Below are 57671 nucleotides of genomic sequence, written 5' to 3'. Positions count from 1 at the left end.
AAACGTAATTTGTAATGCAAAAAAAGTTAATAAAAGTACATCCTTCAGACAATGTTGCCGTTGCTTTGATAAATTTAAAAGTAGGTGATGTAGTTGATTTTGAAGGTGAAAATATCGCTATCTTATCAGATATAAAAGCCAAGCATAAAATATCCTTAGCCAAATTTAATGATGGAGATAGAATTATAATGTATGGTGTTTTGGTTGGTAAAGCAAGCGGTGTTATTGAAAAAGGTGACTTGTTAACTACCAGTAATGTAAAACATCAAAGCGAAAAAGTTTACAAAAAAACAGGTGATATTGGTTGGAACATTCCAAACGTTGACAAGTGGAAAGATAAAACTTTTTTAGGATACCAAAGAGAAGACGGTCAAGTAGGTACTGAAAACGTTTGGTTGTTTTTTCCGTTGGTTTTTTGTGAAAACAGAAATATTGAAATTCTAAAAGATATTTTTGAAAAAGAATTGTTGAAGCAAAAGGTGAATCCACACCAAATGTTACTGCGTTCATTGATAAATAATGAAGATGAAGCAACAAATATAACCAACAAATCTTCAGATGTTTTTGATAATATTGATGTCAAATTTATAACCCATCCAGGTGGTTGTGGCGGTATTAGGCAAGACTCTGAAAGTTTGGCAAAATTATTGGCAGGTTACGTTAACAATCCCAATGTGGCTGGGGCTACTGTTTTAAGTTTGGGTTGTCAAAATCTTCAGATTAGTGTTTTTAAAGATGCGTTAAAAGCCATCAATCCAAATTCAAAAAAACCAATACTTATTTTTGAACAACAACAAATGGGTACGGTTGATGAAATGTTAAGCGCCATTGTTAAAGATTCTTTTGAAGCCATTAAAAAAGCAAATAATATTCAACGTACTCCTACCCCACTTTCAAAATTAAAAGTTGGTTTAGAGTGTGGTGGATCTGATGGTTTTTCAGGAATATCTGCAAACCCTACTTTAGGTTATACATCAGATTTATTAGTTGCTTTGGGTAGTACGGCTATTTTATCTGAATTCCCAGAATTATGTGGTGTTGAGCAAGAATTAGCTAATAGATGTGTTGAAGAAGCAGCTGCCAATAAGTTTTTGCATTTAATGAAAGCTTATGAAAAATCTGTAGTTGATGCAGGTTCTGGATTTGATATGAATCCTTCCCCAGGAAATATAAAAGATGGATTAATTACTGACGCTATGAAATCGGCTGGAGCGGCTAAAAAAGGAGGTTCATCTCCAGTTGTTGATGTGTTAGATTATGGTGAATACATTACAAAACCAGGGTTAAATTTGTTGTGTACTCCTGGAAACGATGTTGAAAGTACCACAGCTATGGTAGGTTCAGGAGCCACAATTGTATTATTTACTACAGGTTTAGGAACACCTACAGGAAATCCAATTACACCTATTATTAAAGTTTCATCTAATTCAGAATTGGCTCAAAAAATGAGTGATATTATTGATATAGACACAGGTGCTGTTATTAGAGGCGAAAAAACAATTGTTGAAATGGCTGAAGAAATGCTCGATTTTATAATAGAAGTTGCAAGTGGAAAAATTAAAACCAAAGCTAAATTGTTAAATCAAAACGATTTTATTCCTTGGCGAAGAGGCGTTTCTTTATAAAATATTTTGAAATCTATATTTTAAAAAACAAAAAAGCCAAGCATATAAATCTTGGCTTTTTTGTTATAATCTATTCATTTAAGTTACTAATAAATCTTTAATTTATTTTGAAATTACTTTTCTCAAAGATGATTTTCTAATCATTAATTTAGGCTCTAAAACAACTTTCTTTTCAATTTTAATTTCTTTGTTATTTACTTGTTCTAAAAATACTTTGGCTGTCATTTTACCCATTTCTAAAGGTGATTGATCAACAGAAGTTATAGATAATTCCATAAATTTTGTAAAAGGTTCATTTGCAAAACCAGCAACGCAAATATCTTCCGGAATTTTAACACCATTTTCTTTTAATTCTTGAATTACACCTAGTGCCGTAAAATCACTCGAAGAAAAAACACCGTCTGGCAGCGTATCCATTGCTAATAGTAATTTAGCTACTCTTCTCCCTTCCTCTACATTACTTTTTGTTTCAAATACTAATTTTTCATCGTATGCTAATCCACTATCTTTAAGCGCATGTTTGTAGCCTCTACAACGTTCTTGAAATATTTTTATTTTAGGGTTACCGTTAATGTGAACAATTTTTTTACAACCTTGCTCAATCAATTGTTTAGTTACCTTATATCCACCTTCAAAATCATTAATAACAACAGAACTAACACCCTCTATATCTTTTTTTCTATCAAAAAATATGAGTGGAATGTTTTTTTTTACAATTTGATTTATAACATTTAAGTCTATGTCTGGAGATGAAATAGACATTAAAATACCATCAACTTGCGCATTTATTAAAGTTGTTATGTTTTCAACTTCTCTACTTTCAATATCATGAGTTTGACAAATAATAACGTGGTAGCCAGCAGGATACAACTCTTCTTCTATTGCTCTAATAACCGAACCAAAAAAAGTGGTATCAATACGAGGAACAATTACGCCAACATTATAGCTTTTACCACTTTTTAAAGCTAATGCAACTTTGTTTTGCTCGTAATTCATTTTTAATGCCGTCTTTTGAACTAATTCACGAGTAGCTTCACTTATTTTGCTATTATTATTTAGTGCTCTAGACACTGTGGCTGCAGTAATATTTAATTTAACTGCGATATCGTAAATTGTTGTTTTCTTTTTCATTTTTGAATTAAAAGAGCTAATATTATGAAGTAAAAATATAAAAATATTTTGATTAAACACATTATAACTGAAATCGATTACAAATTCAGGTTTTTAGTTAAAAAAACAGCCATATGTTCTTTAAAATAACCGAAAATTTTTAAACTTTCAATAAAACATTATTAAATTTAAATTATCTGTAAATTAAGCCGTAAAGTAAAAAATATTTGTAAATTAAAAGTATTTTTATATTTTTGTGTAATCGATTGCATTATTAGATATTAATAAAATCGAAAAAAATTAATTTCTTAAAAAAATTATATATGATTAAACTTATCGCTTTTTTCAATAAAAATTTCCTTTTTTTAGTTTTAACTGCATTATTAATCGCATCCTGCAATTCAAAACAAAAGGAAGTTGTTGCTACGGATCCTTGGTTGGTAATGCAACGAATTGTAGATAGTATTCAAGAACCTGTTTTTCAAGACAGTACATTTAATGTACTTGATTTTGGCGCAATCTCTGATGGCGTTACTAATAATACACTAGCTTTTAATAATGCTATAAACCAATGCGCTGCAAATGGTGGCGGAAAAGTTTTAGTGCCTGCCGGTAAATATTTCTCAGGTGCTATTCATTTAAAAAGCAATGTTAATTTGCATTTAGATGAAGGTGCTGAAATTTTATTTAGTACAAATCCTAAAGATTACTACCCTCTTGTTCATACCTCTTTTGAAGGAATTGAATTGATGAATTATTCGCCTTTAATTTATGCTTACAAACAATCAAATATCGCTGTTACTGGAAAAGGTATTTTGAACGGTCAAGCAAGTATTGATAATTGGTGGACTTGGAAAGGTAGTAAAGAATTTGGCTGGACAAACGATATGCCTTCTCAATTAGACAGTTTAAATCTTCCACATTTAATGAAATTATCAACTTTAGGAACTCCAGTAGCTGAAAGAATTTTTGGAGATGGTCATTATTTAAGACCCAACTTTTTTGAGCCATTTGAATGTAATAATGTTCTAATACAAGGTGTTAAAGTAATAAATGCTCCTTTTTGGATACTACACCCAATAAAAAGCACCAATGTTATTGTTGATGGTGTAACTATTGAAAGTCATGGACCTAATAACGATGGTTGTGATCCTGAGTATTCTAAAAATGTTCTTATAAAAAATTGTATTTTTAATACAGGCGATGATTGTATTGCTATTAAATCAGGAAGAGATGAAGATGGTAGACGTGTTGCTATAAAAAGTGAGAATATAGTTGTACAAAATTGTAAAATGATTGATGGTCACGGTGGTGTTGTTATGGGAAGTGAAATTTCAGCAGGTGTTCGTAATGTTTTTGTTGAAAACTGTGTAATGGATAGCCCAGAACTTGAAAGAGCTATTAGAATAAAATCAAATTCACGAAGAGGTGGTGTTACTGAAAATATTTATGTTAGAAATATTGAAGTAGGTCAAGTAAAAGAAGCTGTATTAAAAATTAATATGTTTTATGGCATTTATGGTGGTCAAACAGGAGCATATATTCCAACGGTTAAAAATGTGATTTTAGAAAATGTTACCGTCAAAAATGGCGGTAAATATGGCATTTTAGCAAAAGGATACAAAGAGGCTCCAATTACAAATGTGACCCTAAAAAATGTTACTATTGAAAAAGTTGAAACCCCTTATTCAATTGAAAATGTTGTGGGGATACATTTTTTAAATACGTATATAAACGGTGCTCTTATACAAGATATTAATAATTAAATAAGTCGATACTTATGCAATGATTTATATGTTATGTTATCGATTGCAAATAGGGTTTATTAAATTCTTAAAAAATTCATTTGTATTACTTATATAATCATAACAGGTACTTGTTTAACACTATATTAACAATTTTATGTTTAAAGTTTGCTTTTTAATTTATAATTGTATAGTTTTGTGTAATCGATTGCATTAAGTTGCAAATTGTATCATTTCAAAAGGCATTTTAAAAATTAAATAGCAACAATAAAAATAGTAAATAATCAAAGCTTAAAATAAAAACAGTAAATAATTATAAGGAGAACTTAGTATAAATGAAACAAACAATAACCAAATAGAAACAAATTATGAACATTAAACTTTTATCAAAAAAAATCTTAAAATGTAGCTTTACATTTTTAATTTTTATGAGCTTGCTTCTGGGCAATAAGGTATTTGCCCAAGGAACATTTACAGTAAGTGGAGTTGTTACTGAAGAGGCAGGAAATCCATTACCTGGAGTAAATATTTTAGAAAAAGGTACCAAAAATGGAGTTACAACAGATTTTGACGGAAAATTTACTATTAAAGTAAATAACGCTCAGGCTGCATTGGAAATCAGCTATATAGGTTTTAAAACTCAAAACCTTAACATTTCAGGAAAATCTAATTTAAAAATAGTACTTGTTGGAGATCTTGAATCTCTTGATGAGGTAGTTGTTATTGGATATGGTAGTGTAAGAAAATCTGATTTAACAGGTGCTGTTACATCGGTTGGTGGTAATGATTTGGTTAATCAATCAAATCCTAGTGTTGCTGAAACATTAACAGGTCGTATGGCTGGGGTATCTGTAACATCTGCAGAAGGTTCTCCAGATGCTGAAGTTCAAATTAGAGTTCGTGGTGGCGGATCTTTAACTCAAGATAGTTCTCCATTAATTATTGTTGATGGTTTTCCTGTTAATAATATGAGTGATGTTTCTCCTTCTAATGTTGAAAGTGTTACTGTGTTAAAAGACGCATCTTCAACAGCTATTTATGGTTCTAGAGGTGCAAATGGTGTTATTATTATTACAACAAAAAGTGGTAAAGGTGGTAAAATGGAAGTTAGTTTTAATACTTTCTATGGACAAAAAAAGATTGCCAATACCATTGATGTTCAATCACCAGAAGATTTTGTTAAATGGCAATACGAATATGCTTTGCTTAGAGACAACGTAGATTCTTACGAGAAATATTTTGGCCAATGGCAAGATAATGATCTGTATAATGGAATGAAAGGAAACAACTGGCAAAAGCAAATTTATGGTCGTGCTGGTGAAGTTCAAAGTTATGATTTAGGAATCCGTGGAGGAGGCGAAGCAGTTTCTTATAATTTCAACTACAACCGCTATGTTGAAAAAACAATTATGCAAGGTTCTGATTTTAACAGAAACAACTTATTACTTGCATTAAAAAATAAAGCTGGTGAAAAAGTAGATTTGTCTTTTACAGTTAGATATTCAGATCAACAAGTAAACGGTGGTGGAGCTAATGAGCAAAACGAAATCTCTTCAGCAGATTCACGTCTAAAACACAGTGTTGGTTATTCTCCAATTCCTTTACCTGGTTTAACTACTGATGATACAGACGAGGCTTTATCTAGTTATTTAGTAAATCCTTTTGTGGCTGTAGCTGATAATCAACGTCAACAATACAAAAGAAATTTAAATTTACTTGGTAGTTTTTCTTGGAAAATAATTGACGATCTAAAATTAAAAGTAGACTTAGGTATGGATACTTATAATTATTTAGATTATCGTTTTTATGGACGTTCTACTTATTATGCAAATAACAAACCTCTTGCTGAAAATCAAGGAAAACCTTCATTGGTGTTTTCTGATCAAACAAGAGATAGATTTAGAAATGCAAATACACTTGATTACGACTTTGATAAAGTATTGAATGACAAACACAGTTTAAAAGTGCTTGTGGGTGAAGAAATGATCTTTACTAAAAACAACGAAGTTACTTCTGTAATTCAAGGTTTTCCAGAGTTCTTTAATTTTGACAATGCTAAAAAACTTACCACTCAAGGTAAGCCAGATTCTGTTGAGAATTATTACAGTCCAGATGATATTTTATTATCTTTCTTTGGTCGTGTAAATTATAGCTTCAAAAATCGTTACCTTTTAACAGGAACTTTCCGTGCCGATGGTTCAAGTAAATTTTTAAGTGATAATCAATGGGGGTATTTTCCATCTGCTGCTGTAGCTTGGAAAATGAAAGAAGAAAATTTCTTGAAAGATGTTAAAGTTATAAACGAACTTAAATTAAGGTTAAGTTATGGTGAAGCAGGAAATAACAACATTCCTGTTGGTCAAACAGTTAGAGCTTTTGGACCAAAAACCACAAATTACATAAATGGAATTCCTTCATACTGGGCTGCATCTAACACAATGCCAAATCCAGATCTAAAATGGGAAACTACAATTACATCAAATATTGGTATCGACTTCGGATTGTTTAACAATCGCTTAACGGGTTCTGTAGAAGCTTATAAAAACAAAACACAAGATCTATTGCTAAATTTCCCTGTTCCAGGATCTGGTTATGATACGCAATACCGAAATATGGGAGAGAATCAAAATACAGGATTTGAAGCTTCATTTAATGTAACTGCAATTCAAAAAGAGAACTTTTATTTAGATTTTTCTTTCAACATTGGTGTTAATAAAAATAAAATCAACTCACTTGGAGTAATGGATGATTTTGGTCAACCAACTGGTTGGGCTTCTTCACAAATTGGAGATGATTATATTGTACAAGTTGGTCACTCATTGGGTGAAATGTATGGATTCCAAAGTGATGGACGTTATGAAGTGTCTGACTTTGATTATGCTGATGGTGTTTACACATTAAAACCAGGTGTTGTAGATAGCCAAGCAATTGTTGGCCCTCTTTTACCAGGTTCAATGAAATTAAAAAATACTGATGGTAGTGATGATAATTTAGTAACTACAGCCGATAATTCTATAATTGGAAATGCACTTCCAAAAAGTGCGGGTGGTTTTGTTCTTACTGCAAACGGTTACGGTTTCGATTTTACAGCTGCTTTTAATTATAGCATAGGAAACGATGTTTATAACGCAAATAAAATTGAATTTAACACTTCAAACCTTAATGCACAATACAGAAATTTAACTACTGATATGGCTGATGGTGTTAGATGGACAAATTTAGATCCTGTATCAGGTCAATTAGTAACAGACCCAACGCAATTAGAAGCAATGAATGCTAACACAACAATGTGGTCGCCATATATGAAGAATTTTGTTTTTAGCGATTGGGCTGTTGAAGATGGTTCATTTTTAAGATTGAACAACATGACACTTGGTTATACACTTCCAGAAACAATGGTATCTCAAATTGGAGTTACTAAATTAAGATTTTATGCAACCGGTAGTAATATTTTTATCATTACAAAATACTCTGGTCTTGATCCTGAAGTTTCTACAAGAAGAAAAACGCCTTTAACTCCTGGTGTAGATTATTCACCTTTTCCACGCAGTAGATCAGTTGTTTTTGGTTTAAACCTTACTTTTTAATTTAAAATTTATTAGAAAATGAAATATAAAATAATAATTTTAGGAATAATAATAGCGGGGATTTTCGCTTCTTGTCAAGATGATTTCTTAGACGGGTCTGCAAAATCAACTTTAGATCAATCTGTGCTATTTTCAACACCAGGATTGGCTAAAGGCGCTGTAGATGGCATCAAAGAACCATTTGGACAAACCAACTCTTACAGAGGGCGTCAAACTCCTTTTTATGGATTTAATACAGATACAGAATGGAATTACAACTCAGATAAAGAAGGTGATCCTGTAGGCGAATTGTGTAATTATAATACCACAGCAATTAATGCTTATATGAATAGAGATAATAGCTCTTGGGCTATGATGTATTTAGGAATTGAACGTGCAAATATTTGTATTGAAGGTATACGCCAATATGGTGATCCACAACCTGGAAATGAAATGGGGCAAATATTAGGTGAAGCTTTAACATTAAGAGCCATTTATTATGCTGATTTGCTTAAATCTTGGGGAGATATTCCTGCTCGTTTTGAACCTATTAATAAAGAAACAATTTATATTGAAAAATCTAGCAGAGATGTTATTTATAAACAACTTATTGCTGATTTAGGTGAAGCTTCTACATTGGTAGCTTGGCCAAATGAAACCAATGCAACAACAACTGTAGAAGATGTTAACAAAGCTTTTGTTAAAGCATTTAGAGCTCGTGTAGCAATGGCTGCAAGTGGTTTTCAACAATATCCTGATGGTGTAAGAAGAAGCAATGATCCTGAACTTTCTGTTGCAAAAATGTATAAATTGGCATTAGATGAGTGTCGTGATGTTATCAATAGCGGAATGGCTAAATTAGAACCTACTTTTGAAACTGTTTGGAGAAAACTTAATGAGGAAAATATTACCGCAGGCGGAGAATCGCTTTGGGAAATTCCTTTTGCAGATGGTAGAGGTCGTGTAAACTTTTCTTTTGCAGTTCGCCACCGTAGTGTTGACCAATATACAGGTCAACCTAGAGGAGGAATTGCAGGCCCACTTCCTACCGTTTTTTACGATTTTGATGAATCTGATATCCGTAGAGATATTACTTGTGTTCCTTACGAATGGGGAACTGCTGTAAATGGTGTATCACAACAAAATTTAGTAGGATCTGATACTTGGTATTTTGGAAAATACCGTTACGAATGGATGACTCGTTATGTTACTTCTACAAATGATGATGGAATAAATAAATTATACATGCGTTATGCTGAAGTTCTTTTAATTGCTGCAGAAGCGGCTAATGAGTTAGAAGGGCCTGCTACAGCAGCTCCATATTTAAAACAAATTAGAAAAAGAGCATTTGCTCCTGAAGATCAAGCACAAAAAGTTGACGCTTATATTAGTTCTTTAACTAGTAAAGAAGCCATGTTTAATGCCATTGTAAATGAACATAAATATGAATTTACTGGAGAAATGGAACGTAAACAAGCGCTTATACGTTGGAATTTATTAGGTAAAAATTTAACTGAAGCTAAAGAAAAAATGGTAGATTTTAAAAATCGTACCGGTGCATATGCTGATGTTCCTACAACTTTGTATTACAAATATAAAGACGACAATGAAACGCTTGATATTTATGGATTAAATAGAGGTGAAAACCAAAATCCAGGCTCTGAATACTCTTTAATTGCTTGGGATAAATTGGAAGATGTTAGGATAAATTCTCTTTTTAAGGAAGGTGTAAATCCTGATGATAGACAGTTTTGGCCAATATGGCAATATTTTATTGATGGAAGTAACGGTAAATTGACGAATGATTACGGTTATTAGAAGAAATAAATTTAACAAATACGTTATTATGAAAACAAAAAATATATTAAACAAATTATTATTAACGCTTTTGCTAAGTATTACAATCTTTGGCTGTAATAGTTACGATCAAGATGTGATTGAAGAGTTAGTAGTAGACAGAGAATTTGCGCCTACAGGAATAACAGCTAGAATTAGAAATCAAGTAGTTGTTGAATTAAACTGGACAGCAAAAGAAAATGTAACTAAGTACCTTTTAGAATTTAGTGCTGATGATCCAGATTTTAACAACATTTTTAAATCTGTTGAAGTTTCTCCTGAAGAACTTCCTGTTCAAGTTACTTTAGAAGGTGAAACAACTTATTCAATAAGATTAAAAGCGGTAAGCGAAAGAGGATTGGAAGATTCTAAATGGACATATGGTGAAGCAACTACTTTAACTGAACAAATTATGTTGCCTCAAGAACCTGGTGATATAAAAGCTTTAGAAGCTACACTTAGATGGCCAGCAAATAGCAATGTAACGCAAATTGTTTTAACTCCAGGTGATATTACTCATGTGATTACACCTCAAGAAAAAATTGATGGTGTTGCTACAATCACAGATTTAACAAGTGAAACTGCTTACGCTGCTGTGTTGTATAACAATGCTAAGGTTAGAGGTACTGCAGATTTTACAACAGGAATTGACGTAGGTGATAATACTTTAGTTACTATTGAAGACGATTTATTCCAAGTAATTGCTGATGCAGCTCCTGGAGATATATTGTTGTTAGAAGCTGGCGATTATACTGCACAAACTGGTATCATAACTTTAGATAAATCTATTACTATTCAAGGTTTAAGAGCTTATGACAAACCATTGTTAAAAGTTGCTTTTCTTGCTGTTGCAGGTGCTACGGATATTAGTTTAATTGACTTAGATTTAGAAGGAGACGGACCAGATTTAGATCAAAATAATGATGTTGTTAGATACAACGAAGCTGGTAGTTTCAATTCACTATTAATTAGTGGTTGTAATATTCACAATTATAGAAAATCATTTATTGCTGGTAATGTTACTGATGCTATTGTACAAACTGTAACAGTTGAAAATTGTATTGTAACTGATGTTTATACCAATGGTGGTGATTTTATAGATTTTAGAAATTCAGATGTGCTAAATATTACTGTTAAAACAAGTACTTTTAACAATTGTGCTCCTGGTCGTGATTTCTTTAGATTGGATGATGCAGGAACCTCAACTCAAAAAGGTCTAACTTGCAATGTACTGTTAGAAAGTTGTACTTTATATGGGGTTTCTAATACCGCAGACAGAGTTATGTATGTAAGATTTCAAGCAAATAAAATTACTGTAAAAAATAATCTATTTGCTGCAACAACTGCCTATTATTCAAACCAAAGTAGAACTGATGATGCTCCTACATTTGTAAATAATAATTATTTTAACGCACCAGGATTTTTTGATTCAACACAAGTAAGATATGATGGCTCAGATTCTTATACTACTTTAGACCCTGGATTTGCAGATGCTTCAACAGGTAATTTTAAAATTTCAGATCAAACCTTATTAGACAATCAAGTTGGTGATCCGCGTTGGTTACAATAAATAATAAGTTTTAATGCATAGTTTATTGTTAATAAAAAAGGAGGTATGCACTATTTCGCATACCTCTTTTATTTAATAACAACTAGTAAATATAACCGCACATAAATTCAAAAGTAAAACTTAATAATTAACATTTTTCTGTTTGTTTTAACAAAGACAATAGGATACTGTTTTTTACTATTACGATTACTAAAACCAAACCAATTATTATGATAAAAAAAATCCTTTTTTTATTCTTTTCATTTTTTATGGCAGTGATTTTGTCATACGGACAAAATCAAAACTCCGTAAATTATGATTTTACTGATGGAACTATTATTACCAACCAACAAAGTGTTGACGGTAAATTAACATTGGGTGGTGCATATAAATACCACTCGGTAAATTATGGCCTTAATCTAAAAGTAGACCAAGAAATTAACATTGCTGTTAATGGAAGTTGTACCATTCGTTTTACGAGTTCTAAATACTCAAAATTAAATATACTGGGTACAGCTACTAATACAGGTGATCTTGGTGAGCAAAAAACTTTTGTAACCAATGATGGTGAAACCTTCGATTTTGTGTATTCAGGAATAGCAACTACTTTAAATTTTAAAACTGTTGCAGGTACTGGTGGTGATGCTTATTTACCTAATGTTGAAGTAATTCCAGCTCAGTTTGGAAAAGATTTTACTTCACCTGAAAAAAACATAGCTTACACATTTGATTTAAGAAATGAAAGTATTGTACCTACAAGCCCTTCAAACAATATAGAAGTCGGACTTTTTAAAATTGATGCAGGATGTTGTAATGGTTTGGGATTAAACGGTTCACAACACGGAATTACTTTTAAAGATGGCAATATAATTACCCTTCAAGTAGCTGGAAATAGCTATATTAGAGTTGGAGCCGATCAATATTCTGGTGGTAACATTGATGTTTCAAGCACTACTGGTGCTTTTGATATTGTTTCACAAAGTAACAATACAGGAGCTACTTTTAGCGATGGTACACCTTTATATGTAGATTTTTTATATGTTGGTACAGCAGGAACTGTGGTTTTAAATCATACAGGAGGTGGTACAACTTATTTGCCATATATTGAAGTTTCTCCAGTGCCTTTTGATGTAAGTTTAACACCTTGGGTTCAAAAAACAGGAACAATCACAATAAACGGAACTGTTATTGATTTTACTTCAGGAGCAGACGCAAGTAGCAACGCTACTGTAACACTTAATGCTGGTACAGTTGTAAGTGCAACTAATGAAGCTGCTTCAATTCTTATAGATTTAGCAGGTCAAAATCTTTCAACATACACTCCTGTGGTAACTGGCGATATCGCTTCCGCAGAAATAGTTGGAGATGTATTAAAGATTGGTTTTACAGATCAAACAACCGATCCAAAAACATATCTAATAACTGTTAGCGATAATAGTAAAGTTGTTGAAGCTGAGCCAGGCGTAGTTTATTCTTATAGTTTTGCTGATGGATCTGTTTTTCCACAAACATCATACACATCATTAAGATATTCAACTTTTTTAACTGCTGATGGTATTGTAACCGCAAACAGCAATACAACAGACGATAAAGGTAAATTTGGTTTTCATGATGCTACACACGGTTTGGTCGCTTTTCCAGGAAACTCTTTTGATATAATTGTTGCAGGTAATGCTACAATTAGTTTTATTGTTGATATCTACGGAAGTGCAAAAGATGCAATATTTGAATTTACAGATGAAAATTCAAATGTTTTAGGGTCAATTGCAGCACAAAATATTAGAATTTCGGATGCATTTGCTTCAAGTTTTTCATATACTGGTCCGGCTGGTGTTATCACTGCAACCTTAAAAAGTGTTGACTTCCCTACTGCTGAAGTTTATCTTCACGGGTTAACTATTGAAAATGCTGCAGCTATTGCACCTTCAAATGGTTTACCTGATGTTTGGGATTTTGGTGCTGCTCAATTAGACGATACCAAATTCAATAATAAATTAACAGAAGATGATATCAATGCTTGGTACGATGCTTCTGTTGTTGCAGGAACTGCTGGTGTAACATTGCCTTCATTCTCTGCTGGAGTTTTAAGTTGGGTTGGTGGATCTTCAGACAGATTAAGAACTTCAAACACAAATGTAAGTCGTTACGATGAAAATTTATCAAGTGTTACCGATTTTTCAGGAAGAATATACGTGAATGCATCAGGTGCTTCAGGACGCTATTTAAGCCTTGCTTTAAGTGAAGATGATGAAGTAACAATTTGGGCATTGGCACAATCTGGTGGTGGAAAACTTCATTTTGAATATGTTCCAGATCCAAGTACGCAAGATGATGTATTTGATTTACCAGGTACGCTTACTCAGTTTAAATTTGTAGCAAAAGCTGCTGGTACTTACCACATTTATGATGCAGTTGATAAGCCAAGTTATTATAGAGTTATACGTAGTGATGCTCATTATTTAGATTTAACAGGAAATGTAGATGTTTCTCAGGCTGCAGGTATTCCTTCAGAATATAAGATTCAGTTTACCAATGAAGCTGGAAAAAATTGGTCAACTTCAGCAACAGGCGGAGCATATCAAATAAAATTACCAATTGGATATACTTATGAAATGAGCTTATTAAGTGCCAATGGATATGTAATTTCTAACGGAAGTACTTTAACTATAAATGAGTCAACAACAACTAAAGATATCTCAATACAAAAAGTTGAATTGTATACGGTTTCTGGAGCTATTACTGGTTTAGGTACAAGTATCTCCGACCTTTATTTAATTTTTTCGCCTAATGCTTCTGCAAACACCGTTTTTGTTCCAAAAGCAACTATTGATGTAAATGCAGCAACTTATAAAGTTCAATTAGAACCAACTATTGAATATATCATTTCTTCAGAAGGTATAGACGATTATTTTATTCCTGAAAACAAAATTACAATTCCAAATAGTGATACTACTGCTGAAATTGTTTTTACAAATAAACCAACTTATGCGGTTACTATAGAAACACCAGGTTTAGATGCTGAACAAAAAGGCAAACTATCATTGTTGTTTTCTAACTTAAATGAAACTAATTATAGTTATACTTTTAGTGATATAAATACTGTTGCTTTAAGAGATGGTACTTATACGGTTAAAGTTGATGGTTTAGATGAATACCCTATTGCACTTGCTTTGACTTCAAACTTAGAAATTAATGGCGCTATAGCTAATAAAACATTAAATTTTAATCCGGTTACAAATTGGCCGTTTAATGATAAAGTTATTTCAACAAGTACTTTATTTTATAAAGGACTTTCATTTACAGGTACCGCAGGTGCCATTAAAAATGAAATAGCTAAAGGTCACTTATCTTGTGCTGCAGGTGGAGAAATAAATGTGCCACTTCAACCAGGAGAAAAAATGATTGTAACGTACTATTACGCTGCTAATTTTTCTATTGATGGTGGAGACGCAATTACTACAACCAGCGGAAGCACTTCGCAGTTTGAAACTACTGAATATGCTTTTACAGGTACTACCGCAGGTACAGCTAAAATAACAATTATTGGTGCTACCTATATTACCAATATTGCAATAGCTAAAGTGGTTGATTATAGTCCAGAATTAACTGTTGGAGTTGATAAAAATTTCCAAACAATTAATGCTGCTCTTAAGGCTATTTCTCAAATGGATAGACCAAATAATGAGCGCGTTACTGTTTTAATTGATGCTGGTAATTATGAGGAAATGGTTGTAATTGACAATCCTAATATTACTTTAAAAAATGCTGCTCGTGAACCAAGTATCGAATTAACAAATAACGGAGTGGATATTGCAAACAATGCAGTGCGTATTACTTCTTATTATGGATATGGGTACAACTATTTTAGTCAGGGAACTGATAACAAATGGAATGCAGAAGCATTAGCTGTTAACAAAGCAAATGGATACCAACAATATACCAATGTATCTGGAACAACAAATGCATCGTACTGGAATGCAACGCTGGTTGTTAGAAGTAATGGATTTATTGCTGAAGACATTATTATTGAAAATTCTTATAACCAATATATTTCTAAAAAAGAATCAGAAGATATTGTTGTTTTAGGAAGTGGAAATAAAGGCGTTCGTCCAACGGATTATGGCAATACGTCAGTTCAAAATAGAAGTTTTGTAGAACGTGCTGCTGCAATTGGTATTGCAAACGGTACAGACAAAGTAATTTTAAACAAATGTAGAATTGTTGGCAGACAAGATTCTTTTTATGGAGGTTCAAACTCAAGATTGGTAGCTTACAAAGGAGCTATGATGGGTGCTGTTGACTACATTTTTGGTGGTATGACAGCTGTGTTCTATCAGTCAGATTTTGTATTGAATACAAGTGATACAAGTGGAGATGCCGCTTATATTACTGCAGCTCAACAAGGAAGCGGAAGAGGTTTTTTAATGTACGAATGTAATGTGATTTCAACAATTCCAGGTGTAAATACAGCATCGACACAAGGCGCTAAACCAGGATTTTTTGGGAGACCTTGGCAAGCAACAACAAGCGAAGTTGTATTTTACAATACCAATATTGATGTTTCAACATATACTGGTTATGAAGGAAAATCTTTAATTGAGCCTGAAGCTTGGAAAAACACCTTAGGTGGAGAATCATCTATGATGTATGAATACGGAACTAAAGAAAGTTCAAATGAAAACAATTCGGGCAATCGTGCTTCTTGGTCAACGGTATTAACTGCACCAACACTTAAAGATGGTACAGAAATAACCACCTTCAATTTCACCAAAGGAAATGACGATTGGGATCCAATTCCTGAATTGATAGCGGGTGAAGATTCTGACAATGATGGTATCTCAGACTCAATCGACAACTGTGTAGATACCTACAATCCAGATCAAGCAGATATGGATAATGATGGTATTGGTGATGTATGTGACGATAGTGATTTAGATGGTATTGTAGATAGCGAAGATCAATGTCCAAATTCTACCATAGGTGCTGTTATTGATGTTTTTGGATGTGAAATATTTGAACTTCCTGCTAATAATTTTAGCATCATAACTACAGCTAGTTCTTGTAATGGCGGAAACAATGGAGCTATAGATATTAGCGCTTCAAACAAGGACTACACTTACAACATTGAAGTTTCTGGGTCGGAAACCACAAAATCTGCAACCCTTTCTTCAACTAATGAATTTGCGCAAGTGATTGATGGTCTAAACAGTGGAACGTACAAACTTTGTATCACTATTGAAGGTAAAGAAAATTACCAACGATGCTTTAATGTAATTATTGAAGGTCCTACTCCATTATCGGCTTATGCTAAAACAGATTTGGATCATAAAACCACAACAGTATCTTTATTAGGTGCAAAAAATTATAATATAAATCACAATGGTAAAATTACAACAACTACTCAATCATCTGTAATAATTGATTTAGTTGCTGGGCAAAATTCTATTGAAATTACAACAGATTCAGATTGTCAAGGTAAATTTTCAGAAAACATATTTATTTCAGAAGAAATTACAGTTTATCCAAATCCAACAAAAGGAAATCTTCGCGTTTATGTAAATGGATCAGATAAAAAAGCAACGGTTTCATTATATGATCTTCAAGGAAGATTATACTTAACCAACACCAAAGATGTATCTTCAAATAGAGAAATAAATCTTGATTTATCAAATTTCCAAAATGGCATCTACGTGTTATCAATCAATTCGGAAACTGTTAGTAAATCAATTAAAATCGTTAAAAATAATTAATTATGAAAACCATAAAACACATCATAAATTTAAAAGCAATTTTGGTTTTTATAGCCAGTGCATTCCTATTTTCGTGTTCAAGTGACGACGATGGTATTCCTACCTACAGCGGTACTCCAGGTAAGGCTGTATTAACCTTACCTATCAACAATCAAGAATGTGAATTAGGTGATATTATAGATAATAATGCAGCTGTTACGCTTAGTTGGGAAGCATCTGCCAATACTGAAAAGTATGATGTTAAAATTGTAAACCTAATTACAGAGCAAGTTACCCTTAATGTAGGTGTACCAACAAATACAACAGTTGTAAGGCTTTTAAGAGGTTACCCATATTCGTGGATGGTTTCTTCAAGAAATTCAGGAGATATTATTACACAATCTGATGTTTGGAAATTTTATATTACAGGCGACGGGGATTCTAACAATGTTCCTTTTCCTGCAACACTTGCAAGTCCTTTTTCGGGAGCTACAGTAAAACCAGTTGATGGCAAAGTTACTTTTGAATGGTTAAGTGAAAGTAAAGATGCTGATGGAGATGTATTAAGTTACAACTTATTTTTAGATACTGTTGATGGCAATCAAACTCCTAAAGAAGAATGGTTAAATTTAAAAGAAACAACCATTGATATTGAAGTTGAACAAAACACTATTTATTTTTGGCATGTTGAAGTAAGTGATGGTGTTAATACCGCTATAAGCGCAACGTATACTTTTAAAACAGGAGATACAGACTCATCAATTATAGACGGTAAAGTAGTAAGTACTTCTGCCGAAATATTAGATGCGATTGCTGGAGCTACTCTTGGTGAAAAAATTTATGTAAGAGGAGGTGAATATATTTTTAACTCAACTATAAAAATAGAACAAAGTGGAAGTGCATCTTATGTAATATCTTTATTGGCATATCCAGATGATGAAACAAGACCTAAATTTAATTTTTCTTCAATGAGCGAAAATTCTTCAAATAGAGGAATCGAATTAAATGGTAATTTTTGGTACATTAAAGGTATTGATGTTTTTGGCGCTGGTGATAACGGAATGTATGTGTCTGGAAATAGTAACTTAATTGAATTTTGTACCTTTAGTGAAAACGCAGATACAGGTCTTCAAATTAGCAATGGAGGTGCAAATAATACCGTTTTAAACTGTGATTCTTTTTTTAATGCAGATTCTACTTTAGAAAACGCCGATGGTTTTGCTTGTAAATTAGATGCTGGTACAGGTAACAAATTTATTGGATGCAGAGCTTGGCAAAATCTTGATGATGGTTGGGATGGCTATTTAAGAGGAAACGATAATATTACAACAACTTACGAAAACTGTTGGGCATTTAAAAACGGATATTTAAAAAATGGAAGTGTTGGAGCTGGTGATGGTAACGGATTTAAAACAGGTGGTAGTGATGATAAATTATTGAAACACAATGCAGTTTATACAAATTGTATAGCTGTTGGCAATACACACGATGGTTTTGATCACAATAGCAACCGAGGAAATATTACAATTTACAACAGTTCGGCTTATCAAAATGGTAAAAATTACTCTTTTAGCAATACCAATCCTGCAGAAAAGCTAATTATTAAAAATAGCAATACTTTAGGAGAATTTGGTAGCTTAGGTGGTACCATTTTAGATGTTACAAATAACAGCTGGCAAGATGGAATTATTGTTACTGCTGATGATTTTAAAAGTATCAATTATAGTGAATTATCTTCAGCCAGAAAAGCTGATGGAAGCTTACCAGATATCACCTTTTTTCATTTAAAAGCTGATAGCGATTTAATTGATAAAGGTGTAAATGTAGGATTGCCATTTAATGGCTCTGCTCCAGATTTAGGTGCTTTTGAATATTAATAATTTTATATTTAAGTGAAGGTTACTAAGCGCATATTGATTGTTTTTATTTTGTGTTCAAATACTATTTTTTCACAAATAAATTATCCTATTGACACATCTTATACGGTAAATAGCACTTATAATAAATTAATAAAAAAGTACCCTCAAATTAAAATTATAACATCGCAAACATATCAAAATGTTAGTGAAAAAAGAGCGATTGTTTATAAAGAAATTGGTGAGCGAAAATTACATATTGACGCTTTTTTAAATACTAGTAAAACAGATTCACCTGCCGTTATTTTAATTCATGGCGGTGGGTGGAAATCTGGAAACAAATCTCTTATGGAGCCTTTAGCACAAAAAATTGCTTCAAAGGGGTATACTTGTTTTACAGTTGAATACCGATTGTCTCCAGAAGCAATTTATCCTGTAGGTATTTACGATGTGAAAAATGCCATTCAATTCATAAAATCCAATGCAATAAAATTTAATATTGACCCTACAAAAGTAGCTATTTTAGGATGTTCATCTGGTGGTCAAATGGCCGCTTTAATTGGCACAACAAATAACAATCTAGCCTTTGAAAATGCTGATAGTAATTATACTGAATCGTCTGCTGTACGGGCTATTGTTGATATAGATGGAGTGATCGCTTTTAAACATCCCGACTCGTTTGAAGGCGAAGTGGCAGGTAAATGGTTAGGCGGAAATTCACAAGAAAAATTAACTACTTGGTTGCAAGCATCAGCATTAACACATACCAATAAAAACACACCGCCAATATTATTTATTGGAAGTCAATACCCCCGATTTTTGGCAGGAAATAATGACATGGTGAAAATTTTAGATCAGTATGGCATTTATCATCAAAAAAAAATTATAGAAAACACACCTCATTCCTTTTGGTTATTTCACCCTTGGTTTGAAGAAACATCAACATACATTATTCATTTTTTAGACAAAATATTCAAAAATCATTAAAATTATTTCATAATTCATAAGCAAGATGAAAACATTAAAATTTACACTAGTTTTATTATTAATTAGCTTTATTTCTTGTAAAAATCAAGAAAAAAAAGAAGCAGTTGAAGTTGTAATTCCAGAAGCAGTTTACAATATGGAAACTGCCAAAACCTATGCCGAATTATCTATTAAAGAAGGTGGGCATTGGGAAGGAAGAGAATATATTGATGGAACTTTTAAAAACGTAACAGAACTAAAAGTACCTGCACAACATACAGACCATTCTTGGTTTATTAGATACGAAGGCCCAGGATGGGAAAGCAATAAAGTTGCATACAGAATGTATTTAGACTGGAGAAATTGTATTGATATTTTTGGAAAAGTTACTGAAGATATGATTCTTTCAAAAGTAGGTCAAGATGGTTTTGATTCGTACCACGAAAAAAGCGATTGGGGAATGGATATTTTAAAAGCCGGAAAAGGTTTAGGTATAGGCTCAATTGGAAGATTTTCAAATAACGAAGTATTACATTTTAAAAACGTAGATTCTACTTTTGCTAAAGTTGAAAATACGCCAGATAAATCAACTGTTATAGTAGATTATTATGGTTGGAATACTGCAAATGACACAATAGATTTACATCAGGTTTTATCAATAACTCCAAATGTGCGTTATACAAAACACAGTATTACTCCTTCAAAAAAAATTGAAGGTATTTGTACAGGAATTGTAAAACACGGTGTAAATTACTTTACTAAAGAAAGTGAAAATAAACAATGGGGATATATTGCTACTTACGGTAAACAAACGTTGGCTAAAGTTCCTGATAATCTTGGAATGGCAATATTTTATAAAGTTGAAACGGTTAAAGAAGTTACAGATTGGGAACACGATCATTTGTTACTTTTTAAACCTACCACAAATGAAATTTCTTTTTATTTTTTAGCAGCTTGGGAACAAGAAGTTAAAGGAATTAAAACTGAAGTTGAATTTTTATCTTATTTAGATAAATTATTAACAGAATTGAATAACAATAATAAATTATAACATCATGATTGTATTAAAAAAAATACTGGTAGTTGTTTTTACGCTTTTTGTTACAGTCTTATTAAGCAGTTGCAAAAATGAAAAAAAGGAAGTTAATGAAGCTGAAATAGTTAAAGAAAAAGAAATTTCAGATACCTTAAAATGGTCTGAAAGAATGATTCTTTCAGAAATTCATCGTTTTCCAAAAGCCTCTTTGTTAGATTTTAGAGATACTCCAAAATGGAGTTATACAAACGGACTTGTTTTAAGTGCAGCAGCAAGAGTTTATGAACAAACTAACAATCCAAAAATTTACAATTACATATACGAATATGCTGATGAAATGATTGATAGTGCTGGAAATATAAAAACCTATAAATTATCAAACCAAAATCTGGATATGATTAAATCTGGAGATGTTTTGTTGTATTTGTATTCTAAAACAAAAGAAGAACGGTTTTTAAAAGCTATGGAAACTTTAAATAGTCAAATGGAAACACAACCTAAAACTTCAGATGGTGGTTATTGGCATAAAAAAGTATATCCAAACCAAATGTGGTTAGACGGATTGTATATGGCAGAGCCTTTTCATACAAAATATGCAGTAGATTTTATAGATGATGCTGATAAGGCTCAAAAAATATTTGATGATGTTGTACTTCAATTCGATTTAATTCAAAAACATAGTCGTGATGAAAAAACTGGACTTCTTTATCACGGTTGGGATGAAAGTAAAGAGCAAAGATGGGCAAATAAAGAAACTGGAAATTCTCAACATTTTTGGTCAAGAGGAATGGGCTGGTACGGAATGGCAATGGTTGATGTTTTAGATTTTTTACCTGAAAATCATTCAGGAAGAGAAAGAATTATAACCTATTTAAATCAGTATGCAGAAGCAATAACCGCAGTACAGCATGAAACAGGTTTGTGGTATCAAGTGTTAGATCAAGGTAATAGAGAAGGTAATTATTTAGAAGCTACTGGTACAGCAATGTTTGTTTACACTTTCGCAAAAAGTGCTAAAAAAGGCTATTTAGATGCTAAATATTTAACAGTAGCAGAAAAAGGATACAAAGGACTTATTGATAATTTAATTTCTGTTGAAGAAAATGGCGTTGTAAATCTTAATAAATGTTGCGGTGTTGCCGGTTTAGGTGGTGATCCATATAGAGATGGATCTTATGAATATTACGTGAACGAAATTATTCGTTCTAACGATCCAAAAGGAACAGGTCCTTTTATTATGGCTAGTCTTGAGTTAAACAAATAATTTATCAATTAAAACCATTGGGTGTTTTTAAACGCAATCAACTTATGAGAAAATTTAGTGTCATATTGTTTTTATCAAGTTTTAGCTATTTAGTTGCGCAACAAACAACTACTATTTCAAAAGTTTGGGTTGCAGATAATGGAGATGGAACTTATAAAAATCCAATCATTCACGCAGACTATTCTGATCCAGATGTGATAAGAGTTGGAGATGATTATTATATGACAGCCTCATCATTTAACTGCGTTCCGGGTTTACCTATATTGCATTCAAAAGATATGGTTAATTGGAATTTGATAAATTATGCGCTTCAAAAACAACCTCCATTTGATGTATTTGACAAACCACAACACGGAAATGGTGTTTGGGCACCTTGTATAAGATATCATAACAATGAATTTTATATTTATTACCCTGACCCAGATTATGGAATTTATATGGTAAAGACAAAAGACCCTAAAGGAATTTGGTCTGAACCAATTTTAGTGAAAGAAGGAAAGGGAATTATTGATCCTACTCCACTTTGGGACAATGATGGTAAAGTATATTTAGCTTATGCATTTGCTGGAAGCAGAGCCGGAATTAAAAGTTTGTTAGTAGTTTGCACAATGAACCAAGAAGGTACAATTGCTAATAACGATGAGGTAATGCTTATTGATGGGCATTTAAACGAATCAACAATTGAGGGTCCTAAATTTTATAAGTACAACGGTTATTACTACATTTTTGCACCTGCAGGTGGCGTTTCTACAGGTTGGCAAACGGTGCTAAGAGCTAAAAATATTTATGGTCCTTACGAAAAGAAAAAGGTTTTAGAACAAGGAAAAACGGAGGTTAACGGACCTCATCAAGGCGCTTGGGTGCAAACGCAAACAGGTGAAGATTGGTTTTTTCATTTTCAAGACAAAGGTGCTTACGGACGAATTGTGCATTTACAACCCATGAAATGGGTAAATGATTGGCCTGTTATTGGAAATGATAAAGATGGAAATGGAAGTGGAGAACCTGTTGCTGTTTATAAAAAACCAAATGTAGGAAAGCCCTACCCTATTTCAACACCTCAAGATTCTGATGAATTTAACAATACAAAACTTAGCTTACAATGGCAATGGCATGCAAATCCACAAGTATACTGGGGTTTTCCAACAAGTATGGGGCATTATACAATGTATTGCCGTCCTATTCCAGAAAAAGCTAAAAATTTATACGATGTTCCTAATTTATTATTGCAAAAATTTCCTGCGGAAGAATTTACAGCAACCGCAAAACTAACTTTCAATGCTCGTTTTAATAAAGAACAAACAGGACTGTTAATTATGGGGTTAGATTATAGCTACCTTAAAGTTCAGCAGTTGAACAATGAACTTTTTGTATCTCAAGTTATATGTAAAAATGCCGATAAAAATGGTATTGAAAAAGAAAGTAATTCAATAAAAATAAAAGATAACACATTCTATTTACAGCTAAAAGTAAAAAAAGGAGGTATTTGTGAATTCTTTTTTAGTGAAAATGGAAAAAAATTCAAGCAAATTGGCTCTGATTTTACAGCTCGAGAAGGAAAATGGATTGGTGCAAAAATGGGCTTTTTAGCTCTTAGGGAAGGCGTAATTAATGATGCAGGAAGTGTTGATATTGATTGGTTTAGGGTTGATTAAATTTAATTTATGAAATTTATACAAATAAAAAAAGTTGTGGTGATAGTGTTACTATTACTAATAAATACTTCCATTTTTTCGCAAAAAAAAGTCGAACAATGGCAGCGTTTTGAAATCAGTTTAACTAATAAAATAAATGGCAATAGCTTCAATAATGTAAAGCTTTCTGCTAAATTCTTCAATAAAGATACAAGCTTTGTTGTAAATGGTTTTTATGATGGAAATAACATTTTTAAAATTCGATTTATGCCACAAGAAATTGGTAAATGGAATTATATTGTTAAAAGTAATATACCTGAATTTAATAATAAAAAAGGTGAATTTGAATGTATAAAAGCAACAGCCAACAACCACGGAATTGTTAAAGTTAGCGATACTTATTACTTTAAATATGCTGATGGTAAACAATACTATCCGTTTGGAACTACAGCATACGCGTGGTTACATATGGGAAACGAATTGCAAGAAGAAACATTACAATCTTTAAAAAAATCGGGGTTTAATAAAGTTAGAATGTGCGTTTTTCCAAAAGATTATAATTTAGTAAAAGAAGAGCCTGTAATTTACCCTTTTGAAATAAAAAATATTGAAATAAATGCAAATGGGGATAAAATATTTACTTGGGATTTTGAAAAATTCAATCCTGCCTTTTTTCAACATTTAGAAAAAAGAATTGATGATTTAGCCGCTTTAGGTATTGAAGCCGATTTAATCCTTTTTCATCCTTACGATAAAGGACGTTGGGGTTTTGACTCTATGCCTACTGAGGTGAATATAAAATATCTTAATTATATAACAGCTCGTTTGGCTTCGTTTAAAAATGTATGGTGGTCTTTGGCTAATGAGTGGGATTATTTAACAGCAAAAACCGTGAAAGATTGGGACGTTTTAATAGAAACAGTTGCAAAAAATGATCCATATAATCATTTGTGCTCAATTCATGGAGCAACTGCTACTTACTATAACTATTTAAAACCAGCGTTTTCACATGTAAGTGTTCAAGATGAAGCACCTGTTCAAAATCCTTATTCAGTAGCAACCTTAAGAAATATTTATAAAAAACCCATTGTTTTAGATGAAGTTGGTTACGAAGGAAATTTAGATTCAAGATGGGGAAGATACAGTCCAGAACAAATGACTCATCTAATTTGGAATGGTGTAATTGGAGGCGGTTATGTAACACACGGTGAAACTTATATGTTTAAGGGTGCGACTGATACTATATTTTGGGCGGATGGTGGATCTTTTAAAGGATCTAGTTGGAAACGAATTGCTTTCTTAAGAAATATAATTGAAAAAGCTCCTGCTCCATTATATATGGCTGATATAAGTCGTGATTATAAAACAGCATCTGCAGGTAAAGGTTATTATTTAATTTATTTAGGTAAAGATATAAAAGAATCCTGGCTATTTAATTTACCTAAAAAAAATGGTGATGGTGAAAAATTAAAGGAAGGTTGTAAATTTAAAGTAGAAATTATAGATACTTGGGATATGACAATAACTGATTACCCACTAACTTTTGAAACTAAAGCTGTAGATAATTATCGCTTTTATGATAAAAATATCAAAGAGGTTCGTTTACCTTTAAAACCTTATATAGCATTAAGAATTACCCAAATTGATTAAAAAATTATTCAAAATGAAATATTTAAAAAAAGTAACAATGATACTATTTATTGCGTGTATTGCAAGTATCAACATCAAAGCCCAAGTACTAAATAAATCTTGGGAAAAAATTACTCAAATGGATGAAGGACCTTGGTTTGCAACTCAGGAAGCCAAAGATATTGCCGAAAATGTATTGTTATATCAAAGGGATATAGGCGGATGGCCAAAAAACATCCAAATGCAAAAACCTCTAACTGAAGATGAAAAAGATAATTTGATTGCTTTAAAAAGTGATACACATAATATTACAACAGACAATGGGGCTACCTTTTTGGAAATGACATTTTTATCTAAAATGTACAGACAGGTTCCAGATCAACGTTATAAAAATGCGTTTTTAAAGGGTTTAGATTATATTTTAGAAGCTCAATATGAAAACGGTGGATGGCCGCAATTTTATCCGTTAAAAAAAGGATATTATACACATATCACTTTTAACGACGATTCTATGGTAAACATTTTAAATGTTTTAGCCGAAATAAAAAACAAAACAGATTATTATTCAATTCAAGCTCCAGATGAAACTATTGAAAGAACTAAAATAGCCTTTGATAAGGGAATTGATTGTATTCTTAAAACACAATACAAACAAAATGGCGTGTTAACAAGTTGGTGTGCACAACACGACGAAAATACTTTTCTGCCAGCAAAGGCACGTGCTTACGAGTTACCTTCGTTAAGTGGTAAAGAATCTGCAAAAATAGTATTGCTACTAATGACCATTGAAAATCCTTCCGAAGAAATTAAAACAGCAATAAATAGTGCTGTTGAATGGTTTGAAAAAGTAAAAATTACAGGTTTAAAAGAAGTAAGAACTTATAACGAAAAAGGTAAAGTTACTGACAAAAAAATGGTAGCAGATGAAAATGCAGAACCAATTTGGGCTCGTTTTATGGAATTGGATGATAATAGACCGTTTTTTTGTGATAGAGATGGTGTTAAAAAATATAGCATTGAAGAAATTGGAGCTGAACGAAGAAATGGATACGGTTGGTATACAGACCAGCCAAAAGAGGTTTTTAAAAAATATGCACGTTGGAAAAAGAAATATGGAGTTGAATCGGTAGAAACTAAAACAGTAAAAAAAAAACAATAAACGAATTTAATGTAGTTGTTTCAAAAGATGGATTGGGTGATTATTTTAGCATTCAAGAGGCAATTAATGCTTCAAAAGCTTTTCCGTATAAAAGGGTAATTATAAACATTAAAAATGGTGTTTATTATGAAAAAGTTCACATATACTCTTGGAATACAAAAATTTCATTTATTGGAGAGAGCAAAGAAAACACCATTATTTTGTATGGCGATTATTTTAATAAAATTAATTTAGGAAGAAACAGCACTTTTCATACATCAACAGTTTTGGTTGAAGGAAATGATTTTTTTGCCAAAAATTTAACCATTAAAAATACAGCAGGTAACGTAGGGCAAGCAGTTGCTTTAACAATTAACGCAGATAGGGTTTTGTTTGAAAACTGTGCATTTTTTGGATATCAAGATACGGTTTATACAGCTGGAGAAGGATTTAAGCAATATTTTAAAAACTGTTATATTGAAGGAACTACCGATTTTATTTTTGGTGAAGCTACCGTTTTATTTGAAAATTGTATAATCCATAGCAAAGCAGATTCGTATATAACCGCAGCTTCAACACCTGAAAATCAAAAATTAGGGTATGTATTTAAAAACTGTAAACTTACTGCTGATGAAAATTTAACTAAAGTTTATTTGGGAAGACCTTGGCGAAAATATGCTAAAACGGTTTTTATAAATTGTGAAATGGGTGAACATATTGCATCTGAAGCTTGGCATAATTGGAATAATTTAGAAGCAGAAATAACTTCATTTTATGCAGAATATGAATGTAGCGGAAAAGGATTTCAACCAAAAGAAAGAGTAAAATGGTCACATCAATTAAAAAAATCAAAAGCAAAAAAATACACTATTGAAAATATATTTAACAACAAAACAAATCCTTCAACAAATTATTGGTATTTAAAAAAATAAAATAGTATTTCATGAAAAAAAGCATCATTATCATCTTAATAATTTCAAGTTTCACCTGCTTTAGTCAGTCAATAACTGTTTATACTATTGGCGATTCAACAATGGCAAACAAACCAAATCCTGAAGAAAATCCAGAAAGAGGATGGGGACAAATACTGCCTAATTTTTTCACAAATAATGTTGTAATAGATAACAGAGCAGTAAATGGTAGAAGTACCCGTAGTTTTATTACTGAGAAACGTTGGGATTCAGTACTAAAAACCTTAAAAAAGAAGGATTATGTTTTTATACAATTTGGGCACAATGATCAAAAGGAAAATGATCCAAAACGATATACAAATCCGCATACAGCTTACCGACAAAATTTAATTAAATTTATTAAAGAAGCAAGAGAAAAGGGGGCTACTCCAATTCTATTTTCATCAACAGTAAGAAGAAATTTTAACGAATTTGGAACATTAGTAGATACACATGGTGCGTACCCTGCGGAAGTTCGATTGGTTGCTCAGCAATACAATGTACCTTTTATAGATCTTCAATATTTAACAGAGCAATTGGAAGAATCATATGGAGTAGAAGGTTCTAAAAAGTTACATTTACATTTTGAACCAGGAGAAATTTCTTATTATAAGGATGGAAATCATGACGACACACATCTTTCAGAATTAGGAGCAACTGAAGTTTCAAAATTGGTTATTCAAGAGTTAAAAAAATTAAATAACTCATTGATAAAATTTATTAAATAAAATGAAAGTTCTAAAGTTAAAAACCATAAAAAAATATATTTTTATCTGTCTGGTTTTTTTGACGGCAAATAGCAATATGTTGGCGCAAAATGAAACAATTAATCTATGGTCTAGCATTCCTGATGAAATTATAAATACCAACTATAAAAAAATTGAAGTTTTTAAAAATGGAGTTTTATATAGCACAAGTAAAGTTTCAACACCAACTCTTACTGTGTTTTTTCCAGATAAAGAAAACTCAACCGGTACAGCTGTTGTAATTTGTCCGGGTGGAGGTTATTCTCATTTAGCAATTGATAAAGAAGGTTTTAAAGTGGCTAAATGGTTTAATAGTTTAGGAATAGCAGCATTTGTTTTAAAATACAGATTGCCTAGTGATTCAATTATGAAAAATAAAGCTGTAGGGCCATTACAAGATGCTCAAGAAGCAATACGTGTGGTTAGGCGCAATGCAAAAAAATGGAATATTAACAACGATAAAATTGGTGTTATGGGCTTTTCTGCAGGAGGTCATTTAGCAGCAACACTCTCTACACATTATAATGAAGTTGTTTATAAAGTTAGCGATGAAACAAGCGCAAAGCCTAATTTTTCAATCTTAATTTACCCAGTAATTTCTATGTTAAACGAAGTTACACATAATGGGAGTAAAATAAATTTATTGGGAAAATCACCTTCAGATTTATTAATTGAAAAATTTTCAAATGAATTACAGGTTAACACTGAAACACCTCCGACATTTTTAATACATGCAACCGATGATGGTGCAGTTCCTGTCGAAAATAGTATAAATTATTATTTACAATTGAAGAAAAATAAGGTTTCCGCAGAACTACATGTGTATCAAAAAGGTGGTCATGGTTTTGGATTAGGAGTTAATAACACCAGCCAATATTGGACCAGCGACTGTGAAAATTGGTTGAGAGAAAATAACTATTAATTGTATATTTTCATCATAAAAATTCATTTACACTTAAACTATTATGATTTTAATTTTAGGTGAAATTGAAAAAAATAACGAGCGTAACTTCAAAATAGTTCTTTTTTATATTGCATATCATCTCTTATTTTTAATTTATTATTTGGTAGAAACAAATTAATTTGCCTATATTTGGTAATCGATTACACTAATGTAATCGATTACCAAATTAACTGAATAAAGTGAACCTAATTATTAATATTTAAACCATTCAAACATGAGAAAATCTTTACATTTAATTATTTTACCAATGTTGCTTTTAACAGCAGCTTTACAAGCTCAAACCAAAATTTGGGATTTTGGAGGAGACCCTTCATACGCAAGTCCTGAGCAAATTGCACTATGGCCAGTCGCTGCTTTTAATGCAGCTCAAGATGCAACTGTAGAAAAAGATAAATTATTTCTAGTAGGAGATGATAATGGCGATAAATTTGGTCAAATTGAAAATTCTGGAGGTAAAACTTGGGATGCAGGTACTTCAGATGAGTATACTGCCGTAAACCGATTTAAAACAAATGGAGCCGCTGCACCTCTGGGAACTTATTTACCATCTATTAGTTATTTATATTTTCCTGTAACTGGAGATGTTTCTGTAAAAATATGGTATAGATCAGGCAGTGCCGATGCTACTCGAGAACTTTATGTAACTGACGGTGTTAATTTACTTGCTTCAGCTTCTAGAGCAGATACAGATCCGCATGTTTTAACAGCTACTAAAACTGGTGCAGGTACCCTTTACATTTACAGCGCTGGTAATGCTTTTAACTTATATAAAATTGAAGTAACGGGTCCTGGCACTTCAGATTTAGTACTTGCGGTTAATAATGTTGCATCTCCAGTTACAACAAATTTATATGCCAATGGAAACAGCATATTTGTAACCAATGTAAAATCAAGTTCAGAAATAAAAATATATAGTATGTTGGGTGCCTTAGTTAAAGAGGTTGAAACAAGTGAAGATACCAACTTTAATATCGCATCTGGTATTTATATAGCTACTATTAAAACTTTTGAAGGCCAAAAATCGGTCAAAATTATCGTACAATAAAGTGAGTTTTTGTTTTTTAAATTGCCGAAAAAGGATATCTTAACAGGTATCCTTTTTCTTTTAACATTCAAATTATTTTTAAATAAGTTACTAGACTTGAAAATATTTTTGAGAGTTACAATTACCTTTATAAGAACTTATTTTAAACATCATTTGTCTGTCACTATGGTTTTATTAAAAATGCAATCTTTAAATATATTGAAACAAAGTTATTAACTTCTCTCCTTTCTGAAGCTTCACAAATAAACAATACTAATTTTTTAATTCAACCTTACTATTTTTATATAGTTGATAAGTATATACATAAATTAAACTGACCCCGAATTAGCCCCTTTTTTTTAGTTTTTATTACTTTTTTATGGTTTTTAGGAAAATTTTTATGCATTAAAAAACCCTATAAACATAGTATTTATAGGGTTTTGTTGATTTTTGATTGTTTGTTAAGTGGAGAAGATGGGAGTACTATTTATGAAAAGTAACAACTTCACACAATACCATATTTTACTGTAAAATCATTTACAAACTTAATATTTACAACACTTAACAGAAATATAATTTAAATTTCAGTTTGAAGTAGTTTGCAATAAGTTTTATTTTACCGTACAAATACCGTACATATTTATTATATTTGAAATGTTCAAATATTACTTACTATGGCAACTATCAATTTTTTATACCGTTCAACAAAAGACAAAGCAAATTTACATTTACGTTTATTGTACCGTTTTAATGATAAAGATTTTGTCTTTGGTACAAATACAAAATTTGAAGTAACAAAACACTATTGGAGCAAACAGCATAAAAAAAAATCAAAAGACCTTAATATTACAAACCAACAGAGTGACACCAACACCGAGCTGAATAAAATTGAAAACCATATTTTAAATGCTTTTAATTCTGTTAATCCTGATGAGGTTAACAAAGAATGGTTACAAACTCAAATTGATTATTATTACAACCCACCTCAACAAACCGAAGCACTTCCAAAGGAATTAATTAATTACATAGATTATTATTCCGAAGTCAAAAAAAATGAAGTAACTGAAAGCACTATTAAAAAAAATAATGTTAACAAACAGTTATTAAGTAGGTATGAATTACATTATAAAAAAAACATCTTAATTACTGATATAAATACAAAATTCAAAACCAACTTTGAAAACTATTGCTTAATGAATGGTTACGCACCCAACACAATTGCAAGGGCAATAAGATTTGTAAAAACCATTTGTAAACACGCAAAAGCAAGCGGACTTGAAACCAGTAACCAGTTAGATAATATCAAAGTAAAATATTTAAAAGTAGACAGTATTTACCTAACATTTGATGAACTTGAAAAAATTGAAAACATAAAAAAAAGCAAATTGACTGAAAGTTTAGAAAATGCAAAAGACTGGTTAATCATTAGTTGTTATACAGGACAGAGAGTAAGTGATTTTATGAGGTTTAAAAAAGATATGATACGCATTGAAGACGGTAAACATTTGATTGAATTTACTCAAAAGAAAACTGGCAAAATTATGACCGTACCACTACACCCAAAAGTTTTAGATATATTAAATAAAAGAAACGGAATGTTTCCTTATGCTATTTCAGACCAAAAGTATAATGATTATATCAAAGACGTTTGCGAAATTGCTAAACTTAACCAATTAGAAAAAGGAAGTAAACTAAAGGAAACAAAACCTAAAAGCAAAATATATCGTAAAGAAACTGGAATGTATAAAAAATTTGAACTGGTAACCTCTCACATTGGCAGGCGTTCATTTGCAACCAATTTTTATGGTAAAATACCAACATCATATTTAATTTATGTAACTGGACATAGCACCGAAGTAATGTTTTTAAATTACATAGGTAAAAGCAATAAAGATATAGCAATGGAAATGACAAACTTTTTTTAATAGCATAAAAATAAAAGTTTTATTTTAGGTTCATATTTTACACCTTTTACACAATCATAGGCAAAAGAAAACTAAAAATTGTTCAAATGAAAAAAATAGATTTAGAAAATTTTTTTATAAACATTGAAAAACTCACAACTTTTGAAAGAATAAAACAAGTAAATAAACTTACAAATAAATATGATTTAAACTTACTTACTGTGCTTTCAAATAGTTTTGTTGAACATTGTTTTAGAAAATTTAATGAAATTAATTACAGCTTACCTTTCAAAGAAATTGAAGAAATTGAAGAAATTGAAGAAACAAAAGAATCTTTTTTATATCTAAATGAATTTTCTTTTCCTTTTTATGACTTAATCAACAATGAGTTACTAAAGGAAGTTAGAATTGAAAGATTTGAAAGAATAGATTTTGAGCATTGTAAAAAATTCAATAGTTATATGAATGGATTTCTAACTGAACTTGAAAATTTAATAACTAATCAAAACATTAAAATTATTGAAATAAAACAAGAGCCTGAAATTAATAATAGGAAAACCCACCCAAAACATGACCCTAATTTATGGAATGCACAATGTTTTGATTTATTTAAATATCTATTTGATGAATATTATACAGGTTCAAAAAGACAGGTTACTAATATTTGGTTTTATTTAAAAGAATATCAAAGTAAAAAGTACACTTTGATTGCAACTAAAAAAATTTACAAAGAATTTATATTAGAAAACTATCAAATTTCAATAACAAATTTTGACAAATCATATCAAAAATATGAAGACAAAGATTATAAAACTTTGAATGAACACCGCATAAATTTTGATGATAGTTTGAAATAATTTGCATAACACGTAAAAAACACGTTTTACACGTTTTACAACTCTTTTTTGAACGCATAAACCAATTGTTTATTTGCTGAATAAATATAAAAATTCAGTCAAATGGAACAACAAATTTTTTTACAGGGAACAACGCCCGAAGCATTAATTGAAAAATTCAATGAAAGCGTAAAACTTCAATTAGAAGACTTCAAAAAAAACCTCAACACTCACAATCCTGATGAGTTATTAACCCGAACCGAAGCCTGCAAGTTTCTCAAAATTGAGCAAACTACATTATACCATTGGCAAAAAGCTGGTAAGATTAAAATGTACGGAATAGGAAACAGACGTTTTCTAAAAAAAGTCGAATTAATGGAATGTTTAATTCTTAAAAAATAAGGCTATGAGTAACACAGGCGACAATAAAAAAGACCAATTAAAAAAAGTATTTAATGCCTTTTTTGACAATCCAAAGACAATGAAAGAAGTTGATATTTATACAGGCGTAATGCGTGAAAATATTTGCAGATATGTTTGTGCTTTAAGACAAAAAAATAAAATTGCATTAGTTGGTTACAGAAAATGCAAAATAACTGGAAAATATAAAGTCGGAACATACACTACTAATCCCGATTTGTTTCCAAGGTCTAACCAATTAAAAATGTTTTAAGCTATGGGTACAGAAAATTTAAAAAATAGTATCACAAATGAAGTTTCTCAACTTCTAAATAACATTGAGCCATATCATAAAACAACTGATGACATTTTACAGGAACTTACTAAAAGTATTAGTAAAATAGATTTTGAAATTTTAGCGTTTCCCGACATTGAAACTGTACACAATGAAATTGAAAGTTTAAAACCATTTGTTTACAATGAAGACGGTACAATTAACAAAGATAATAAAGCCGAAGTGATAAAGTACAACCGCTTAAAAAAGAAGTTAAACGGTTACAAACTCACAAAGAACCATTATTTAATCCTTTGCATTGAACAACTGATTAAAATTGCCGAAGTCAATAAATGGGGACTTTGCAAAAAAAACGGCTTTATTTATTTGTATAATGGTAGTTATTGGATTGAAATAGACAAAGAGCGTTTTCAATTCTTTTTAGGTAATGTAGCTTTAAAAATGGGTGTTGAAAAATTCAAAGGTAAAATTCACACGTTCAAAGAAGACCTATTTAAGCAGTTTATGGCAGATGCTTATTTGCCAACACCTAAACAAAAAAATAATACTGTTTTAATTAATTTACAAAACGGAACTTTTGAGATAACACCAACAAAAAGAGAGTTAAGAGGTTTTAAACAAAAAGACTTTATTACCCACCAGCTACCATTTGAGTACGAACCCGAAGCAAACGCACAACTATTTCAAAAGTATTTAGATGAGGTTTTACCCGATCCAAATAAACAAAAAGTATTTGCAGAATACTGCGGTTACATTTTCATAAAACCAAGTGTTTTAAAACTTGAAAAAATGTTAATACTCTATGGAACTGGAGCAAATGGCAAAAGCGTATTTTTTGAGATACTTAACGCCCTTTTAGGCAATGAAAACATTAGCAACTATGCACTACAAAGTTTGACCAATGAAAATGGTTATTACAGAGCAAAAATAGGCAACAAGCTGGTAAACTATGCCAGCGAAATAAACGGAAAATTAGAAACTGACGTTTTTAAATTAATGGCATCAGGCGAACCAATAGAAGCACGCTTGCCCTATGGCGACCCTTTTATTTTAACCGAATACGCAAAGTTAATTTTTAATTGTAATGAACTACCAAAGGACGTGGAACATACAAACGCTTATTTTAGACGGTTTTTAATTATTGGTTTTACCGAAACCATACCCGATGACAAACAAGACAAACAACTTGCAAATAAAATAATTCAAAGCGAATTGTCAGGTGTATTTAATTGGATTTTAAAAGGACTTGACAGGGTACTGGAACAAAAGAAATTTAGTAAATGTGAAGCCATAGACAATGCCCGAAGTGATTACGAAAAGCAAAGTGATAGTGTACAATTATTCATTAGTGAATTTGATTATCAAAAGTCAACAGATGAATATACTTTAATTTCTGAATTATACCCACCTTATAAAACGTTTTGTATTGAAGACGGATACAGACCCGTAGGCAAAAGTAAATTTATACAAAGATTGAACCATTATAAAATATTTGTTAAGCGTTTAAACGTTGGCAATGTAGCTTATATAACCACCAATATAAGACATTTTTAATATGGAAAACTTTAAATATACTTTTGATAAGAGTAGTAAAAAGTTTATTTGTCCGAGTTGTAATAAAAAAACGTTTGTTTTATATGTAGATACGGAAACAGGCAACTATTTAACTGATGACTTTGGCAAATGTGACAGGGAGCAAAACTGTAACTATCATAAAGCACCTCCAAAGGGCAAAAAATGCTTTTTAATAGACGTTTTATCAATAAAGGACATAACAGACAAGGCAATTAAAATAACCGATACAAACGGCTTTATTTCGATTATTCCTAAATCACAAGTACTGGAGCAATCTAAAAATAACTGTTGGGTAACTGAATGGTTTTTAAAAACCTCAACTATAAACTATTTAACAAATGAAAGTAAATATTTCAATAGTGATGAGGTTATAAATGTTATTTCAAATAAAGAACCACCACCAACAAAAGAACCCAGTTACCATAGTTTGGAATTATTAGAAAATATGTATAAAATTAATCCTAAAACCGATAATTTAAGCAAATTTTTAAATTCAAAGTTTTCTAAAGATGAGGTTTTTGATGCTACAAATAAGTACTTTATTACAGGTACAAACTACTTTTGGAACAATGCAACAGTATTTTGGCAAATAGATGACAAAGAGCAAATTCACGCTGGTAAAATAATGCTTTATGATAGTGTAACGGGTAAAAGAATTAAAGAACCTCACAATCATATTAACTGGATACATAAAGCCATTAAAGAACCTAATTTCAACCTTAATCAATGTTTATTTGGTTTATTTAGAGTAACTGAAGACTATCAAAAAACCATTGCCATAGTTGAAAGCGAAAAAACCGCAATTGTAATGAGTATTTTTATACCTGAATTTATTTGGTTGGCAACAGGTAGTAAACAAAATTTGAAGTTTGATTTATTGAAACCTATCAAAAAAAGAAATATTGTTTTGTTTCCCGACAAAGGCGAATATTTAAACTGGTTAAGCACCTCAAATGAACTAAACAAATTAGGTTTTAAAATTGCAGTTAGTGAATTTATAGAGCAAACCAAATATAAAAATGGTTTTGATTTGGCAGATTTTTATTTGGATTTAAAAAAAACCATTTACGGTTATCCGTAAAAAAAGTTATTTTAAATATGTTATATTAGATTCTTAATTTAAAAATTGTAAAAATGAAAAATGTATTAATTTTTCTTGGAATAATTATAATCTTTTTCGGCTGTTCAGATGAAAGCGATAATTCTGATATAATTGATTTAAAATATTCTTATGAAATAAAAAAGATTTTGGGTTCAAAAGTCAGTGCAGAGTCAAATATTGCTCCAAATCACTTATCCGTCCTTAAACAATTTAGTTATACAATTGATACTTTGGAAATCAACCTTAATGGTTCTAATGCGGGTTCATTTGCATTTAAAATTGAGTCTTCTGCTAATATTGATATTGTGACGCCAGCAAGGAATATTAAACCTCACGTGAACTATATTAAATTTATTAAATTAGCTACAAACTGGGAAAATAATAAGACAAAACATATTTTTTTAACTGACAAATATAATTCGCCAAAATTATTTTTCAGTTATTCAGAATGCAATATAGACTTATCATCTTATCCTGAACTCTTTATTAATAATCCAAATCAACCAACTTATACAATATTAGAAATTAAACCTAAAATTGGTAATGATACAGAAGTTTTAGAAACTGAAAATGATTATTCAGTTGGTCAAGAAATTACTTATAATAGTGTAAGATATGTTGTTTTATCAAAATCATAATTTAAATAGAATTCTAAAAAATAAAAAAGAGGGCAACCAATAACGGAAACCCTCTTTTTTTGTTCAAATAGTTTCACACAGGCAATGCGGAAAACCTCAACAAATATAATCATAAATAATAACTATCAATAATATTTATTATATTTGTTTTATCTATAATATACAAATTTAGACAAATGGCAAACGGTATAAAAACAAGTGGGCGAACTATTGGAACGTTAAACAAAACCACAAAAGAAATTAGAACCGTATTAAAAGACGTTATCAATAAAGAATTAACAAATATTGCTACTTTGCTCGCTAAACTTGAACCAAAGGAACGTGTAGAACTGATTATTAAATTAATTCCTTATGTATTGTCAAAGGTTGAAAGTGTAAACTATTCTTTAGGTGAACCAATGGATTGGGATTTATAATTTTGATTAATCAAATAATATCAATTTTAGTAAACCGTAAAAGAAACCAACACAACGAAAATAAATACATTATGACATAAATCATCTTATTTTTTATTTGTGCAATTTATATTTGAATCTAAAATTAAAAAAATAACTATGAAAAAAATAATATTCTTAATAGTATTGAGTATTGGACTTACTTCAAACTCACAGGAAATCAAATTAGATACTTCAAAATCAATTTACACATCAACAGGCGGTTGGCACGACATAGTTGAATATGATAATGGTGAAATAATTTTCTTCTTTAAGGAAATGGAATACAATCACGATTATCAATCTATGAGGTTTTTAAATAAAGATAAATTTAATTTGTTTTTAGAATATTTGATTAAAGTTGATGAAACGAAAGACAATGTAGCAATAACCAATATAAATGAATATTATCCACAAACGGGCGGGATTTTATACGTTATGAAAAGTGGGAATGCAACAACAGTAATAATTGAAAATATTATCGAATACAGAACTTTAATAAGAAAGGGGTTAGCAAGTAAAATTTATAAAAAAATAAATGAATAATACGTGAAATAACTTATTAAACATTGTAAATTAAATATAAGTTGAGGTGTTTTCTATTTTGATTAATCAAACTTATTTCAATTATTAGTTAACTAATGTTTTACAGATTCTTAACTAAAATAATCGTTATCAATCTTTTGTTTAAACTGAATTATAACTGATTCTTATTTTGATTAATCAATTTATTTCAATATTTAATTAATTAATCTTTTTTTAATTAAGTGTAAAAAGTGTAAAATATGAAGCCGAAACAAAACACTTTATTTTTCACTAAAAAATCATTAATGAATTTTGATTGAATTTAATTATTTTTTATAAATTTATCAAATAGAGTTTTCATAGGCTCTATATCTTTTTCATAGCAATTTTTAACCGTCTTAAATATCCAAAATAAGACGGTTTTTTATTGACAATACAAAAATCGTACAAATTATAAAAAATAAAAACCGTAATAAGCTGATAAACAAACTTTTACAGTTTTTAAAAGTGGAGAAGATGGGGCTCGAACCCACGACCTCTTGACTGCCAGTCAAGCACTCTAGCCAACTGAGCTACATCCCCGTTTTAACTATACCACAAAAGTAACTAAAAATCCATCTCAATTATGAATAATAATATTTTTTTGAAATTAATATTTTTTTAAATCAAACAAAATTACTTTTCAGGCTCAAAACATGCTTTCCTTAATAGGAAAATCTTGAATTATATCTTCGTAAAGAAATGATTGGAATTTTATCTAATTTGATCCCACCAAAATATCTAATAATTTGGCTAAAAAAACAAAACCTCCTAAACAATTAAGTTTAGAAGGTTTTTACAAAATTTTTGTTGACCCACAAGGACAACGAATATTTTACCAAATTTCACTTAATTTTCCTTCAATTTCCTTATGCACTATCGCCTTAAAGCTTATTTAGTAAAGGTCTATAGTGTTTTTATAATTAAACAAAGAGTACTCAAAACTAAACTAATAAAATATAAAGTGACACAAAAAGTGACACAAAAAATTAAATATGTGTCACTTTTTTTCTATATTTGTTTTATAATTTCTTACATATGGGAACTTTAACTTACAAATTAAGAAAAAGCACTGGGAAAACTGCTGTTATCCAAATATTTTTTAACTATGGACAAAAGAAAAGGTTTAGATACTCTACTGGCTTAATTATTCAGGACACAAAGAACTGGAGCCCTAAAGATATGAGAATTAAAAATGTTGCTTTGGAGTTAAACAGACATATAATAAATGAAAAGTTAGATGACCTACAGAGCAAACTTAATACTGCTTATAAAAAATTAACTATTGAAGAATCAAAAACACCATCCGACAAATTCTTTAAAGATTTTTGTGATGAGTATTTCAACAAAAAAACAATAGTAGATAAGAGAATTCCTGAGCTCTTGCCATTTTATTTATGGTATATTGAAAATTATACTACCAAACCACTATCATCAATAGGTTACCCTTTAAGGAAGAATACTATTAAAACCTATAAATCTGCCTATAAACTTTTATTGAAATATAATAAACAGGGTAATGATGTTAATTATAGTAGCATAAATTTTGATTTTTACAATGACTATATAGGATGGCTTCAAGAGGAAGATTATTCAACGAATTATATAGGGAATCAAATCAAGACTCTTAAAACTATGATGAATTCAAGTTATGAATTTGGCTATCATAAAAACTTAGAGCATACTAAAAGATACTTTAAAAAACCAAAAGAGGATTCTTTCTCTATTTACTTAACTGTTTCAGAACTTAAAAAAATTGAAGAATGTGATTTTTCCAATTTCAAACCTAAAATTGTCAACAAAACTTTAAAAATAACTCCTGAATTATTAAACACATCAAGAGATTTATTTTTGATATCTGCAAATACATCGCTCAAAATTAGTGATATTAAAAGACTCAATGAAAAAAATATTATTGGGAATAGCAATGGAAGAAAATATCTACAGATTACTACAAAGAAAACAGATAAGCCACTTTCCCTTCCCTTAAACTCCACAGTACTAAATATTTTAGATAAGCGTAAAGGGAGCTTCCCTAAATCCATTCCTCCTCAACATATTAATTATGCTTTAAAAGAAATAGGTGAATTAGCAGAAATTAATGAAGTTATTCTTAAAAAAATGACGATTGGAGGAGAAACGCTCTATAAAGAATATAAAAAATATGAATTGATAACAAATCACACCGCTAGAAGGTCGATGATAACTAATGCATACTTGGCAAAAGTCCCTGTAGAAGACATTAGACAACTAAGTGGGCATTCTTCCCCAAAAGTATTTGAATCTTATTTAAGGTTAAGTGGGCTAGAAAGAGCTGAAAAAATTGGTGAACACCCTTTCTTTTCTTAGTCAAAAAAAGCTTCAAAAAAGTAAACTTTTTACACCAAATCATCCTCAACTAGAAGAAAAAGACCCATTTCTATATTAGTTAATTTAGATTAGGTCAAAATCACGTTAAAAAGCGTTAAAAAAAATTGCTTTTTATGTTAAATAAATGTTAAAAAAAGACTAAATTAACTAGTTTAAAAGCTAAAATTTTCTTTATCAATGAGTTAACTATTTTCGTATTAGCTAATCTGAATAACTCTCATTATCAATCACTTACCTATTGTTTTTTAATTTTTTTTTTAGACATATTGCAATATAAGATTTAGGAATGCATTCACATCTTAATATTAGTAGACCAATAAAAGGTCTTAAGTGTTTAATTTAAAATAATAAAAGATGAAAACAATACAAATAGAAAATGCTACTCTTCAAGAAATGTTAGATGGCATTAAATTAATAGTAAATAGCTCAATTCAAAATTCAATAATGAATGAGTCAAAAAATGATGAACTATTAACCAGAGAAGAAACTTCAAAGTTTTTAAGAGTTAGCTACCCTACTTTAAATAGTTGGGCTAAAAAGAAAATACTTATTCCCCTAAGTCTTGGAACTAGAATTTACTATAGAAAAGACGAAGTTATAAAGTCTATGAAGCCAATTTATAATATAAACCTTAAAAACTAATAGCTTAAAAAACGTTAATATTCTTATTAAGGTGTAATTTACAAACTTAAAAGCATCAGGAACACTATTGTGTACCAACCGAGTTAAAAGCTAACCACGGTGGTTTAGAATGCGGACAACCTGTCAAAATAAAGGCTTATCCTAAGGGTTTCTTTCCTGGTGTTTTAATCCTTAAAACACAAAACAATGTCAAAAACACATAAAATAGTTAAAAAAGAACTTAAAAAGGAATTTTTAGGAATCGGTGAAGTGAAAGGCTACAAATTCACTCAAATTCGCCAGACAAGTCAAGCATTCATCTACGAAGTATCATTCGGTGAGGGTAAACACTACGAGGTGTTTAAAAGACGCATAAATAGTCGATTTGGCTGTGTCTCTTATCCTTCCAGTAAGGGATTTGGAATTTGGGCATGGACTTATAATGAATTAGATAAAGCTATAGAAAAGTTTAATCAACTAAACGGAAAGGAGGCTCAAAATGATTAATAGCTTTCAATGTATTAAAAACTCGGGCAATGTTCTTTCTTCAATTAAGATTGAGGATTTCTTATCATACGTTAAAGAAGGAAATGAATCTCTTCCTTATATCTTGGAAGCCAGAAGTAAATTTCCAAACGATAAAAGTAGCTACTATATAATAAAAACTACTAAAATTCCTTGCTACACTCTTAACTTCACATTCAATAAAAAGAAAAGTAATGAAACTATCAATTCTAATACTGGTTTTATATATCTCGATTATGATAAAAGTATTGAGATTGATACTTCTAATCAATTAATATTTGCTACTTGGCTTTCACTATCTGGAACAGGGAGAGGTATTCTTGTTAAAGTTGATAGCTTAACCCTTGAGAATTTTAAATACACTTATCAGAGTATTTCTAAAGAACTCAACATTGAAACTGACCATCAAGCTTGTAAGGCTACTCAATCCAATGTTTTATCCTACGACCCTAACATCTATATTAATTATGATTCAAGGGTATGGGTAGCTAATGATACTCAAATTAATAAAAAGTACCAACATAGTAATATTAAAATAGAAAAAGAAACTATATGTACTGTAATAGGCTATACAGGAACAAAAGTCCGTTATGACAATCTTAATGAAATAACAAAAAACATTGATTTCAATGGAGAAGCTATCTATTGTTTTGAACAAAAAATACAGTACGCAAAATGTTTTCTCCCTATAGGAAAGATTAAAGTTACAACAAGAAATAAAATACTTTCTAGTTATGCTTACCAATTAAAAGCATTAAACCCTTTAATTAAAGAAATAGACCTTTGGAAAATTATAACATACATCAATAATACTAGGTGTGAAATTCAATACCCTAAAAATGAGCTTGATGTAATAGTAAAATCAATTATGAGTAAAGGAAAAATAGAACCAAAATTAAATGCTACTAGAAGATTTTTTTATAATCCTGATTATGATTTAAGTGTAAAAAAAAGAAGACAACTTTCTATAAAAGCTATTAATTTTGAAAAAACCCAAAATTCAATAAAAAGAATTGAGCAGATAGTAAATGAATGGGATTTTAAAAAAGATGGTAAAATTACTCAAAAAGGAATTAAAGCTAAGGGTGGCGGGTGTCTTAATACTATAAAAAAATACTATCATTTATTTAAGAAGGAAATAAATGAGTTTAACAAATTTGAACAGTTAAAACTAATGGATTAACATGTGGTATAATGCTAATATGTACTTTAAGTGAGTTTTCACATAACGAAAATCTTTAGTAACCTTTACTACCTCTCCCTCTTTATGCTTGTTCTCAGCAATTAAAACATATTGAATATAAACAACCTTTAAAAACCATAAGTTAATCTATCAATAGTATAGCTGCCATCCTGAGGATTAAAATTAATGATGTTTTTATATGCTGTATCCGTACAAATAAATAATGATGGTAATGGAGTATTTAGAGCTACTTGGTTAGAATTTAAATTTGTAATTACAATAGACATATTATCCAAATAAGCCCCTTTTAAGTTAAGACTTGGGTTATCTGGATTAAATTGAGCCAGATGAATTGTCACTTCCAGATTATTCTTAAGCATTCCAGTTTTAGAATGATTGTAAGACGTTCCTTCAAATCCTTCAGCTCCCTCAAAAATTAAATCATTATCATCAAATTTATAATTTAGTTCATAATAAAAATAAGGTGCTTGAACATTACAACTATTTATATAGCCTGTTATTTGTAATTCAACTTTATATGTTAATTTTGAAGTTGTGAAACTTTCTTCATTGCCATATGTAGTTCCGTTTTCATTGGTTGTATAAGCTCTTACATAGTATTTTGTGTTTTCTGACAACCCAGTTAATTCAGAATTAAAATTTCCAATTCCAGAACCATCTACAGTTTTGAAGTCATCAATCGTAGGATTTTCTGATGCACTCCAACACACACCTCTACTAATAATATTAGCACCTCCATCATAAGTTATTATACCTCCACTTTTAGCGCTATTGCTTGTGACATTATCAATATTCTTTGTCGTAATAACTATATTTCCAATTTCTGTTTTAAATTCTACTACATTACCATAGTAAACACCTGTTGGATTTACAAAAAAGGTTCTCACGTAATGTTTTGTGTTTGGTTCTAAATAACTAAGATTTGCAGAAATATTCTTACCTATTCTCTCAGCAACTTTATCCTCATCATCTTCAATTTTTGGAAAACGAATCCTATCAGAATAAACAAGCCCTTGTGATGTAGTTGTTGACTCGCAAGTTGGGGGTAATATAACACCAGAAACTACAGCACTATTACTTGTTATTTCAGTAACTTCATTAGTTGTTAAATCAGGAGTGGGTGAACAAGACGTTTCATCCCCGTCACCAGAACACGAAAATAATACAATTAGAGTAAAAAAATAAAACAACTTTCTCATAGCATTAAGTTTAAATTATTAGGTTCTACGAATTTACAAAATAATTTAAAAATTTCGTAAAATTTGTTTGTAATGCTTTAAACCACCCCCAAAAAGGAGGTGGTAAAAATTGCTATGAAAAAGATGTAGGAAAAATAACCTACAAGTCAAATTTAATAAAATATTTTATTTAAAATAATTATAAAAAATAATGTTTTAAACTCAATACCAAACACTCAGAGAGTTTTTATAAAAATATTGATACATTATATCTCTGTAAATTTTAACAGTCTCAAATACTCAATATGAGCTGTGCTATTTCTTTACTTTTCTATGAGCTTTTATAAAGGAAGTAGGATTTAAATACCCCATCGTAAACCAAGAATAACCGCCACCAATTCCCATATTTGTAAAGCTTCTTATTTCAAAATGTAGGTGAGCTAAATATTGCCCATTGTTTGTTCCTATAGTTCCAATGATTTGACCTTTTTTAACAAAAGTATTAGGCTTTATTAATATCTTATCTAAATGAGCGTAAATGGACTCGTATTGCTTTCCATTAGGTAGCTCGTGTATTATTCTTATTACATTTCCCCAGCCACCTTTTAATTTTTTAGCTGATTTTACAAAACCATTAGATATCGCAAATACGGGGTCGTTCAAATCGGTATTACCTCCGCCATTTCCATTCAAATCGCTACCTAAATGATTATTTTTACCAAATGGTTGTGCATCGTAGTATCCTTTAGCATTAGGCTTACCAACTGGGTAATCAAAACCATCAGAAATGTAATCTGGATTTGTAGGAATAACTTCATTGCATCCTATTAGGATTGGCACTCCAATTATTAGGATTAGTCTCCACCTTATCATAAAACGTTGAAAATTGATATTATATAAAGATCCATATTTTGAAAAAAGTATAGTACTTTGATAGCTTTTTCAAAAAATTTAACTTAGCTTAATTTAAAACATTACTACCAACTATATTTTATTTAATTTTAACAACTTATTAAGACCCTCTTTCAACCTCACTATTTAAAATATTAACATTTTAAATAAACTCTCGAATTTTCAATAAATCAAAAAAGACAAAACGTATTAAAACCTAAAATAAACAAACTCTTTATTGCCCAAAAAACCGAATAATATTATTAAAACAATCAAAATATCAAAAAGGAAATAATTTAATACTAGCATCATTCTTTTACCTTGTGCATTAAAATTGTATATGTACCGAAATTCATTAATATTTAAATAAATTGCTAAAATCAAAATTTGCAGGACTATTAAATTATTTATAACAAAAACTTTTAAATAGGAAAAAGAATTTTCCCAAGAACCGAAAATCAAATTTAACAATACATTTTTAATTTGATCTAAACTATTGTAGTAGAAAAATAACCACCCAAATGATATCAGAAAAAAAACAACAATAGTACTTATAGTTTTATTCTTAATTTTAATATATCGATTTAACATATCTTCTACTAGATAAATGATACCATTATAAACTCCCCAAAGTAAAAAATTATAAGTTGGCCCGTGCCAAACCCCACTTACCGAAAAAACAATTAAAATCACGATACTTTTATTCTTTGATTTACTACCTCCAAGAGGTATATATAAATAATCCTTGAACCAAGTTGAGAGTGAAATATGCCATCTATGCCAAAAGTCTTTAATTGATTTTGCTAAAAAAGGTAATCTAAAATTCTGATTTAATTTAATACCAAATATATTTGCCAAACCAACAGCTATATTTGTATATCCATGAAAGTCAAAATAAATTTGAAAGTAAAATAAAATAAGCCCTGTTATTTTTGAAATATTAAAATTATCATTTAACAATAAAAAAGTCACATCATTTAGATTATCTGAAACAACAATTTTAAGAAAATAACCATAAACAATTTGCTTTAAACCTAAAATAATTTGCCCATTTGATGGAAACGGAAGTCTTGTAATTTGAGGAATAAGATTTTTTCCCCTTTCAATTGGCCCAGCAACAAGTTGAGGAAAAAAACTAATGTATAGCAGAAAAACTATTATTTTCTTTTCAGGAAGTAATTTACCCCTATAAACATCTACGAGATAACTTATTGCTTGAAAAGAATAAAATGATATACCTAAAGGCAATAAAATTTTATCCGCAGAATTTGTGAAATTAAAATATAGCTGAAGTTTAAAAAAAGCTATAAAAAAAATAATTAAAGCTATACCAATGAAAGTTAATAAGAATCTGCTTTTTTTACGATAAATTAAAATTCCAAAAATAAATGAAATCAAAGAAATTACTAATAATAACCAAAAAAAACGAAAATCGAAAAAAACATAGAAGGTATAACTAGCTAAAAGAAAAATTAATTGCCTTTGTCTTACTCTTCTAAAAACTAAATTTAAAATCAATACGACAATGGCAACTAACAAAAAAATCTTTGAAGTAAATATCATTGATTTTTATCAATAAAATAGATCCCATTATGTGTAAGATAATCCGCTGCATAAAATATTTTACAACCATCTTTCGAATAGGACGGATCCCATTCATCACCTAACGAAAATGTTAAACGTTCAGTCTTTCTAGAATTTAAATTATATTCAAATAAGTCCCAGTTCCCAGAGTAGTATGCTGAATATACAATTTTATCACTATTAAAGGAAAAATTTGGATCCCACTCGTCATATGGAGAATTTGTCAAATTTATTTCTTCTTTCGTTAACAAGTCATATAAATAAACATCAAACTGACCTTGATTCCTTTTTGAAATATAGACTAAGTATTTATTATCACTTGAAAAAACTGGTCGCCAACTTTCATAATTATTAGAAGTTATAAATTCCTTATTTTTGGATTTAATATCCTTGATTACAATTTGAGGTAAAGAAAAAACTCCTAACGAGTCAACATAATATTCTGCATAACATATTTTACTTCCATCAGAAGAAAACCAAGGAATTGCTCCAAATATATTTTCTTCAGAAGTAACACACTCTCTATTAAATCCATTTAGATCACTAATAATTACCTCTGTATTAAACTCACTTTGATCTCCTTGAGTAAAACACAATTTATTTAACGTGCTCGAAAAATTAGGATGAGATTCATCTATATTATTAAAAGTAATTCTAGTTTTGTTTTCCAATAAACTATCACCGATAAACAACTCCATATTACCGTCTCTATAAGATTGATAAATTATTCCCTTATTGGCAGAATATTCGTTTGGATACCTATTACCAATAAATTGATTCCCAATAGATGATGGTAATTTTGAACTATCTCTCTTTTTAATAAACTTATCAATTTCATTAGCCAGCAATTGATGCCCTTTTTCATTCAAATGTTCATCAAATGAATAAAAAGGAAATTCTTGAGAAGTTTTAAAAGGTATTAATAAATCAATAAGTTCAATCCCTAAAGAATCACAAATTTTATTCATCATCATATTTGGCTTTTCCATATCAAAAGAATTTTTAGACAGATTAAAACTATCAATAACTTCATCAAAATATTTTGATGATATTTGTTCTTTTGTTGGAATTAGGATAATTATCAATTCCGAATTATTTTTCAATGTTTCATCCTTAAACCACTTGATATATTTTAATACATTCAGGCTATCTTTCCTTTTATTATCTGATGAGGGCTTATAAAAAATATTATATAATTCATTATTTTCATTCGAATTAAAAAAAGGCTCTGTCCATCTTCCTAGAGGCAATTCTGTGGGATTTTCATATTTAAAACCCCACAGGAGCCAACGTACAAAATTTGATTTTTGCATTAAATAATCTGAAATATCATATTCCCTTTTTTCTACCTTCATGAAATCATTAAAATTACAGATTTGAAGAAAAACTTTTTTAGAACCTAAATCTTTCCCTTTATTTCTATAGTAATAGTACTCCTCAGGCAATCCAAATCCACTAATTCCCGAATTAATAATAATTTTATTTGGGTTTTTTTCAAACAATCTGGAACTATATAATTTATCAAAATTCACTTGAGCACCCTGAGTATATGAATCGCCAATAAATAACCAATCACACTTATCAATTGTTATTTCTGGATTTATATGTTCTTCAATTCTATAACCTTGTTTATTTGTTATATAATTTACAGTAAACTCTTTATCCTCAAATTTCTCTTTCAAAAATGGTTTATTAAAATAATAATCTCCCTTAAGATCATATAAATCCTTAATAATGTATTCTGAAAAATTTGTATTAAATATTAACTCTGCACTAACGAAAAGAAATCCAATAAATAATAAATTAATATAAAAGAATATTACGTTATCGTTTTTCGTGACTTTTTTTACAATGACTCCAAAAATAATTGACAAAATCGTTACAGAAAAACTAAGTAATAAATTACGTGTTAAAGCCCATAAAATAATGGGATTTGAAAAAAATATTATAAATAAAAGCTCGGTGGTTTTAATCTTTCCCCTATTCATTATACTTTTTTTCTAAAATTGGATTAATATTATTGTATTTCAACCTTGATGTTCTAAAAAAACCACCGCAAATATTTACTTCCTCACATAACTTACAATCATTTGAGTATTCTTGTTTCCAATCGGAAATTGATTTTACTGAAAAAGGCCATAATTTTCTATGAACAAGACATAAAGGTAAATTATAAATAGATGTATTAATTTTCATTGAATTTAAAAACAAAACAGCTTCTTTTAATTGATCCATATAAACATCGGGGTTCACTTTAATCAATTCAGAATTGACAACTGCAAATCCTGTATACTCTACCCCCATAAAAGCAACATGTTCAACAAAAGGATAATTCATGAAAATGTACTTTGCTAACTTGGGTAACCTTTCATAGTTTAACTTTGTTATTACAATTCTAATTTCAATATTCAACCCAAATCTCGCTGCATTATGTAGACCGATAGCTGTTTGATAAAAAGCATTTTTTGCTTGAACTACATAGTCATGTATTGTAGCAATATCAGAATACAATGGAATTCCAAAAGTTGCGAGTTTATTTATATCCAAAGAAAGCCTTGATACATAGTTTTTATCGAAGAATTTTCTTCCATTAGATAATATATGAACACGGGTGTTCGGAAACTCGAGCTTTAATCTTTTTAAGATTAAATTTAACTTTTCACCTAATAAAGTAGGTTCTCCCCCACTAATACCAATAACCTCAATATCCTTAGGAATAAGACTTAATATTTCATTATTTATTTTATAGAAATACTCAATATCATCAACATTTTTTGGTGGTTGGGAACACATCAAACAAGAACTATTACATTGATCTGTTACAAATAATAAATTATCATTTGACCCATGTTTAAAGAGTATTTTTACTCCACCTCTTTTTTCAATTTTGATAATATCTAATTTAGAAACTGACAACTTTGAGAACTTCTTAGGTCTAATAAAATAATCACTAAAAACAAAATTTTCACTAGTAACTTCAATTTTAATTAAAAACCCCTCTTTGTTTTTTAATGTAATACTATGTAAGTCTATATCTTCTACGACTCCAATAATGTAGCTCTTTGCAATCATATTAAAGGTCTCAATTATAATTTTAAATCCATGATCTAAATATTTCATTTTCATTATTCCTACCATCATTAATTAAATTAATTATATGTGATATAATTGATTTGTTCTTGAAACAATGATTTGAAGTTGGTCTATAACCTACCGTATCTCCTTGTGAAACATAATTTCTGATTGGGTCTGCACCACAATAAACTTGAAAAGCGCATTCAGAACACCCTGGTAAAGCCTCTAAAGAACCGTTTTCAGAAATTTCCTTAGCCTTTTCGCCATAAAATAGATCATTATAATTATCTGAAATTTTTCCTAATCTGAATGAATAATCTCCACTTTCGGCAAGCATCCTAGCCTCATCACTCGCATAAACATATCCATCATAATTATAAACAACCACACCATTAATAAGTCCTGAAGGTGATTGTAAATCTACAAAGCCTATAGGAAAAGGTGTAAGTATCTTTTTTAAAATAAGAGCCGTGTAATCTTCAACAAAATAAACTCCTTCATTATTTAACTTTATAATATAGTCTAAAGCTATCTTAAAAAATTCAACAAATTTTTCTGTTTCATATTCATTCTTATTTTTATTTTTTGCGGCAAATCCATATGGACTTATAGCTCTAAGAAATATATGATTAAACCCATTTTCTATATAACTATCAATAATTTCCTTAGGATGATTTAAAGCCATCCTTGTTGTTGTCATTAGGGCTGAAATTCTATCAAGTGGAATTCGTTTTTTAGCAAAATTTAATGCATTCACAACGCTTTCATAACTCGGCCCATTTGATCGTAATCTATTTTCATCATGAATATTTTTGGGACCATCCAAAGATGTTGATATTAAAATATCATTATCTAAGCAATATGTTAATATTTCATCATTAACCAAAGTTAAATTAGTACATATTACATAATTGATTTTTTTGTTATGTATTTTATTCAACTTTTTCACTCTTTCAATGGAATATTTTATTTTATTAAAAACTAACAATGGCTCTCCCCCCTGAAACTCCATAGTAATAGCTACTGACGGAGTTTTAAACATGAGATTAATTGATAAATCAATATTTTCATACTGCATATCAAAAAGCTCATTTTTTTCGTTTTTCCTTGAAACTTGACAATAATGACAAAGATGATTACATCTTAATGTTAAAACAAAAATATGTAGGCCTGTAAAATTATCGATGAACGATTTTTTAGTTCTGTATCTATTTGCTAATAAATTTAAGAGTGCAGGAATAGGTTCTTTCGAAATAAAATAATTTGAAATTAATTCACCAAAAAAATTAGATTTAACATCAATTTGTCTATTTACTATTTTGCTCGCAGTTCCAATATCACAAATTAAATAATCCCCAACCTCATTAATTAAAATTTCTTTTTCCTGATTAATCCTTTCAAACCTAAATGGTAATAGGTAATAATACCCATTTGAAGATTTTAATTTGTTTGGGATTCCTTTTTTCATCTGTCAACTGGAGAGGTAAAAATGATATCTTCTTCCTCATCAGATAAATTTGAGAAGGCTTTAGCAATAATTAGCTCTCTAACACTTTTTGTTTCTTTAGTGACAATATCTCTTGTTTTAAAATCTATCAAATCTTGCTTTATCTTAAGCCTTAATTTATTGAACATCACCTCATCTATTATTCCCTCCTTCTTTTCTATCAAGATCTCAACAAAATCTTCTTTTTTACAGATTTCAATAGAAAACAATTTCCCATACCAGTAAAAACATTTAAATATAATATCCATATTATAAATTGATGAATCAACTAAACATGTTATTAAATTTCTTTCTTTTGAATAGGTTATCATATCCGTTAATTACAAGTTATCTCTTTTATGAAATCCCCATCTGAAGATGCTGTAATAGTCAACTTTTTGAGATCATAAGACTTCCCTCCTTCAACAACTTGGCTATCATCTCCTCCCCAATAATAAGATTCAGATTCTGCGTAAAAGTATAAAATAGAATTCTTTGTGTTCAACACATAAACAGTTTCATATGGGGATATCAAATACCAAGCCTTTGTAACCCATTCATCACTTGAGGCGTCTTTAAATTGAACAAGAACCTTAATTTTTTCACTACAACTATTTTTAAATTTCACACGAATATAACTCAATGTAGATTTTTTAGTCCCATTTAAAGAATTTGATGGATTATATGTGCTTGGAGGCGTATAGCTGCTTGGAGGCGTATAGGGTCTGGTTGAACCAGAACCTGAACTTGAAGAGTAATGTGAACGATGTGAACTATGTGAACGATGTGAACGATGTGAATTATACTCCCAATCACCTAATTCATTTCGGGATAACATTAATTTTGGTGTCCAATTAAATTTTAAAGGATTTTCTAAATTATCATTTGAAGTTGTTTCATCTTTAGATTCTACCCCCTCATAATAAGTATCTATCCCCATTGCATTAGTTGAGATTATTGAGGAAACTGCACCAATAAGTGTGCTTTTAATTAATTTTTTAAAATCATCCGCCATTATGTCATTAACTTTTTAATTACCAAGGATTTAAGAAACACACCCTATTAATGGTAAATTTAATGTTTTTTTTGTTTTTTTTATTTCCATTTAAAAAATATCTTAAAAATTTTAATGGAAAAAACATAAAATAAAAAACCACACCTAATAATATTCCAAATATTACATCTTTAACAAAATTATTAACATCATCAATAAACATATTAAGTTCAAACAAATATTTTTTTGATATTAAAAAAAATGAGACAAAAACCAAACCTAAAAGAATAAAATAGTTATCTGCTACAACACTAATAATTATCAACCAAGTAGCTATTGAATAAATCCCTCTATACTTTTTCATACTTAAAATATTGAGTATATAAATGGTGCAACATATGAAACACTTAAAGCTGCTACAATAAGACTTATAAAAATCATAACAATAACTATAGGAATCAAATAGAATTTCTTTTTTTTAAACATAAATTTAAATATTTCTATAAAAGATTCCATAAAAAGTTACTTAGATATTATAAAGTTTTCAATTATTAAATAATCAATACCACTATTATTAAAGGTAAAAAAAACATCTTCAATATCTTCCACAATTGGCTGATTTTTTAAATTTAGACTTGTATTCACAAGAATTGGCGAACCTGACAACTCTTCATATTTTTTCAATAGCTCCCAAAATTTAGAATTATCTTTCTTCGATACTGTTTGTAACCTAGAAGTATAATCTACATGAGTCACACTAGCAAATTTAGAAGTTCTTATTAAAACTTTATTCTCAAAAGAAGTTTCATTTACATCAGAGATACATCTATATTTTGGGAGTATTTTTGTAACAAACTGCATGTACCTTGAATCTCCCATTTCAAAATAATTTAAAGCCTCCTCTTCAATAATTGAGGGGGCAAAGGGTCTAAAACTTTCTCGAAATTTAATTTGTGAATTTAATCTGCTTTTTCCATAAATTATGCTAGGATCTGCAAGAATACTTCTGTTACCTAATGCTCTTTCTCCAAATTCAGATCTATTTTGAAACCAAGCTACAATTTTCGCTTTAGTTAAAACATCACAAGTAAATTTTATTACATCCTCAAATTTATCAAAATATTCAAAATCAATATTATTTTTGATTAAATATTTCTTTATCTCATTATTAGAAAATTCATTACCTAAATAAGGAGATATTTTAATTCTTTCTTTATTATTTAAATATAGATGCCAAATTGCAAGTAATGCTCCAATTGACGTTCCTGAGTCACCCGGCGCAAAAGGGACGCTAAAATTCTTAAATAATTTCAACTTACGAATATTACCCATTGCAACAGTATTAAGAGCAACGCCTCCTACTACAATTAGATTATCAGATCTTGACAATAACTTAACTTCCTCAACAAGTCTAATTAATAAACATTCCAATACAGTTTGTATAGCCAAAGCGAGATTACAATGAGATTGATTAATTTGTGATGTCTCCTCACGTTGCTTTAACGAAAATAAAAATTCAAATTTATTTATGTCAATCATACTTTCACCAAATTGAAATTGAAAATAATCTTGATTAAGTATAAAATAATTCCCTTCATTTTCAATTGATATTATATCACTATAAATCAATTCAATAAATTTTTTAGTTTCTTCAGAACTTTTATTTCCATAACCAGAAAGCCCCATTAATTTATACTCATCCGAATTCACTCGAAACCCTAAAAACTGAGTAAATGATGAATAAAGTAATCCTAATGAATGTGGATAAGCATATTCTTTTAATAATTTTAATTTATTTCTCTTACCCATAAATATGGATGTTGTTGCATTCTCTCCAACTGCATCAATAACAAGAATTGCGGATGATGTAAAATCGGTTGTAAAATAACCAAGGGCTGCGTGAGACAAATGATGAGACGAAAAAAGAATATCTGCTCTAAATTGGGTGTTATCTAATTTAGACAACTTCTTCGTTATAATTTTTTTAATAAATAATTTCTTAGTGGACCACTCTAAAATAACTTTTTTAAAATGCTTAAACCCCTTTGGGGCAAATGATATAAACGAATTTATAATTCGATCAAATTTAATTAAAGGCTTTTCATAATAAACAACAACATCAATATCTTTTATATTAATTTCAGTTTTATTTAAACAAAATTTTATTGCATTGATGGGAAAAGATGAATCATGTTTAATTTTTGTTAATCTCTCCTCTTGAATCCCAAATAAAACCTCACCATCTCTCAATATTGATGCGGAGGAATCATGAAAAAATGCAGTAATACCAAGAATTATCATGATCTTAAATTTAATTTATCTTTCAGATTCCTAAACAATGAGCCTACTCTTATAATTTGTAATTGACTTAATATATAACTTTAAAAACAAAAATTAATATTATAGGTAAAATCATAGCTACTAATATTCCCAAACAACCTTTCGATACTATTCTGCCAATTTTTTGGTCTCTACCGCTTTTTGTTAATGGGATACCTATTTTTCGTGAAATATTTGCTTTTGCACCAGAAATACCACTTAATCTTTTCCAAGAAAATCCACCTTTATTCATAATATTTAATTTTTATATTCAGTTCCACAATTGGGACATTTACATATTCTATTTTCTTTTCTATCTTTTTGAATTTTTTCAATAAAAGCAGAACTTATTATACCCGTTGGAAGTGCCACAAACCCAATACCAATCAATGCAATTATTGCACTTAAAATTTTCCCTATTCCTGTAATAGGATAAACATCTCCATAACCAACAGTTGTTAAAGTTGCAACAGCCCACCAAAACGAGTGACCAATACTTGCAAATTTTTCAGGTTGGACATCGTTTTCAAAATAGTACATAAGTGTAGAAGATAGTACTAATAATATAAAAGCTATGAAAAGAGTAATTGATAATTCTGACCTTGTTTCTTTTAAAACACTTGAAATTGTTTTAAGTGATTTTGAATATCTCCCAAGCTTAAATATTCTCAATAATCTAAACAATCTTAATATTCTTAAAATCCTCAAATCGAAAGGGAAAATGAAAGGAAGGTAAAAAGGTAAAATTGCAAACAAGTCAATTAGTCCAAATTTGGAAAAAATGAATTTTATTCTCTTTTGAAATGAATTTCCTTTATAAGAAGGGTCAAGATCTGATGTCCATAGCCTCAATACATATTCAATTGTGAAAACAATAACTGAGAACAATTCAAATGAATTAAAAAAATCTGAATAAGAGACTCTAAGTTCTTCATATGATTGTAAAATTAACGCTACAACATTTAATATAATTAATCCGTATATGAATTTTATGAAAATTGGATTATTATTAATAAAATCATAAACTTTCTTTTTCATGGGGTTATTCATTTTGATTTTTTTCAGTGACTAGTGCATAATGGGTTTTATAAGATTTGTTCGACTGGAAAATTGTTTGTTGAATATTTGTCAGTTTGTATTTAGTACAAGTTTGGACATAAATTTTAAGAGGTGTTATCATACGTTATTGTATTTTTTTCAACAGAACATAATCATTGTCAAAATCCTCAACTTTCAATGTTCTTTTTGCACTACAGATTCCTTCGCTATATTGAATTTCAGGATTTCCATAATCTTTCTTTCTTCTTTCAAAGCAACCTGTTTTTTTCATAACAATATAAACTATTTTTCCAACAAATATATCATCAGAAACTTGAAGCCCAAGATTAAACGGAATAGTTTTAGAATGTGCAAAATCATTTCCATAATCAGCATTATTTCCAAGATAAGAACCATAATCTTCCCATCTTCTAAATTCGTAACCAAGTGTTCCTATAAGTTCCAATTCTCCATTATTCATTTGATAAACTAAAACTGGGGGAAGAGAAGGGTTTTTAGTTTCTGAGGATATTGAAACTCTTGCTAAAATATGAATATTACCTCTTTGAGCGTCACGTAATCTGTATTCACTACCATAATCATCAAACGACCATCTTTTTCCTGTCCATATTTTATCAAATTGTAATGATAAGTCGTCAAATTTTACAGTAGAAACTGGTTTTAATATTTTGAATCCAAGAGCTTTTTTTCTTTCTTCTTCAATTCTTTTTTGCTCAACAATTTTGTCAATTTTTGCTATTTCATTAGATGCGATAGTTGCATCTTTTGTTCCTTTAAAATTATCGACAATTCCTTGAAATTCTATTTTTGCACCTTCTAAGTTGTTTTCTGATAATGATTTTTGAGCTCTTATAAATCTATTTTCAGCTGTATTTTTAATTTCTGTCAATTCAACCGAACAATTATTCAATTCTGCTTTTGTTTGTTCAAGTTCTATTTTTAATTCAGATAATTGCTTTTTGATTTCTTCATTGGAACATCCTATAAAAGTTGATATTCCTAAAGTTATTACAAGTAATTTTATTTTCATTCCAATAATGCTTTTTAAATATCTAAAATTCAGCTAAAATTTTCAATAGTAATTACGGATTTCCATAATATCATTAAGTTTTTTTTGTAATGTATTCTAACGGTTAATATATACTCTTTATCATTTTTATTACAAGGATAAACGTTTGTTTTTATTTTTTTATCGGTTTGTGAATTTCCGCAAATATGATTCTAAATAAGCTTAGTTCTTCAGTAAATTAGAACTTTGATTTTAGCAATTTTATTGTAGGAAACTTAAAGCCTATCAAATATAATATTATTGATTTATAAATACATTATTGATTTGTAATTTATAGATAATCTAAATAGCTGTTTTGTATTATTGATTAGTTAAGACATTTATTATTATTTTATGCTTTCAATATTATTTATGTATAAAATATCTCTTAACGGAAATTTAATATGTTCACACCATTCTCGACCTACATTAAATACCTCTATTTTAAGTCTGAAATAGCTTAAAATAAATAAGGTCGTTAGTTACAACGTATTACACATGTAGGGAAAGTTAGAATAAAAAAAATTATATAATTTTTTTTACTCTGACGAAAATTGGCAATGTGTAAAAAATTCTTTAACCACCCCCCACCATCAATTTGAAGAAGTCATTTTTTTCTCCACACCCCCAGCTTGATGTTTGATTTTAATTCGTTAAATATTGGTTTATGAATATTAAAGGATTATTAATACTATTATGGATCATTCTCAAAAGTTGTGTGTGAATTGAATTAAAATTATGATTTTTGTTTAAAAAATAAATTTTGGACAATTATCTAGACTTACTAAAACTCATACTCCCTGAGTTTTTAATCAACCACTTCTATCTGGTAAAGAACACCAAAAACGGTGAAGTAATGCATCTTTATTTTGAAGAGCGAAATATACCTCCAAAAGAGCAGGTTTCCAAAGTTCTAATAGCGCACGGTTTTCACAAAGAAGTAACAATCCAAGATTTTCCATTACGTGGAAACACGGTCTATCTACACATAAAACGACGTAGATGGCTGGACAAAACAACCAAGGAAGTTATTCAAAGAGATTGGAACTTAGTAGCACAGGGAACACGGATGACCACCGAGTTTGCTGCTTTTTTAAAAGAAATTAGTCAATACTAAGGCTTCTGATTGCCATACCATCGGCAGTTTCTATGGAGTTAATGGTAAAAAACTACAACGACAATATAAAGACTACTTAAGCGATT

At 29.8% G+C, this 57671-nt stretch carries 46 protein-coding genes, 1 tRNA gene and 1 riboswitch; of the genes, 31 read left to right on the top strand and 16 right to left on the bottom strand.

Annotation, left to right across the window (positions count from 1 at the left end):
* The first annotated feature begins 14 nt into the window (after positions 1–14).
* On the top strand, positions 15–1625 hold the full coding sequence (locus EC396_RS13415; RefSeq protein WP_129367108.1) for a UxaA family hydrolase: 1611 nt from the start codon (positions 15–17) through the stop codon (positions 1623–1625).
* Between the two features lie 102 nt (positions 1626–1727).
* On the opposite strand, the gene EC396_RS13410 is transcribed toward EC396_RS13415, so the two are convergent.
* Complete coding sequence (locus tag EC396_RS13410; RefSeq protein ID WP_129367107.1) at positions 1728–2756, bottom strand: LacI family DNA-binding transcriptional regulator; 1029 nt, start codon at positions 2754–2756, stop codon at positions 1728–1730.
* Between the two features lie 302 nt (positions 2757–3058).
* Between EC396_RS13410 and EC396_RS13405 the strand changes: the two genes are divergently transcribed.
* From EC396_RS13405 to EC396_RS13285, 25 genes are all read left to right on the top strand, one after another.
* Positions 3059–4501, top strand: coding sequence for a glycoside hydrolase family 28 protein (locus tag EC396_RS13405; RefSeq protein ID WP_129367106.1), 1443 nt, complete (start codon positions 3059–3061; stop codon positions 4499–4501).
* Positions 4502–4908: 407 nt separating this feature from the next.
* Positions 4909–8067, top strand: coding sequence for a TonB-dependent receptor (locus tag EC396_RS13400; protein ID WP_240665709.1), 3159 nt, complete (start codon positions 4909–4911; stop codon positions 8065–8067).
* Between the two features lie 18 nt (positions 8068–8085).
* Positions 8086–9864: a RagB/SusD family nutrient uptake outer membrane protein gene (locus EC396_RS13395; RefSeq protein WP_129367104.1), complete on the top strand. Its 1779-nt coding sequence runs from the start codon at positions 8086–8088 to the stop codon at positions 9862–9864.
* A gap of 28 nt (positions 9865–9892) precedes the next feature.
* Entirely contained in the window at positions 9893–11452 is a 1560-nt protein-coding gene (locus tag EC396_RS13390; protein ID WP_240665708.1) for a DUF5123 domain-containing protein, read from the top strand.
* Between the two features lie 209 nt (positions 11453–11661).
* Positions 11662–17181: a pectinesterase family protein gene (locus EC396_RS13385; protein WP_129367102.1), complete on the top strand. Its 5520-nt coding sequence runs from the start codon at positions 11662–11664 to the stop codon at positions 17179–17181.
* Positions 17182–17183: 2 nt separating this feature from the next.
* A complete protein-coding gene (locus EC396_RS13380; protein WP_129367101.1) occupies positions 17184–19037 on the top strand; it encodes a right-handed parallel beta-helix repeat-containing protein in 1854 nt (617 codons plus the stop codon).
* 36 nt (positions 19038–19073) lie between these two features.
* The gene (locus EC396_RS13375) at positions 19074–20003 is read left to right on the top strand and encodes an alpha/beta hydrolase (protein WP_240665707.1); all 930 of its coding nucleotides are present in this window, start codon (positions 19074–19076) and stop codon (positions 20001–20003) included.
* 25 nt (positions 20004–20028) lie between these two features.
* Entirely contained in the window at positions 20029–21033 is a 1005-nt protein-coding gene (locus EC396_RS13370) for a DUF4861 family protein (RefSeq protein WP_129367100.1), read from the top strand.
* Between the two features lie 4 nt (positions 21034–21037).
* The gene (locus EC396_RS13365) at positions 21038–22282 is read left to right on the top strand and encodes a glycoside hydrolase family 105 protein (RefSeq protein WP_129367099.1); all 1245 of its coding nucleotides are present in this window, start codon (positions 21038–21040) and stop codon (positions 22280–22282) included.
* Between the two features lie 44 nt (positions 22283–22326).
* Positions 22327–23937 carry a glycoside hydrolase 43 family protein gene (locus EC396_RS13360; RefSeq protein ID WP_129367098.1) on the top strand — a complete coding sequence of 537 codons (1611 nt, stop codon included), beginning with the start codon at positions 22327–22329 and terminating at the stop codon, positions 23935–23937.
* Between the two features lie 9 nt (positions 23938–23946).
* Positions 23947–25566 carry a DUF5060 domain-containing protein gene (locus EC396_RS13355; RefSeq protein ID WP_129367097.1) on the top strand — a complete coding sequence of 540 codons (1620 nt, stop codon included), beginning with the start codon at positions 23947–23949 and terminating at the stop codon, positions 25564–25566.
* A 13-nt stretch (positions 25567–25579) separates the two neighbouring features.
* The gene (pelA, locus tag EC396_RS18145; protein ID WP_129367096.1) at positions 25580–26704 is read left to right on the top strand and encodes a pectate lyase; all 1125 of its coding nucleotides are present in this window, start codon (positions 25580–25582) and stop codon (positions 26702–26704) included.
* Between the two features lie 32 nt (positions 26705–26736).
* Complete coding sequence (locus tag EC396_RS18140; RefSeq protein WP_240665706.1) at positions 26737–27615, top strand: pectinesterase family protein; 879 nt, start codon at positions 26737–26739, stop codon at positions 27613–27615.
* A gap of 11 nt (positions 27616–27626) precedes the next feature.
* Positions 27627–28361 (top strand): rhamnogalacturonan acetylesterase, encoded by a 735-nt coding sequence (locus tag EC396_RS13340; protein ID WP_129367094.1) that lies wholly within the window; start codon positions 27627–27629, stop codon positions 28359–28361.
* Between the two features lies 1 nt (position 28362).
* On the top strand, positions 28363–29301 hold the full coding sequence (locus EC396_RS13335) for an alpha/beta hydrolase (protein WP_129367093.1): 939 nt from the start codon (positions 28363–28365) through the stop codon (positions 29299–29301).
* Between the two features lie 256 nt (positions 29302–29557).
* Complete coding sequence (locus tag EC396_RS13330) at positions 29558–30388, top strand: T9SS type A sorting domain-containing protein (protein WP_129367092.1); 831 nt, start codon at positions 29558–29560, stop codon at positions 30386–30388.
* A gap of 653 nt (positions 30389–31041) precedes the next feature.
* Entirely contained in the window at positions 31042–32292 is a 1251-nt protein-coding gene (locus tag EC396_RS13325; protein WP_129367091.1) for a phage integrase SAM-like domain-containing protein, read from the top strand.
* Between the two features lie 86 nt (positions 32293–32378).
* Entirely contained in the window at positions 32379–33128 is a 750-nt protein-coding gene (locus tag EC396_RS13320) for a hypothetical protein (RefSeq protein ID WP_129367090.1), read from the top strand.
* A 102-nt stretch (positions 33129–33230) separates the two neighbouring features.
* Positions 33231–33509, top strand: coding sequence for a helix-turn-helix domain-containing protein (locus tag EC396_RS13315; RefSeq protein ID WP_129367089.1), 279 nt, complete (start codon positions 33231–33233; stop codon positions 33507–33509).
* A gap of 4 nt (positions 33510–33513) precedes the next feature.
* Positions 33514–33780, top strand: a complete 267-nt coding sequence (locus EC396_RS13310; protein ID WP_129367088.1) for a hypothetical protein — start codon at positions 33514–33516, stop codon at positions 33778–33780.
* A 3-nt stretch (positions 33781–33783) separates the two neighbouring features.
* Positions 33784–35355, top strand: coding sequence for a phage/plasmid primase, P4 family (locus EC396_RS13305; RefSeq protein WP_129367087.1), 1572 nt, complete (start codon positions 33784–33786; stop codon positions 35353–35355).
* A 1-nt stretch (position 35356) separates the two neighbouring features.
* Positions 35357–36457: a DUF6371 domain-containing protein gene (locus tag EC396_RS13300; RefSeq protein WP_129367086.1), complete on the top strand. Its 1101-nt coding sequence runs from the start codon at positions 35357–35359 to the stop codon at positions 36455–36457.
* 53 nt (positions 36458–36510) lie between these two features.
* The gene (locus EC396_RS13295) at positions 36511–37116 is read left to right on the top strand and encodes a hypothetical protein (RefSeq protein WP_129367085.1); all 606 of its coding nucleotides are present in this window, start codon (positions 36511–36513) and stop codon (positions 37114–37116) included.
* A 176-nt stretch (positions 37117–37292) separates the two neighbouring features.
* Positions 37293–37532 (top strand): hypothetical protein, encoded by a 240-nt coding sequence (locus EC396_RS13290; protein ID WP_129367084.1) that lies wholly within the window; start codon positions 37293–37295, stop codon positions 37530–37532.
* 138 nt (positions 37533–37670) lie between these two features.
* Complete coding sequence (locus EC396_RS13285) at positions 37671–38096, top strand: hypothetical protein (protein ID WP_129367083.1); 426 nt, start codon at positions 37671–37673, stop codon at positions 38094–38096.
* 487 nt (positions 38097–38583) lie between these two features.
* Here the strand turns inward: EC396_RS13285 and EC396_RS13280 are convergent.
* Positions 38584–38657: transfer RNA gene (locus tag EC396_RS13280), tRNA-Ala, on the bottom strand.
* Between the two features lie 495 nt (positions 38658–39152).
* On the opposite strand from EC396_RS13280, the gene EC396_RS13275 reads away from it, so the two are divergent.
* The 4 genes from EC396_RS13275 to EC396_RS13260 all read left to right on the top strand — a co-directional run bounded on the left by EC396_RS13275 (position 39153) and on the right by EC396_RS13260 (position 42813).
* Positions 39153–40463, top strand: a complete 1311-nt coding sequence (locus EC396_RS13275) for a phage integrase SAM-like domain-containing protein (RefSeq protein ID WP_129367082.1) — start codon at positions 39153–39155, stop codon at positions 40461–40463.
* A 375-nt stretch (positions 40464–40838) separates the two neighbouring features.
* Entirely contained in the window at positions 40839–41126 is a 288-nt protein-coding gene (locus tag EC396_RS13270; protein WP_129367081.1) for a helix-turn-helix domain-containing protein, read from the top strand.
* Between the two features lie 47 nt (positions 41127–41173).
* Positions 41174–41267, top strand: a riboswitch (SAM-I-IV-variant riboswitch).
* 45 nt (positions 41268–41312) lie between these two features.
* Positions 41313–41612, top strand: a complete 300-nt coding sequence (locus EC396_RS13265; protein WP_129367080.1) for a hypothetical protein — start codon at positions 41313–41315, stop codon at positions 41610–41612.
* Complete coding sequence (locus EC396_RS13260; protein WP_129367079.1) at positions 41605–42813, top strand: BT4734/BF3469 family protein; 1209 nt, start codon at positions 41605–41607, stop codon at positions 42811–42813. The genes EC396_RS13265 and EC396_RS13260 overlap by 8 nt, the downstream gene beginning before the upstream one ends.
* 128 nt (positions 42814–42941) lie before the next feature.
* On the opposite strand, the gene EC396_RS13255 is transcribed toward EC396_RS13260, so the two are convergent.
* From EC396_RS13255 to EC396_RS13195, 14 genes are all read right to left on the bottom strand, one after another.
* The gene (locus tag EC396_RS13255; RefSeq protein ID WP_129367078.1) at positions 42942–44033 is read right to left on the bottom strand and encodes a hypothetical protein; all 1092 of its coding nucleotides are present in this window, start codon (positions 44031–44033) and stop codon (positions 42942–42944) included.
* A gap of 294 nt (positions 44034–44327) precedes the next feature.
* Entirely contained in the window at positions 44328–44885 is a 558-nt protein-coding gene (locus EC396_RS13250) for a M23 family metallopeptidase (RefSeq protein ID WP_129367077.1), read from the bottom strand.
* A gap of 228 nt (positions 44886–45113) precedes the next feature.
* Positions 45114–46466, bottom strand: a complete 1353-nt coding sequence (locus EC396_RS13245) for an MBOAT family protein (RefSeq protein ID WP_129367076.1) — start codon at positions 46464–46466, stop codon at positions 45114–45116.
* Positions 46463–48475, bottom strand: a complete 2013-nt coding sequence (locus tag EC396_RS13240) for a PD40 domain-containing protein (protein WP_129367075.1) — start codon at positions 48473–48475, stop codon at positions 46463–46465. The genes EC396_RS13245 and EC396_RS13240 overlap by 4 nt, the downstream gene beginning before the upstream one ends.
* Positions 48468–49607: a His-Xaa-Ser system radical SAM maturase HxsC gene (gene hxsC, locus EC396_RS13235; protein WP_164975301.1), complete on the bottom strand. Its 1140-nt coding sequence runs from the start codon at positions 49605–49607 to the stop codon at positions 48468–48470. The genes EC396_RS13240 and hxsC overlap by 8 nt, the downstream gene beginning before the upstream one ends.
* The gene (gene hxsB / locus EC396_RS13230) at positions 49582–51030 is read right to left on the bottom strand and encodes a His-Xaa-Ser system radical SAM maturase HxsB (protein WP_129367073.1); all 1449 of its coding nucleotides are present in this window, start codon (positions 51028–51030) and stop codon (positions 49582–49584) included. The genes hxsC and hxsB overlap by 26 nt, the downstream gene beginning before the upstream one ends.
* The gene (hxsD, locus tag EC396_RS13225; protein ID WP_129367072.1) at positions 51027–51380 is read right to left on the bottom strand and encodes a His-Xaa-Ser system protein HxsD; all 354 of its coding nucleotides are present in this window, start codon (positions 51378–51380) and stop codon (positions 51027–51029) included. The genes hxsB and hxsD overlap by 4 nt, the downstream gene beginning before the upstream one ends.
* 5 nt (positions 51381–51385) lie before the next feature.
* Entirely contained in the window at positions 51386–52063 is a 678-nt protein-coding gene (locus EC396_RS13220; protein ID WP_129367071.1) for a hypothetical protein, read from the bottom strand.
* A gap of 19 nt (positions 52064–52082) precedes the next feature.
* Positions 52083–52406, bottom strand: coding sequence for a hypothetical protein (locus EC396_RS13215; protein ID WP_129367070.1), 324 nt, complete (start codon positions 52404–52406; stop codon positions 52083–52085).
* A 2-nt stretch (positions 52407–52408) separates the two neighbouring features.
* Positions 52409–52558 (bottom strand): DUF5989 family protein, encoded by a 150-nt coding sequence (locus EC396_RS18300; RefSeq protein ID WP_370276501.1) that lies wholly within the window; start codon positions 52556–52558, stop codon positions 52409–52411.
* Between the two features lie 6 nt (positions 52559–52564).
* Positions 52565–54343 carry a carbamoyltransferase N-terminal domain-containing protein gene (locus tag EC396_RS13210; RefSeq protein ID WP_129367069.1) on the bottom strand — a complete coding sequence of 593 codons (1779 nt, stop codon included), beginning with the start codon at positions 54341–54343 and terminating at the stop codon, positions 52565–52567.
* A gap of 67 nt (positions 54344–54410) precedes the next feature.
* On the bottom strand, positions 54411–54614 hold the full coding sequence (locus EC396_RS13205; RefSeq protein ID WP_129367068.1) for a hypothetical protein: 204 nt from the start codon (positions 54612–54614) through the stop codon (positions 54411–54413).
* A 5-nt stretch (positions 54615–54619) separates the two neighbouring features.
* A complete protein-coding gene (locus EC396_RS13200) occupies positions 54620–55399 on the bottom strand; it encodes an ion transporter (protein WP_129367067.1) in 780 nt (259 codons plus the stop codon).
* A 145-nt stretch (positions 55400–55544) separates the two neighbouring features.
* Positions 55545–56450 carry a hypothetical protein gene (locus tag EC396_RS13195; protein WP_129367066.1) on the bottom strand — a complete coding sequence of 302 codons (906 nt, stop codon included), beginning with the start codon at positions 56448–56450 and terminating at the stop codon, positions 55545–55547.
* Positions 56451–57231: 781 nt separating this feature from the next.
* Between EC396_RS13195 and EC396_RS13190 the strand changes: the two genes are divergently transcribed.
* The gene (locus EC396_RS13190) at positions 57232–57585 is read left to right on the top strand and encodes a transposase family protein (RefSeq protein ID WP_129365076.1); all 354 of its coding nucleotides are present in this window, start codon (positions 57232–57234) and stop codon (positions 57583–57585) included.
* The last annotated feature ends 86 nt before the right edge of the window (positions 57586–57671 follow it).

Origin of the sequence: Lutibacter sp. HS1-25, from assembly GCF_004121075.1 — a bacterium.
In the GTDB taxonomy this organism is placed as follows: domain Bacteria; phylum Bacteroidota; class Bacteroidia; order Flavobacteriales; family Flavobacteriaceae; genus Lutibacter.
Note: the sequence above shows the minus strand (reverse complement) of the source record. Positions and strands in the feature narration are given on the sequence as shown.

Excerpts from the sequence above, each read along its gene's own strand:
- EC396_RS13335 (WP_129367093.1), top strand. The coding sequence starts at position 28,363 with ATGAAAGTTCTAAAGTTAAAAACCATAAAAAAATATATTTTTATCTGT.
- EC396_RS13200 (WP_129367067.1), bottom strand. The coding sequence starts at position 55,399 with ATGAAAAAGAAAGTTTATGATTTTATTAATAATAATCCAATTTTCATA.
- EC396_RS13295 (WP_129367085.1), top strand. The coding sequence starts at position 36,511 with ATGAAAAATGTATTAATTTTTCTTGGAATAATTATAATCTTTTTCGGC.
- EC396_RS13265 (WP_129367080.1), top strand. The coding sequence starts at position 41,313 with ATGTCAAAAACACATAAAATAGTTAAAAAAGAACTTAAAAAGGAATTT.
- EC396_RS13340 (WP_129367094.1), top strand. The coding sequence starts at position 27,627 with ATGAAAAAAAGCATCATTATCATCTTAATAATTTCAAGTTTCACCTGC.
- EC396_RS13310 (WP_129367088.1), top strand. The coding sequence starts at position 33,514 with ATGAGTAACACAGGCGACAATAAAAAAGACCAATTAAAAAAAGTATTT.
- EC396_RS13240 (WP_129367075.1), bottom strand. The coding sequence starts at position 48,475 with ATGAATAGGGGAAAGATTAAAACCACCGAGCTTTTATTTATAATATTT.
- EC396_RS13410 (WP_129367107.1), bottom strand. The coding sequence starts at position 2,756 with ATGAAAAAGAAAACAACAATTTACGATATCGCAGTTAAATTAAATATT.
- EC396_RS13415 (WP_129367108.1), top strand. The coding sequence starts at position 15 with ATGCAAAAAAAGTTAATAAAAGTACATCCTTCAGACAATGTTGCCGTT.
- EC396_RS13380 (WP_129367101.1), top strand. The coding sequence starts at position 17,184 with ATGAAAACCATAAAACACATCATAAATTTAAAAGCAATTTTGGTTTTT.
- EC396_RS13390 (WP_240665708.1), top strand. The coding sequence starts at position 9,893 with ATGAAAACAAAAAATATATTAAACAAATTATTATTAACGCTTTTGCTA.
- EC396_RS13320 (WP_129367090.1), top strand. The coding sequence starts at position 32,379 with ATGAAAAAAATAGATTTAGAAAATTTTTTTATAAACATTGAAAAACTC.
- EC396_RS13210 (WP_129367069.1), bottom strand. The coding sequence starts at position 54,343 with ATGATAATTCTTGGTATTACTGCATTTTTTCATGATTCCTCCGCATCA.
- EC396_RS13370 (WP_129367100.1), top strand. The coding sequence starts at position 20,029 with ATGAAAACATTAAAATTTACACTAGTTTTATTATTAATTAGCTTTATT.
- EC396_RS18300 (WP_370276501.1), bottom strand. The coding sequence starts at position 52,558 with ATGGAATCTTTTATAGAAATATTTAAATTTATGTTTAAAAAAAAGAAA.
- EC396_RS13305 (WP_129367087.1), top strand. The coding sequence starts at position 33,784 with ATGGGTACAGAAAATTTAAAAAATAGTATCACAAATGAAGTTTCTCAA.
- EC396_RS13355 (WP_129367097.1), top strand. The coding sequence starts at position 23,947 with ATGAAATTTATACAAATAAAAAAAGTTGTGGTGATAGTGTTACTATTA.
- EC396_RS13325 (WP_129367091.1), top strand. The coding sequence starts at position 31,042 with ATGGCAACTATCAATTTTTTATACCGTTCAACAAAAGACAAAGCAAAT.
- hxsC (WP_164975301.1), bottom strand. The coding sequence starts at position 49,607 with ATGAAATATTTAGATCATGGATTTAAAATTATAATTGAGACCTTTAAT.
- EC396_RS13260 (WP_129367079.1), top strand. The coding sequence starts at position 41,605 with ATGATTAATAGCTTTCAATGTATTAAAAACTCGGGCAATGTTCTTTCT.
- EC396_RS13270 (WP_129367081.1), top strand. The coding sequence starts at position 40,839 with ATGAAAACAATACAAATAGAAAATGCTACTCTTCAAGAAATGTTAGAT.
- EC396_RS13195 (WP_129367066.1), bottom strand. The coding sequence starts at position 56,450 with ATGAAAATAAAATTACTTGTAATAACTTTAGGAATATCAACTTTTATA.
- EC396_RS13405 (WP_129367106.1), top strand. The coding sequence starts at position 3,059 with ATGATTAAACTTATCGCTTTTTTCAATAAAAATTTCCTTTTTTTAGTT.
- EC396_RS13255 (WP_129367078.1), bottom strand. The coding sequence starts at position 44,033 with ATGAGAAAGTTGTTTTATTTTTTTACTCTAATTGTATTATTTTCGTGT.
- EC396_RS13395 (WP_129367104.1), top strand. The coding sequence starts at position 8,086 with ATGAAATATAAAATAATAATTTTAGGAATAATAATAGCGGGGATTTTC.
- EC396_RS13215 (WP_129367070.1), bottom strand. The coding sequence starts at position 52,406 with ATGAAAAAGTATAGAGGGATTTATTCAATAGCTACTTGGTTGATAATT.
- pelA (WP_129367096.1), top strand. The coding sequence starts at position 25,580 with ATGAAATATTTAAAAAAAGTAACAATGATACTATTTATTGCGTGTATT.
- EC396_RS13275 (WP_129367082.1), top strand. The coding sequence starts at position 39,153 with ATGGGAACTTTAACTTACAAATTAAGAAAAAGCACTGGGAAAACTGCT.
- EC396_RS13300 (WP_129367086.1), top strand. The coding sequence starts at position 35,357 with ATGGAAAACTTTAAATATACTTTTGATAAGAGTAGTAAAAAGTTTATT.
- hxsD (WP_129367072.1), bottom strand. The coding sequence starts at position 51,380 with ATGATAACCTATTCAAAAGAAAGAAATTTAATAACATGTTTAGTTGAT.
- EC396_RS13245 (WP_129367076.1), bottom strand. The coding sequence starts at position 46,466 with ATGATATTTACTTCAAAGATTTTTTTGTTAGTTGCCATTGTCGTATTG.
- EC396_RS13400 (WP_240665709.1), top strand. The coding sequence starts at position 4,909 with ATGAGCTTGCTTCTGGGCAATAAGGTATTTGCCCAAGGAACATTTACA.
- EC396_RS13220 (WP_129367071.1), bottom strand. The coding sequence starts at position 52,063 with ATGGCGGATGATTTTAAAAAATTAATTAAAAGCACACTTATTGGTGCA.
- EC396_RS13365 (WP_129367099.1), top strand. The coding sequence starts at position 21,038 with ATGATTGTATTAAAAAAAATACTGGTAGTTGTTTTTACGCTTTTTGTT.
- EC396_RS13285 (WP_129367083.1), top strand. The coding sequence starts at position 37,671 with ATGAAAAAAATAATATTCTTAATAGTATTGAGTATTGGACTTACTTCA.
- EC396_RS13385 (WP_129367102.1), top strand. The coding sequence starts at position 11,662 with ATGATAAAAAAAATCCTTTTTTTATTCTTTTCATTTTTTATGGCAGTG.
- EC396_RS13250 (WP_129367077.1), bottom strand. The coding sequence starts at position 44,885 with ATGATAAGGTGGAGACTAATCCTAATAATTGGAGTGCCAATCCTAATA.
- EC396_RS13330 (WP_129367092.1), top strand. The coding sequence starts at position 29,558 with ATGAGAAAATCTTTACATTTAATTATTTTACCAATGTTGCTTTTAACA.
- EC396_RS13205 (WP_129367068.1), bottom strand. The coding sequence starts at position 54,614 with ATGAATAAAGGTGGATTTTCTTGGAAAAGATTAAGTGGTATTTCTGGT.
- EC396_RS13290 (WP_129367084.1), top strand. The coding sequence starts at position 37,293 with ATGGCAAACGGTATAAAAACAAGTGGGCGAACTATTGGAACGTTAAAC.
- hxsB (WP_129367073.1), bottom strand. The coding sequence starts at position 51,030 with ATGAAAAAAGGAATCCCAAACAAATTAAAATCTTCAAATGGGTATTAT.
- EC396_RS13360 (WP_129367098.1), top strand. The coding sequence starts at position 22,327 with ATGAGAAAATTTAGTGTCATATTGTTTTTATCAAGTTTTAGCTATTTA.
- EC396_RS13315 (WP_129367089.1), top strand. The coding sequence starts at position 33,231 with ATGGAACAACAAATTTTTTTACAGGGAACAACGCCCGAAGCATTAATT.